Below are 57,671 nucleotides of genomic sequence, written 5' to 3'. Positions count from 1 at the left end.
CTCGTCGAGGCGCTCTCGGCGCCGGCAGGTCGGGCCATCAACGCCGCGCTCCCCGGGACGGACAGGTCGCTCTACGACGGCTTCGTCGAGTGCCTCTGACACCCGCCGCGCCGTGAGCAGAGCGCGCCGAGCGCCGAGAGGTGCTTCTGGTCAGCCAGCGGACGAAGCGCTCGACGCGCTCTTGCCGTAGTCCGGGAGGTCGATCTTGTCGGCGGGGGGCGACAGCAGCTTGCCGGCGATCCAGCTGAATGCGGGCCTTGTCGCCAGGCTCAGGGCGGCCTGCTGGAGGGCGATCCCGGCCCGGGTTTGCGGCTGCGCGATCCGCGGCCCCGCCTTTGGCATGTCCTGGGCCTGGTCGACATAAGGGCGCATGATGCGCTCGTAAGCGGCGAATGCCCTGGCGTGATCGTCGCTTCTCGCCAGCTCGCCGGCGAGCACATAGGCGCCGACGAGCGCGAGGCTCGTGCCCATGCCGCTGACCGGCGAGGCGCAGTAGGCGGCTCCCCGACCAGCACGACGCGGCCCTTGGACCAGCGAGGCATCTTCACCTGACCGATCGACTCGAAGTAGAAGTCCTTCGCCTCGTCGAGCGCGGCGAGCACGCGCGGCGTCTCCCAGCCGGCGTCCGCGAACCTCGCCTTCAAGAGCGCCTTCTGCTCGTCCTGCGACAGCTTCTCGTAACCTCGCGGCTTCTCCTGCAGCGACAGGGCGGCGCGCGTCGTGCCGAGGTTGTCCGGCCGCAGGAAGACGCTGCGGCCGCCCGGCGCGTTGAACCAGCGCGAGACGTTCCCGTCGTTCTCGCCGCGCGGCATGGCGAAGTAGGCGATGTACAGATCGAGCGGAACGCGCTTGACCTCATCCCCGAACTGCATTTCGCGCGTGGACGAGCCGATCCCTTCCGCGACGATGACCAGGTCGTACTCGCGCTCGTCGCCGCGCTCGAAGCGGACGTCGACCTTGTCGCCGCGGTCGCGGAGGGCGGCGATCCTGTCGCCTAAGATATAGTTTGCCGAACCGCGGCTATGATCGAGCAGCAGGCGCGCGAGCTCGCTGCGGAGGATCTCGAGCTCTGCGACAGGGCCGTTGCCTCTGAACTGCTCAGCGCCGATCCTGGCCCGCACGTTGTTCCGCTCGTCCACGAAGGCGATCGCCTCCTCGTGCGTCGTCCGCTGGCGGATCGCGTCCTCGAGCCCCATGCGCTGGACCACCTTCCGGCCGGCGCCGCGCACGTCGATGTTCTGCCCGCCGTCACGGAAGCTCGGGGCGCGCTCCACCACGGTCACCGCCATGCCATGGCGGTCCAGCCACCAGGCCAGGGCAGGACCCGCGATGCTCGCCCCGGTGATCAACACGTGTCGCTTCATCGGCTCTCCCTTGCCCTTCCGGGCGCTGACCTGGAATCCCTTGCCCTTCCGGGCGCTGACCTGGAATCCCTTGCCCTTCCGGGCGCTTACTTACCTTGAACCCGGGTGCCTTGCCTCGCTCGCGCCCACCTCGCTCACGAGCCGCGGAAGAGGCTGCTGACGGCCACGTCGAGCTGGCTCCGGACGATGCCGACCACGCTGTCGACCTCGGCCTTATCGATGCCGAGCCGCTGCCCGAGCAGCTCCTGCGTTCTCCTCAGCAGGGCCTCGCGGCCGCGCGTCACCCAGCGCGCGGCCGTGGCGCGGTGGATGCCGTAGACGGCGGCGATCCTGTCGATGCCGAGCCCGTCCACGAAGTGGAGCCGCAGCACGTTGCGCTCGTCGGCCGGCAAGCCGGCGAACGCGTCCTTGAGCGCCTGGGAGACCTCGGCCCGGTAATGTGCCTTGAGAAACGAGAGCTCGGGATCCGGCGTGGAGGGCTCCGCGGCCTCGTCGGGCTCCGCCCCGGCCGCCGCGCGGTCGTGCCCCGCCTTCTTGAGGAAGTTGAGCGCCGTCCGGATCGTGGCGACGCGCACCCAGCCGCCCAGCGGGCCGCGGCCCGCGTAGTCGCCGATCTTGGGAGGCGCGCCGGGCCGGCCCACGATGAGCTTCTCCAGCACCTCCTGGCGCAGCTCGTCGCGCTGGCCGGGCGGGATGTTCCGGCTGCGCAGCGCCCCCTCGAGGGCGGCCTCGTGGCGGGAAAGGAACGCCTCGACCGCGCCCGGCGCCCGCTCCGCGCAGGCGCAGGCGAGGTACAGGTCCGCGGCGTGGAGCGACGCGAGGTGCGCCGCTGGCCTGTCGCGCGCGTCGCGGTCCGGCAGGTGGCGCGCGACGTGTCGAACCCACGAGGACACGGCGAGCGGGAGCCCCGGCCACGCACGCCGGCCCTCCTCGAAGAGCCCGCCGAGGGCCGCGTCCACCTCGTCGCCCCCGCCCAGGCCGGCTTCTTCCCGGAGGGCGCGGATCGGAGACCGTGCGTCGCTCATGCGCCCTTTTCCCCTCTCATGGCGGGGAACGTGCATCAAGGCGGGAGTGGATGCGCCGACAGCCACGCTTCGAGCGCGGCGACGTCTCTTTCCATCTCGCTGCCGCCGCCGCGCGCCACGTCGAGCGCGCCGGTCACGAGCGCGCGCGCCCGCCCGCGATCGCGCCCGATCGCCCACAGCGTGTCGGCCATCTGCCCGCGGATGTTCACGCGAGCGCTCCGCCCGATCGCGTAGGAGTCGGTGAGCGGGCGCGCCTCCGTGATGGCGAGCGCCCGCTCCAGGAACGGCAGGCCCTCCTCCGGGTGCCCCAGCCTGTCGTGCGCCTGCCCGAGCACGACCAGCGTGTTGGCGAGGTCCGGGTGATCCGGGCCGAGCAGCTTCTCCTCGATGGTCAGCGCGCGCTCCGCGCACGCGAGCTGCTCGTCGGTCTCGCGGAGCAGGCCATGGCTGATGGCCATGTTCTTCAGGATATAAACCATGTCGGGGTGCTCCGCGCCCACCGAGCGCTCCTGGATGTCCCGCGCGCGCTGGAGCAGCGCGAGGGCGTCGCGCGGGCCGCTGTGCAGGTTCGATAGACCGATGATCGTCTTGACGAGCGCCGGGTGGCCCGGCCCGAAGGCGCGCTCCTGGACGGCGAGGGCGCGCGAGGCGAACGGGATCCCCTCGGCGCTCCGCTGGGACATGTACAGGATGAACGCGATCGCGTTGAGCGACGCCGCGAGATCCGGGTGGTCCGGGCCGAGGAGCCGCTCCTGGATGGCGAGCGACCGCTGCGCGAGCGCGAGCGCCTCCGGGTGCCGCTCGACGTTCGAGAGCGCCCTGGCGAGGCGGCCGAGGGTCGTCGCGACGGTGAGGTCGTCGGGGCCGAGGGCGCGCTCCTGGAGGGCGAGCGCCTGCTGCAGGTGCGGGAGGGCCTCGTTCGCGTGGCCCTCGTCGAGCAGGAGCTTGCCCAGCACCAGCAGCCGATCCGCCGAGACGAGCGGCGCGTCCCCGACGCGCTCCAGCGTCGCCGCGGCGAGGTCCGCCCAGACATGCCCCTGCGGGTGCCGGCGGAACATCACGCCATGGACGTGGGCCAGCGAGAGCTCTGCCCTCGCCGCGACGGTCAGGTGCCCGCTGGCCTGGGCCGCGGTCAGGGCGCGGTAGGTCGACGCTTCCGCCCGCGCCCCGTCGTCGAGCTGGATGTCGGCGAGCGCGACGGCCATCCACGCCTCGGCCTCGAGCGGCCTGTACGACAGCGGCGTCGCCTCGTCGGCGACCTTCTGGGCGAGCGCCCGGCTCTGCGCGTACCGGCCCGCGGCGCGCTGCGCGGCGGCCTCGGCGAGCTCCCCGCGGGCGGCCTCGATCCGCGCGCGGGCCGCCGGGTCCCGCGGCGGGCGCAGCGGCGCGGTGAGCGCCTCGATCGAGGCGCACTCCTCGAGCGGAGGGAGCTGATCCGCCGCCCGCGCGGCGCGCTCCACGACGTCCCTCTCCGCGCTGGCGAGCACGGCGGTGAGCGCGCGCAGCCCCTCGCGGCGCTGCGCGAGGCACGCCATGCGCAGGTCCAGCAGCTCGCCGGACTGCTCGCCCCGCACGTGGGTGGCCTCGCACGCGTCGGTGTGCATCTGGACCCAGCGCTTCGCGTAGCGGTCGACGAGCGCCTCGGTCCCGGACCAGGCCGCCTCGGCGAAGGGCGCTCCCGTGGCGAGGAACGCCGCGCGGAGCTTGCCCTTGAGCGCGTCGTCCCAGGCGCCGGCCAGCCGCTCCTCGGCGTGCCCGCACACGCCCGCGCCCCGGCCCTGCCACCACAGCGCGCCGGCGCCCGCCGCGAGGACCGCGGCCACGCCGAGGGCCCCGAGGGCGAGGCGGCGCCTCCGCGGCGACGTGCTCCGCCGCTCCAGGTCGGCGAGCAGGGCGGACATCGATGGATACCGGTGCTCTGGCGCGAGGGACAGGCCGCGGGCCAGCGGGCCCTGGAGGAACGAGGGGATGCTGTTGCCCCGCGGCGGCTCGCGGTCTTCTGGCGTGCGCGTGCCCTGCTGGCCGAAGCCGAGGTCGGTCGCCGTGAACGGCCGCTCGCCCTGGAGCGCCTCGTAGAGGGCGACGCAGTACGCGAACTGGTCGCTGCGCGCGTCGGCCGGCGCGCCGCGCAGGAGCTCCGGGGCCATGTACGCCGGCGTCCCGAGGAGCGCTCCCGCCTCGGTCTGCGTCCCCGCGCTGGCCGGCAGGGGCCGGCCCGGGCGCTCGGCGCCGTGCTCGGGGCGCGCGGGCGCCGCCGGCCCGGCCGGGGCGACGCGCACCAGGCCGAAGTCGGTCACCCGGACGCGCCCGTCCTTGCCGATGAGCACGTTGTCCGGCTTGAAGTCGCGGTGCACCAGCCCGGCGGCGTGCGCGGCGGCGAGCCCGCGCCCGGCCTGGAGGAACATCTCGAGCACGGCGCCGGGGGGCCGGCGCTCCGCGCGCGCCGCGCGCGCCCACTGCCGCAGCGTGCCCCCCTCGACGAACTCCATGGTGAGGAAGACCTGCCCGTCGAAGCGGCCCGCGTCGAAGACGGTGATCACGTGGGGGTGCGACAGTCGCGCCAGCGCCTGCGCTTCCCGCAGCAACCGTGACGCCGCCTCTTCCCGCGCCCGGTCCGCGAGGCGCTCGTGGTGGACGAGCTTCAGCGCGACGCGGCGGTCGAGCTCCGGGTCATACGCCGCGTAGACGACCCCCATGCCGCCGGCGCCGACCGTGTGGAGCACTGTATAACGCCCGATCCGGCTGCCTGGCGGCAGGCGCGGCGGCGCGACCTCCGGTCCGGCGGCCTCCGGGGGCGGCGGCGCTTCGTCCGTCGTGTCTGTCTGCGCCGCCGGCCAGCTCGCGGCGTGGCCCAGCGCGGCGACGAGGTGGCGGCAGTCTTCGCACGCGTCGAGGTGATGGACGGCGGCGTCGCGCTCTGCCGCGGAGAGCTGCCCTCGGCCCAGCGCATCGAGGGTATTTTCCTCGAGGCAGCGGGTCGGCTGCCCGTTCGCCGTGTCGCCCATCCAGACTCCTTCTGGAAGCGAAATGTAGGCGGACAACGACGAACTTGTAACAACAATGAGTTCACCGGGGGTGGCGCGGAGGTAGCGCGGGGGAGGGGGCCCGCGCGTTCTGGCGTGATGAAATGAGTCCAGTCGGGGTGGCGCGGGGGAGGGGGCCCGCGCGTTCTGGCGTGATGAAATGAGTCCAGTCGGGGTGGCGCGGGGGAGGGGGCCCGCGCGTTCTGGCGCTGTGCTCGCCCGGTGGGACGATTTCGGTGCGACATCCGGAGGCGGTCGCTGTCATCGGGGCAGGAGGCGACGCTCGACGCGCCGCCCTCGCCGCGCGCCCCGCCGGCGCTCGCCGGGGCAGGCCAGCCGAGCCGCGGCCTTGCTGCCAGAGACCCCGTTCAACCCTGAGGCATCATCATGCTATCTCGCTCCTTGTTCATCGTGCCTGTTGCGCTCCTGTCGGTGCTGTCCGCGTGTGGCGGAGAGGACGCGGAGTCCATCGCAATGTCGCAGGAGATGTTGACGACCCCGGTCACCGGCGCCGTGGACAAACCCGCGGGCCTCACGATCGTGCCCCCCTGGGGGACAGGCGTGCAGCACACGATCACGCGAGGATATGGTACCGAATATCACGACAACACGAACGACACGGGACATACGAACGATTACTACGCGCTCGATTTCGACCTGAGCTTGAACGAGAGCGTCTACCCCGTCGCCGACGGCCAGGTCGTGTTCGCGGGCAAGACGGAAGGCGGCTTCGACCCCTTCGGCAACATCGTCTTCATCCGGCACACGGTGGGGGGTGAGCAGCTTTACTCGCTGTATGCGCACCTCGCGAGCACCGCCGTCGCCACGGGCGCGACGGTCACGACGAGCACGCGCATCGGCGCGGCCGGAAACTCCGGGTCGCTGCCGATCAACGTGCACCTCCACTTCGCGCTCTCCAAGAACGCGCTCTTCAGGAACGTGCAGGGTTCGAAAGGGCCGTACGCCGGTCAGGCGGTCGTGCCGGAGGCGTTCGCGAGCTGCACGAAGAACGGCAGCGGCTCCTGCGAGAACCTCGTCGCGGGCGACCGGCTGACCCGTGGCGGTACGACGGGCACCGGCGGCACGACGGGCACCGGCGGAAGCGGCGGCAGCGGTGGAAGCGGCGGAAGCGGCGGCAGCGGCGGTAGCGGAGGCAGCGGGGGCGCCGGCGGTGGCGGCGGGGGCAGCTGCGGCTCCACCTGCACGCAGTGCGTGCTGACGCAGCGGACCGATATCCTGCCGTTCTACGCGTCGAGCGGTTGGGACACCACCACGTGCGGCAACCGCGACAGCATCGTCAGCAACTGGTGCGGCATCGATCCGGCCGGCTGCAACACCGTGCGTTCCGGCAGCTGCGCGGCCGCGTGCGGCACCTCGACGTGCGGCTCGCCCTGCACGCAGTGCGTGCTGGCGCAGCGGACCGATATCCTGCCGTTCTACGCGTCGAGCGGTTGGGACACCACCACGTGCGGCAACCGCGACAGCATCGTCAGCAACTGGTGCGGCATCGATCCGGCCGGCTGCAACACCGTGCGTTCCGGCAGCTGCTCCGCCACCTGCGGCACCCCGCCGCCCCCGCCGCCTCCGCTGACCATCGCGAACGCGCAGATCGAGGCGGTCACCACGCCGCAGTTCGGTCGCATCGACGGCTTCGGCCCGTATGGCGGCTGGGGGCTGCACGCTTCCTATCCGCGCAGCGGCAACTCCGGCCTGGGCCAGCGCTTCGGCTTCTACTCGGCCGGGGCCTCCGAGACCGTCGGGCAGGTGCTGAGCGCGCGCTTCGCCGCGAGCCGTGTCTACACGTTCCGGAGCTTCGCGCAGGGCGGCGGCGACAACACGGGCGCCGTCCCCTACGAGATCGGCTATGCGTCGACCGACGGCGTGCTCTCGTCGTTCCGGCTCCTGGCGCGCCAGGTCCACGCGACGGGCGCCGGGTGGGTCAAGACGAGCGGCGTGACGTACATCACCGGGAGCACCGGCGCGGAGCTCGGCAAGCAGATCATCGTGCGGTTCGGCGATCGCGCCGCCGGCGGCTCCAGCGACATCTGGTTCGACAACCTGGAGCTCGTCAACGCGGTGCCCTGACGCCGGCGAGCGCCGGAGCGAGGCGCCCTGCGGGGGCTGCTCGTCCCTGGCGCGTCGCGCGGCGAGTCGTCCGTCGGCGCCCTGACGCGGGCGAGGCGGACGACGGCGCGCGACCCGCCAGGGCGAGCAGGAGCCCTATCCTCGATGACGGGAGGCCTGCATCGCGACGGCAATGCCGTCCTGGAGCGTGGCCTTCGTGACGATGCCTTGCAGGGGCTCGTTGAGGTGCACGAGCGTCCGGGCCACCTCCGAGCCTATCCCGGTGATCACCGTGCGCGTCCCCAGGAGCCGCAGGCCTTTGGCGGCGACGAGGAGCATGGTGGCGACGCTCTCGTCCATACGCTTGAGGCCCGTGATATCGAGGATGACGAACTCGGCGGCCCGGCTGCTGGCGCCGTGGAGCATCGCATGGATGGCCTGCTGAGCCCGGTCGCTATCCATCGTACCGATGAGCGGCATGACCAGGATGCGATCCGTGATCGGGATGAGCGGCGTGGAGAGCTCGAGGAGCCGGCTGCGCTGGGCAGCGATGATCTGCTCGTGCAGCGCGGTCTTCTCCGCGTTCGCGAGCGCCTTCTCGGCGAGCTCGCGCTCGAGCCCCTCCTTGGCCTCGCGCAGCTCGTCGGTGCGGGCCATGAGCTCGAGGACGAGCGCCTCGCGCGCGGCCTCGACGGCGACGCGCTGTCGGACCTCCGACTCCAGGCTCGCGTTCTTTTCCTGCAGCGCTCGCGTCATGCGCCGCACGGCGATGTGCGGGCGTATCCGCGCAAGGAGCTCCTCGGTATCGAAGGGCTTGCTGATGTAATCCACCGCGCCCGCCTTCAACCCTTGCAGCCGGTGCTCCCGGTTGTTCAAGGCGGTCATGAAGACGACCTGCGTGTCGGTGGTCTGCGAGTTGGCCTTCAGGCGCCTGCACACCTCGAAACCATCGATATCTGGCAACATGACGTCGAGGAGGACGAGATCCGGCTGCTCACGCTCGATCAAGCTCATCGCCATGCTGCCATCGGTCGCGACGGCGAGGTCCAGCTGCTCGCCCGACAGTGCTTCCAGCAGCGTATCGAGGTTGACGGGGTTGTCGTCGACGGCGACGACGAGGCCGTTGAATTGCGTCAAATCATCCATCCAGTGCCTGAAAACGCAGCGCGGACCGATCAAGTAGCGCGACGACTGTAAAGGGTCAAGCATGCAGCGTCGCTCCAGGGAGCGAGTGCGGCTCCGGCGATACGATGTACCAGGGCCGACTGAACTATATGTGTGCGAACGTGTGCGGTCTTGCGTAACGCTGGTCAACATCTGAAAACATTGTATGCGGGTGTGCCCGCGCACCCCGCGCACCCCGCGTAATCTTCCCCCCCAGCGCACGTGCGCTGGGGGTGGGCAGATGTGGCCGTCGCGAAGCGTCGTTCACAATTGCATTGACTTGTGTTGCCCTGCCCAGGCTAGTTTAGCGCACGCTCGGCTATCGTACCTCGGTGCCGATGCACGAGAGGGGGCCGGGAATGGAACTGATGGGGTATGCGCTGGGGCACGTCGCTTACGAGGGAAGCGAGACGCGCGTTGTTCACGCGGTGCATCTCCCCTCGGGCGCGCAGGTGGCGGTCAAGGTCCCGCTCGCCGAGGTGCCGAACCCGCGCGTCATGGGGCGGCTGGTCCACGAGCATCAGGTGCTCCGGCAGCTCGCTGCTGTGTCCGGCGTCGCGCGCGTGCATGCGTTCGAGCAGCGGAACGGCACGGCGGCGCTGGTGCTCGACAACCCTGGAGGGAGCTCGCTCGATCAGGTGCTCGCCAGGCAGGGGCGCTTGCCGGTGGCGGCCGGGCTGCGGCTCGGGCGCCGCCTCGCCCGGGTGCTCGAGGGCGTGCATGCCGCCGGTGTGATGCACAAGGACATCAAGCCGCAGAACCTGCTCGTGGATGAGACGTACGAGCAGGTCACCCTGCTCGACTTCGGCATCGCCTCGCTGCTGTCCCAGGAAGCGACCGAGGCCAGCATTCCCGAAGCGCTGGAGGGGACCCTGGCGTATATCTCGCCAGAGCAGACGGGGCGCACGGCGCGCGCGCTCGATACGCGCACGGATCTCTACTCGCTGGGCGTGACGCTCTTCGAGGCGCTGTCGGGCCGGCGGCCCTTCACCGACCGCGATCCGCTCTCGCTGGTGCACGCGCACCTCGCCAAGAAGCCGCCTCCGCTCGATACGATCGCGCCGGAGGTGCCGGGCGCCGTGTCGGCGATCATCGCGAAGCTCCTGGCGAAGGATCCCGAGCGGCGATACCAGACGGCCAGAGGCGTGGCGGAGGACCTGGAGGAGGCGCTCCGCGCGCTCCAAGAGCGTGGGACGGTGGAGCCCTTCTCGCTTGGAAAGAAGGACTTCTCGCGGAAGCTGCGGTTGCCGCAGGTGCTCGTGGGGCGGGAGCAGGACGTCGAGCGGGTGGGCGAGTCGTTCGCCCGCGCCGAGCGGGGCGCGGTGGAGCTCTTGCTCGTCGGCGGACCGTCGGGCATCGGCAAGACGGCGCTGGTGCGCACGGTCTACCACGACATCGCGAAGGCGGGGCGCGGCCTCCTGGTTGCAGGCAAGCACGACCAGCTCGCGCGGTCGACGCCGTACGCCGCGATGGCGCAGGCGTTCGGGGGGCTGATGCGTCAATGGCTCTCGAGCCCGAAGACGGTCCTGGAGACCTGGCAGGACCGGATCCGCAACGAGGTCGGGGACAACGCGCGGCTGATCGCCGACGTGGTGCCGGAGCTCGACCTCGTCATGGGCAAGCTGCCGCCGGTGCCGCCGGTGGAGGGCGAGCAGGTGCTCAACCGGCAGAAGCTGACGTGGCTGAACTTCGTTCGCACCGTCACGGCGCCGAACCCGCCGCTCGTCATGTTCCTGGACGACATGCAGTGGGCCGACAGCGCCACGCTGATCATCCTGCAGACGCTGCTGACGGACGTGGAGCGAAGGTCGCTGCTGGTGATCGCGGCATACCGTGACAACGAGACGCCGCCCGAGCACCCGCTGTGGAAGCTCGTGGAGGCGGTGGAGGCGAGCGAGGCCAGGGTATCGAGGCTGACGGTGGGCCCCCTGTCGGAAGAGCAGGTGCAAAAGTGGGTGTCGCGCACGCTCGAGAGCGAGCCGCGGCGCGTGGAGCCGCTCGCGCGCGTGCAGTGGCAAAAGACGCGTGGAAACCCGTTCTTCCTGGAGCAACTGCTGCTCTCCCTGCACCGGCAGGAGCTGCTGGTGAGGGACGCCGGGAGCGGGGAGTGGCGCTGGAATCAGGCGGATCTGGAGCGAGCGCAGATCACCGACAACGTGGTGGCGCTGCTGACGGACAAAGTACGAGAGATGCCGGACGCGACGCAGCAGCTCATGGGGCTCGCGGCGTGCGCGGGTCACACGTTCCATCTCCACGATCTGGAGCGATTGAGCGGTTGGGCGTGCGCCCGGGTGACGGAGGCGTTGTGGCCGGCGCTGGAGGAGGAGCTGGTCGTGCCGGTCGACGGGGCTTATCGCCCCGCGCAGGCGCTCGGAGGGGTGGGCGACGGAGCGCTGGACGCGACGTACCGGTTCTTGCACGATCGCGTGCAGCAGGCGAGCTACGAGCGGATCTCGCCGGAGCAGCGCGTCCTCGCGCACCTCGAGATCGGCCGGCGGCTCTGGGCGCGGTATCGGGCAGAAGGGGGCACGGCGCAGCAGCTCCTCGAGCTCGCGCGGCACATGAACCAGGGCGCGGCGCGGCTCACGTCCGCGGAGGAGCTCAACGACGTCGCGCGGCTGAACCTGGAGGCCGCTCGCGTCGCGAAGGCCGCGAGCTCCCACCGCCTGATGGCCAGCCTGCTGGAGAACGCGCGGGCGCTCCTCGGCGAGCGAGCCGACAACGAGGAGCGAGCGCTGGCGGTGGAGATCGCGCTGGAGCACCTGGAGGCGGCGTATCTGCTGCGAGAGTTCGACGACGTCGAGGCGCGCGCGCTCGAGTTGCTCGCGAGGCCTCTCGGGGTGGTGCCCTGGCTGTCGGCGCAGGAGATCCGCGTCCGCTGCTGCCTGGCGGCGGGCCAGTATGCGCGGGGAATCGAGCTTGGCATCGCGGCGCTCGCGGAGCGGGGCTTCACCTTGCCCGACACGGACGAGGCGTGTCAGCCGGCGCTCGTCGAGGAGTCCGCCGCGCTGGATCGATGGCTGGAGCAGGACCTCGGCGCGTTCGATCGGATGCCGCCCGATCAGTCCCCGGAGCACCGGCTCATCGACGACCTGATGACGCGGACGCAGCTCTGCTCCATCTACGGCGGCCGGCCGATGCTTTACACGCTCATCATCGTCCGCATCGTCTCCGAGGCGGTGCGACGGGGGGCGCTCACGCCGGCTGCCGCCCTCATGATCAGCAGCTTCTGCAATGTGTGGTCGGTGGCCACGGGCATGTATCGCCGCGCCTTACGCTGGACCGAGCCCGGGGTGCGCGCTGCGGAGCGCGTGGGGTCCCCGATGCTCCCCGAGTGCCTGGTGCTCCATGGCATCTACCTGCTCTATTCCAGGCCCATCGACGAGACGGGCGCCTTCTATGAGCAGGCCATCGCGGCCGGCCTGAAGATCGGCTCGTTCACGGGCACGAGCTGGGGCCTCCTGTCCGATCTGTTCTATTACCGCGCCTGGCGCGGCATGCAGCTCGCCCAGCTCGACGCGCACATCAAGGCTCGCTGGGATCTCGTGCAGCGCGCGGGGGACGCCGTGGGGAGGCACCACTTCGAGGCGGTCGCGTCCTATTGTGACGTGCTGACGACCCCAGACGGCGCCGCGAAGCTCCTGAACGACGAGCCGCTGCCGCGAGGTTCGCGCTCCCTCCTAGCGGACGGGGACGGGTACACGGCAGGGCTCGCTCGGACCGTGGAAGTCTATCTGTTCTGTGTCACTGGCAGGTGGGAGCGAGCGCTGTCGCGGGCGCGGGAGGCAGACCAGTTTCGAGCGGACATCCTCGGCATGCCGCAGGCGGCGGACGTCGCGTTCTACCTCGCGCTTGCGGCGGCGAAGTGCTGGCATGACGCCGCCGGCGCCGAGGAGCAGGCGCGGCTGCGGGAGCACATCGAGCACGGCCTCGAGCGGATGCGCTACTTCGTGGAAGGTTGTGCGCCGAACTTCCTCCACAAGCTGCGCCTCGTCGAGGCCGAATACGCTCGCGTCCTCGGCAAGACCGAAGAGGCCATCGCCAGGTACGACGAGGCCATCGAGCACGCGCGCGATCAACGCTTCCTGCACATCGAGGCGCTCTCGATCCAGCTCGCCGCCGAGTTCCGGCTGCAAGCGGGCGCGAGCCACATCGGTGCCATGTACCTGCGCGAGGCTCGCGACGCGTATGCGCGCTGGGGCGCGGTCAACGTGGTCGCCCATCTGAACGCGAAGTACCCTGCCTTGCTCAGGGCGTCCATGCAGGGGGCGGCTGTCGAGCGCACGATGGCGGCGGCGGGGACCACGACGACCACGGGCGCCTCCGCGGGCGCGAGCCTCGACGTGAACACCGCGGTGCGCGCGGCGCAGGCGCTCTCGAGCGAGCTCGACCCGGAGCGCGTCGTGGGCCGGCTGATGGAGCTGCTCCTGGAGAACGCGGGGGCGCAGCGCGGCGCCCTCGTGCTCCGCGAAGGGGAAGCGCTCTCCGTCGTGGCGCGGCTGTCGGTGGAGGGGGCTCGCATCGAGACGGGGCTGTCGGAGCCGCTCGAGCAGAGCCACGACGTGCCGGTGACGATGGTGCAGTATGCGGCCCGCACGGGCGAGCCGGTGGTGACGGGCGATGCGACGAGCGAGGCGCGCTTCGCCGTCGACCCTTACCTCGCGTCTCGCGCGGTGCGCTCGCTGCTGGCCTTGCCCTTGACGCACAGGGGCCATCTCGTGGGCGTGCTGTACCTCGAGCACCGCGACGTGCCGTCGGCGTTCCCTCCTGCGCGCGTGGAGTTCCTGTCGGTGCTGGCCTCGCAGGCGGCCATCGCCGTCGAGAATGCCACGCTGTACCGGGACCTGGAGTCCAAGATCAAGGAGCGCACGGCCGAGCTCCGGATCGCCAAGGAGGCGGCCGATCGGGCGAACCGGGCGAAGAGCGATTTCCTCTCGAGCATGAGCCACGAGCTGCGCACGCCGCTCAACGGCATCCTCGGTTATGCCCAGGTCCTCTCTCGCGCGCCCGAGCTCTCCCCGAAGAGCCGTGATGGGGTGCAGGTCATCAAGCAATCGGGCGAGCATCTCCTTGCGTTGCTGGAAGACGTGCTGGACCTCGCGAAGATCGAGGCCGGCAAGATGGATGTCGCCTCGAAGCGGTTCGATTTCCAGGCCCTGGTGCGCACGGTGGTGGACCTGTGTCGCGTACGCGCGGACCAGAAGGGCATCGCCTTCACCCATGAGATACGCGGCGTGACCACGTCCACGTTCTACGGCGACGAGAAGCGCCTGACGCAGGTGCTGCTCAACGTCCTGAGCAACGCCATCAAGTTCACCGAGCGAGGACGCGTCGCGCTCGTCATCGACGAGCTGAAGCGCGACCCGGGTGAAGGGAGCACGTTGCGGTTCCGGGTCGAGGACACGGGCCCCGGGATTGCGTCGGAGCACGTCTCGCGCATCTTCGAGCCCTTCGAGCAGCTCGGAGATCACAAGGCGAAGAGCGCCGGCACAGGGCTCGGCCTCGCGATCACGAAGAAGATCGTCGACCAGATGGGCGGCACGATCGAGGTCGAGAGCGAGCTCGGCCGAGGCAGCGCCTTCACGGTGACGCTCGCGCTCGCGGAGGGGCCTGCTTCCGCGCACGCCGACAAGGCCCTCGGGTGGCATACCATCACCGGGTATCGTGGAGAGCGCCGCACGGTCCTCGTCGTGGATGACAACCCGCATAACCGTGCCCTGGTGAGCGATCTGCTGGTCCCGATCGGCTTCGAGGTCGTGGAGGCCGAGGACGGTGAGGGGGCGCTCCGGCTGGCCAGGGAGCGGAGGCCGGCGCTCGTCTTGATGGACCTGCTGATGCCGGGCATGGACGGTCATGAGGCCACGCGCCGCCTGCGGCAGATGCCCGAGCTCGGCGAGGTGGTCATCCTGATCTCGTCGGCGAACGTATCCATGGTCGAACGGCAGGAGGGCGTCCAGACCGGCTGGAACGACTCCTTGCACAAGCCCGTGCAAGCGGGCGCGCTCTTCGACAAGATCCAGCGCTTCCTCGGCGTGGAATGGATTCGGACCGAGGAGAAGGCCCCCGTCGTGGCGGCGCGGGAGAGCGGTCCGCTGGTGCCGCCTCCGGCCGAGGAGCTTGCCCTTCTATCGCGGCTGGTGGCGTCGGGGCGGGTCCGGAACGTGGTGGCGGAAGCGGCGCGGATGGAGGAGACCGACCCGCGACTCGGCCCGTGGCTCGAGCAGCTCCGGGGGCTCGTGCGGACGTACCAGCTGCGGAAGCTGCAAGAGTTCGTCGACGGGTACGCCGCGGGCACGGCCCTGCACGGCGAGAGCGCCTAGCCCTCCTTTCGCGAAGCCGACAGGGGTCGGCGGTGTAGCCGCGCGGCGCGCCCTGAAAGGCCCAGACACGGCAAGGATTGCCGTTGCGCCACACGCCCGCGCCCCGGACGCGCCAACGTCACCTGTTCAACGCTCCGACGGAACGCTCGCCTGCCTCGCCTCGGCCCTCGACCCCAGAGAGGACGTCGATCGAGCCGTCGCCCGGAGGCGCCTGCGCGGGCTCGGCGCGAGCTCCGTGTGCACGAAGCCGATCGCCTGCGTGCCCTCCCGCTCCGGCGCGGCGACGTGCGGCCGCAGCATCTCTTCCCGGCTCGCGCGCCCCAGGACGCCGCGCGGCTCCGCCAGCGCCATGATGGACAGCCTCAGCGCTGCAGGTGCTCGGGCGGGCTCGGCTCTCTGCGCTGCTTACGGGATCGGCTTGTTCCGGAGGGCTGCATTCTGCTTGTAGGCATCCTTGTAGGCGTCGTGACACGCTTTGCAGTCGGCCTTCACGTCGTCCGTCTTGTTGGCCCTGGCGTCGTCGCTCGTCTTCTTGGCAAGCTTGGCCCAGTCCTTCATATCAGGACCGCCGAAACTTCCTGCCTTCTCCATCGACTTCGCAATCGTGGCCAGTTCGCCGGATGCCATGGGCGTGCCCGCGTTGTCGCGCATCCATTTCTGGAGCGGACAGGGCTTCGACTTGCCATTGCACTGCCCCTCGGCGATCGCTGCGCTCGGGAGCGCTGCGGCACCAACGACCCCGCCCACGACCATCACCAGGACGACCGACCACGCTTTCTGCATCTTTGCCATGTAATGAATCCTCCAGATTGTATTCAAGCAGGTACCAGGATCATTTTTGATCGTCGCGCGCCGCGGCGGCGCCTTCGCAGGTAGGTAGCCGTTCACCGTCAAATACTTTCGGTCACCCCTTGGCCAGGGCGCCGTGTTCATCGGGGGGCGGCTCCGTCACGAGAAACCTGCTGCGCAAAGGCGTAGCAAGACACGCGCCATGCTCGTCGCGTCTGTTTGCTGCGGGAAACGTGGGTTGCGGGCGTGCCGACGGCCGAGGTGATGGTGCAGACCTGATGCCTGGAGTCATCACCGGATGCTTGGAATCCTCACCACCCTGGCGCCTTCCGATCGTCGGACCCCGCTGGCTGGGATCGACCTGCAGGTGCTCCGGTTTCTGGCGCCGTGCGTGGGCTTTGTCGTGTTGACTCGAGGGTGTCTGGAGGTGCCGACCTGTTGGTCATCTACGAAGCCTTGAAGGTTGCTCATGTACCACTCGTCGGGGAAGTGGGAGACGGTCGCGCAGGTGCTGACCACGCGCTTCGTCGCGAACCGGCTCTACACGTTCCGGAGCCATGCCACGGGCGGCACCGACAACAAGGGGAGCGTGCCCTACGAGATCGGGTATGCGGACAATCGATGGATTGCCAGCGTCGCTCCGGCTCCTGGCGCGCCAGATCCACGCGACGGGCTCCACGTGGGTCCGGACGGCCGGCGTGTCGTACCGCACCGGCAGCACCGGCGTGCCGATCGACAAGCAGATCGCCATCCGGTTCAGCGACACCGCCGTGGCCGTGCCCAGCGATATCTGGTTCGACAACGTGGAGGTCACGTCGGCGCCCTGACGCGGAGATAGGATGGTCCAGAGGCCGGCGAGGACGAGCCGCTTGCGGCCCGTCATCCCCGCGGCCTTGCCGACCTCGGGCGAGTCGACCGGCTACAGCCAGACGTCTGGCCACGGACAGCCAGACGTCTGGCCGCCGCTATCAGCGGCGGGACGACGGCAGGGGCCGCGACACGGTGCTGTTCTCCATTCTCGCCGAGGAGTGGCTGGCCGTTCGAGAGGGGATCCTCGAGCGAGCGAGGTGTGTGGACCCCGATCTTTGATGGGGCACCTGGCCCCTCCCCATCAAAGCAGGACAGCGGCGAGGCAGTGCGTGACCGCGCCGTGGAGCGCTTCGCCGCTCCCCGACGGCTGCACGTGCACCGGCCTCCGGTGCACGTGCCCGGTCCTCGGGATCAATCGATCGTCAGCGTCATGGTCTGACTGACGTGCGCTCCGTTCGACGCCGTCGCCTGATAGACGCCAGACGGATACGGCTCCTCGATCAGGATCCTGCGCTTGTTGAGCTTGCCTCGGCCAACCTGGTCGTGGAGCCGCGGTGGCGCCGCCTGAGCCGAAGGCAGCAGCGAGCCGGGTTGCGTCGAGGAGCGCGATCTGGGTGCGCTCGGCCAGCGCCGCCGGAGAGAGGCGACCGAGCGATGGGAGGGCGGCCGTGCCGAGGATGCGCGGCGCAACGCCGGGGATGCCGAGCACCATCTCGATGAGGGCGGCCTCGGTCGCGGTCGGGACCTCGGCCGCCGTCTCGGCGGGAGCGTCGACGGGGGCGCGGCTCATCGGGGCCACCTCCGCCAGCGGGTGAGGGAGCGGGCGAAGAGGCGGCGCGCGAGGCGGAGGCGGGTAGCGACCGTGGGGCGCGGGAGCGCGAGCGATTGGGCGATCTCGTTCATCGAGAGGCCGGTGGCGGCGAGCGCCAGGATCTCGCGAAGCGCAGGACGGAGACGGTGAAAGGCACGGAGAAGACCGCGCGCGACGAGGCGATCCTCTGGAGACGGCGCGGCGAGGCGCGCGAGGCGGTCAGGATCGAGCGCGGGCGCACTTGGCACGCCCGCGCAGGAACAGCACGGACGTAGTGTGTCCTGGATTACTGTTGACGGCGCCATCCGGTAGGAGAAGCATCGGGATTCGGGGAGAGGACATGAGGCACCGGCTGAAGGTGAAGGCGCGCGCGCTCATGCTGTGCGGCTGTGCCTGTGCGCTGGTCGTTGTTCCGGCGCAGCGGGACAGTGTTGAGGGAAAATGTGATGGATGTTGAGGAGTTGCTGGTTGACTTTTACAACGGGGCGCACACGCTCGATGTCGTTACCGCGTGGGCCTATGTGGTTGCAAACCGCCAGGCCGTCCTTGAGAGGCTCGCGTCGTTCCAAAGGGCGTACGAGCGGCTCATCGAACTGCACGCGGCGGGCAAGATCGGCGTCGGAACGGCCGACTTCTCGGCTGGCAATCTCGAGCTGGTCAAGCGGATCAATCGGCTGATTGGACCGGGCTTCGACAGCGACGAGGCGCGTCAAGCAGCTCAAGAGATCCATACTCTGGCGGAACGGTGCGTGCGGGCGTTGAAAGAAAGTGACACATCACCGGCCGGGCAGGGAGGTCAGTGACGTCGAGGCGGCGGGCATGGGGTATGCGCCAGGTGCGTGTGCTCTCGTCCATCGACACCTCCGGCGCGGGTTCCCATGCAGCCCAGAGGCTCAGAGAGAGCACGGAGATCACCGACTGCGGCAGACTCCATCACCACAGAAGCGCAGGTCCGAGCTCTCCCAGGCGGGCCCTCCTCGCCTCGTAGTCGGGCATCACCCTGCCGAGCGTTGCCCAGAACTCCCGCCCATGGTGGTCGTGGATCAGGTGCGCGAGCTCGTGGGCGAGCACGTAATCGACAAGGGTTCTCGGCGCCTGCACGATGCGCCAGTTGAGCCGGAGAACGCCGCGGGAGCAGCTGCCCCAGCGCTTCGCCTGGTCCGTCACGAGGATGAGCGGGCGCGCGCGTTTTCACTGCTCGTGCACGCTTACGATCAGACCCGCCGCGCCGTCAGCTATCTGCGCTGGAACGAGGGGGATGCCGAGACGATCGCGCCGTCGCTCTACAAGGGCCGAGGCGGCCGCGCGGCGTCGTCCAGCGACACCGCCGCCGAGCCGGAGGAGGCCGCGCCAGCTGCCGGCGCCACGCCTGCCGCCGCACCGCCTGGCGCGGGGCCGCAGGCGACGCCTGCTGCCGCGCTGCCCAGCGGTTAGCCCAGGCCGCACGAGGTGCGATGACACTTAGCCGAGATCGCGCGCCGCGCGCTGCTCGGTCGGCGCGCTTCTTGGCGTGCTTGGCGTGCTTGGCGTGCTTGGCGTGCTTGGCGTGCTTGGCGGTTCATTCCTCAGCGTATCAACGTGCTCGGTATTCTAGACCTGGCAGCAGAACGTCGATGGCGCCGCCGGCAGCAGCTCGCCGACCGGCTCTCCGCCGCTCGGCGCGCAGGCGCCGGGATCCACGGCGACGACCGCCGCCGACTTGCTGCCAAGGCCGACACCGGGCGGCGTGACCCCGCAGAACGGCGTTGTCGAGCTGACGACGGCTGAGACGAGCGTCTGCGCGCACGCCCCGTCGCTGTAGACCGAGGCCATGATGGTGCATGACGCGCCCTCGGGCTCCCCGCAGGCGCACTCGGAGCAGCTGCGCGTGTCGTCGGCGCGGCCGTAGAAGACGTGCCTGTCCAGGTAAGGGGCCGTGCAGGTCACGTCGCCCTCGTGGAAGATGCACGTCAGGAAGCCGCCGGGCGGCGTGACCCCGGGCTGCTCCGGCGACGGCATGCAGGTGCTCCTGTCGCCCGGGCACTCCGTGTAGGCGCCGGGCAGGCAGGCGCGCGCCCGGGTCTGCCAGGGATCGAGGCGAGCCGGCGGCGGCGGCTCGTCCACCCTGGGCGTGCAGGCGGCGGTCACCAGCACGGTGGGCGCGTCGATCGAGAGCGACTGCACGCAGGGCTGCCCGCCGCAGTCCTGGCCGGCGGGGATCGCGTTCGCGGGGGTGCAGGCGCCGTCCCAGGCCTCGGGCGCCGCGAAGGCGGTCTCGACGGTGTCGGGGCCAGTGGCGGCACACGTTGCCGCGTGCGCCGACCAGCCCGCCGGGAGCTGGCACGAGGCTGCAGCCGCGTCCGGCGGATCGCAAAGGCAGGCCGCGCAGGCGAACGGCGCCGGCGCCAGGTCGGCGAAGCCCTCGTAGCCGAGGTTCGGCGCGGCGGCGGGGCAGTCCGGTTCCTGGTCCGGCGGGCCGTACCAGAGCAGCGCCGGGCCGAACCATCCGAGCGGCGCCGGCGGGATGCAGTCGCCGGCGCAGGCGGTTTCATCGCCGCCGCTGCCGGCCCCCCCGGTGCCGCCCTCGCCGCCGCTGCCGCCATCACCGCCGGCCCCGCCGCCACCTTCCTCGGGCCACGGGCAGCCCGGGTGGCCGTATTCCTGAGGCTGACAAGGACCGTGGACGATCGCGTCGCCGGAGCAGCCCATCCACGAGAACATTCCCACGAACAACCAGGAGAAGACGCGCATGCCGGACAAGCTAACGGATGGTGCTTCATGCTGACAATGGAGATCCATGAGACAGGCGGCTGCATGTGTCATTGCGGATTCCTCCAGAGGATTGTCATGTTGAGTGATAAAACCTCCCATGGTCATTCGCGCTGGTTCAATACGTTGCCGTGACACCGAATCCGAGCGCGGCGCTGGCCGGGGGTGACGACCAGCTGAGGGCTGGAAGCGATTCGCTTCCATCTTTCTCGCGTCGAAGAACCGCATCCGCAACGATCCAGACGGCTTCCGCGTAAGCGTACGCGGACCACCTGTCCGAGAGGGGCCACGCGCTGCCGAGCCGTGGGCCGACGCCGACCATCGGCTGGCTGGGTGAGCTGATGGTCCACGGGTCCCGAGGGACGAACCGGACCACGCCGGCGGTGGCGACCCCGCAGCCGAACAGGTGCTGGCCGCGATGGCAGGCCACGGCAGCCGCCGTGAATGCCCTGATGCCGAAGGGCATCGCTTCGACTTCCTGCGCGAGCGCGGCGAGCCCGCGCCCCTCCACCGCGATCGACCAGTCAGACCGCCGAACGCCGAGGGACAGCGTCATCCCGGCCGCGGCGCCCGGGGTGATCCCCAGGCCAAGGATCGCCCCGAGCCCCGCTTCGAGCTGCAGCCGCTCCGCGGGTGCCGCCCGCGGCCGCGCGCTGTCGTGCGATCGCTCGACAGCGCGCGGTGGCTCCGGCGCGGGGCGCTGCGCCGGCGGGGGCGGCGGGGGCGCCTGCGGGGGCCTCGGCGAGGGCTCGTGCGCCCGTGGAGCCGGCTCCGGCACGTCCATGATCTGCACCGCGATCGCGAGGGCCACGCCGTAGAGCAGCTCCTCGCAGCCGATCCGGGTGCCGAATCCGTCGGCCCACCGGGTCTCGCCCTCGCGGTCGCGCAGCGACATCGAGGCCGTGAACTCCGGCCCCTCGCGCCACACCCTGACCTTGAGCACCTGCGGCGCGTCGTCCTGGAACGGGTCGGCGCCGAACCTGCGTGCGACCTCCGTGCGCAGGAACGTCTCGTCGGGGCAGGCTTCGGCGCCGGGGCCCCGGGTCATCTCGAGCCGCATCATGACCTCGGGCGGAGCCGGCGCGGCGTGCGCCTCGGCGATCCAGAGCAGGCCGAGGACCGCGGCGAAGGCGGCGCGCGCCAGGCCCGAGGCGCCCCGACGGCGCCCGACGATGCGGCGGGCCGGGTGCGCGCCGAGCCCGTGTCTGGCCCTGGCGCGGCTCATCGGGACGGCTCGCTCCCTGACGCGCTCTGCGCCGGCGGGGCGAGGCGCGCCCGCGGAGACGGCCTCACGCGGCGGCGGATGGCCGGCGGAGGCGGGGTAGGCGGGATCGAGCCGATCCAGCCTCTCGTACGCCGCGAGCAGGACGTCCTGGGACAGGTCGTCGATGTCGGGCCCGGCGACCCCGAGGCGCCGGAGCGCGCCGGGGAGAACTTCGAGTGCGGCAGCGTGAACGGAATTCCAGAGAGGAGCGCGGGAGCGGTCCCCGGGGGGATGAAAGCGTGTGCTCATATCTAGAATTACGGGGAGCGTTCCGGGTCCGTTTGTGAAACGCACCGCCAGGTGCGGGACGGCGAGGTTCCTGGCCCGCCGTGCGGGAGCGCCGGCGATCCGCTGAGCGATCCCCTGGTTTCCTGGCGCCCTTTACATCATGGCGGTTCGCTTCCCGGCTCACTGCCCGCAGCAGCGATATCACTGTTTCATTTCTCGAACGCCGCCGTTCCAGCCCGCTGTCTGGCGCCGCCCACCGTGTCGCCGCATACTCTGGACGTGATCCTCGCGCGGTCGCGGGGCGGGCCGGATGCGCCTGTCTCCGGACCTCGGGCTGCGGCGGGCCGCTCTTGTGGCCCGCCCGTGCAGAGGGCATCACGGCGGATGGAACCTGGCCTCGATGATCCGCCGGGTGACGCCAATGAACCCCTGCGCCCGGCCACGCGCCTGGTCTGGAACCATAACCTACCATAACGAAACAATGGCGAATAAATGAGACACATCTTTCACATGATGCCCATGCGCGCCCTGCTCTGCAGCCTCGTCGTCGGAGGCGTCTCGCTGGGCGCACCCGCTCAAGCTCAGGCGGTGGAGTACGGAGTATACGAAGGAGACGGTTGCCCCGCAGGGTACACTCCGTTGACCCCAGTCGACGCCTTCTGGACGTTTGCCGCCAGCTGCGATGAGCTCCCCTATTCAGGCGTCTTTCGTATCGCAGGCGGGTCTTCGATAGATGGCCCGTGGAACAGCTGCCAGCAGCACGCTGACGATACCCGCGAGCTGGAGTACACGCTCTGCAAGCCCAACTACGAGCTCTTTGACATCGGCGGGACCACCTTTGCGGTGGTGAGAGGCGGAGAGCAGTGTCTGGAAGGCTTCGAGCACGTGGATTTCGCCACCGCCTCCGCCTACTCGGATGAGATATGCTCTCACGTCGGGCTCTGGGGGATCGCGAGGATCGGTGGAGGCGGCTCCATTGACGGTGCAGGTTACGATTGCAACGTCCGCGCGACCGACCCTCGCCCGCTCGGCGATGCCATCTGCGTAGAGATCGAGTAAATATCCCGGACCAGAGGCAGCTCGCGCTGGCCGGATGAACCTTCCTCAAGGCGACCCGAGGGGCGAGGACCTGAAAGGCCAGCTCACTGCTTGCAGGTCGCGGCTCCGGTATAGTCGCCGATCGTCGTGGTCGTCGCGGGGTCGAACGCCGGTGACACCGGGTTCCCGAGCAACACGTCCCGCCCGATCTGTGAGCCGTACATGCACGCGGAATCGTGCCCGCAGCCGCTCTGGGCGCCGTCGACTATATAAAGCCGATGGCTGTCCATGGATTTGCCCCACTTCTGCGAGATGTATTTGAGGTAGTTGAAATAGACGAGCCCCCGCTGCATGCGGTAAGAGTTGTCGTGGGGGCCTTGCACGAGGTCACGGCACAGATCGGCAGGGCGGCTGATCTCCCCCATGCCGGTGCCGGTATAGGGTTTGGCGCAAGCGTCCCCCGTATTGACGAGATACGTGACATCGTTCTCGAGGTAGCGATATCCGCGCTTCGCCAGTCCATCGAGTCGAGTCTTGAGGTGGTCGGGGATGTACGTGAGGCCATGCTTGTACTCGTTGTACGTGCCATCGCAGAGCTCGTCGTCCGTGCTGAAATTGTCTCTCACGTCGCATCTGCCTTCCTCGTCGGGGCACATGTCGTCGTCGCGTTCGAGCCGCGCCGAGTCGAGGTAGACGTACGACGAGGGGCTCGCGACGACGAAGCGCACCTGTAGCCCGGCGTGGGTGGCCGCGCCGGGGAGCCCCTTGCTCATCGCCGCAAAGCGCTGAACGGCCTGGCCACCTTCGGAGAAGCCAGCGAACGTGATGGATTCGAGCGGGTACGTCGACCGCAATCTCTCCGCGAGCCACTCCAGCTGAGTGAAGGAGTCCGTGACGTCGCTCTCGTCCTGGCCGCCGCTCGCCCAGTCGTCGAAGCTCAGGCAGTCCGTGCAGCCCGTGGGCCATTGCGCCGAGGGGCTGGAGCTGCCTCCCAGGTACGGCGCGATCACGATCGTGTCCGTTCGCGGGCCGAGCGCCGCCTTGACTGCCCTGAAGGTGGCGTCCGCGTCGCCTCGGTGACCGTGAATCACGATGATCGCGTGCTTGAGATCGGGGTTCCATGACACGAGCGGCCGATCGCGGTAGAAGGCAAGACTGCTCCCCGGGTTGCTCGGGTCGAACGCCAGCGCTTCCAGGCAGTCGCTCGCCGATGCCCCCGCCTCGCAGAGCGGCGGGCTCGGAACGGTGCACCCCGACACGCAGGAATACCTGACGAACTTATCGCCCTGCACGTTGTTCAGGTTGAAGTTGTCCAGGGTGGTGAACGTCGCCCCGGGCATCGATACGCTGACTGAATTGGAGCTGCCCGCAGGCACCAGGAACTGGTAGTTGCCGTTCAGATCAGTGTACATCGATTCGTTCTGCGAGCCGGTGAGGGTGACCTTCACGTGAGGGAGCCCGGCGTCGCCTGGCGCTCCGGCGCTGCCGGCCCCCACGTAGCCGGCGAGCCGCACCAGCGTCGCGCTCGTGAGCGCAGCGCTGGACGCCCGATGAACGCCGTGCTCAGCGTCGACCTCCTCGTCCACGGGCTGTGCGCAACCCACCGAGATCGAGGCAAGAGCGCACGCCCCAGCCACGGAGTAAAATGACCGTCTTCGCTCTGATGTGAACATAGTAATATCCATTTGAACGCGCTGGCCTGAACCTCACGCTGCCTTTGACGTGGTGTCGCCCGGCCTGGAGGCGTCACATCGTCACCTCGCGCTCCCGGGCACCGCTTCGCCTGCCCAGGCGCCGGCCGTGGCAGTCCGGCTGGCAGGGCGCTATCGCAAGCGGCGTGCCGCCCCGGCGCGTGAGGGCCGCTCCGACGAAAGCGCGCGGCGCGACGAGCCGAGCGCGGCGCGCGAGCGGCTGCCGCGCACTCGAGCTCGCCCGCGGGGCCAGCAGGCGCATGGCAATCCTTGCCGTCCTGGTAACGATTGCCAGCCATGAACGTGGAGGCACGGCAAAGTTTGCCATCGCCCCACACGCCGTCGCCGCGGACACGCCAAGGTCACCTTTCCGACGCTCGCCCCTCCCGGCCGTCGTCCTGCATCCATCCCACCTCGTGCGCGACTTGCAGCACACCTGCCGTCTGCTCCGCCACCTTCGCCGCAGGGTGGCTGTCCGTCATTGACAGATCCGTCGATCTGCGATGTCGTCTCGCTTTCCGCCCGCGAAACGCCGGCGAATCCGCAGGCCTATCCCCCGTCATCCGATCTCGCCCGCCAGCGCCCCCGCGGGGCTCCGCTCCGGGCCCAAGGAAGGTACGAGCTCGATGCGCGCGATCACGGTGGAGCCCGGCAAACCGCGCTCCGGTCTCCTGGAGGACATCCCCGAGCCGCCGGTCGAGCACGGGCCGGTGCTGGTCGAGACGCTCGCCGTCGGGGTGTGCGGCACGGACCTCGAGATCCTGGAGGGCGCCTACGGCTTCGCGCCGCCGGGCAAGGCGCGGCTCGTGATCGGGCACGAGTCGCTCGGCGAGGTGCTCGAGGCGCCGGCCGGGTGCGGGCTGGAGAAGGGCGACTGGGTGGTGGGGGTCGTGCGCCACCCCGACCCGGTGCCGTGCGCGAGCTGCGCGGCGGGAGAGTGCGACATGTGCCGGAACGGCCAGTATTCCGAGCGCGGCATCAAGTCGGCGGACGGCTTCGCCTCGGAGCGCTACCGCACCCGGCCGGAGCACGCCGTCGCCGTCGACAGGAAGCTCGGCGAGCGCGGCGTCCTGCTCGAGCCCGCGAGCGTCGTGGCCAAGGCGTGGGAGCAGATCGAGCGCATCGGCGCGCGCACGAGCTGGACGCCGCAGCGCGTCCTCGTCACGGGGGCGGGCCCGATCGGGCTGCTCGCGGCCCTGCTCGGCGTGCAGCGGGGGCTCGAGGTGCGCGTCCTCGACCGCGTGACCGACGGGCCGAAGCCCGGGCTCGTCCGCGACCTCGGGGCGACCTACCACACAGGCAGCGTCCAGGAAGCCGGCGCCGGCGCGGACGTCGTGCTCGAGTGCACCGGCGACGACCGGCTCATCCACGGCGCCATGCAGATCGTGGCCCCAGCCGGCGTCGTCTGCCTGACAGGCATCTCGATGGGAGAGCGGATGATCTCGGTCGACATCCAGCGGCTCAACCGGAAGATGGTGCTCGAGAACAGCGTGGTGTTCGGCACCGTCACCGCCAACCGGAGGCACTTCCAGGCAGCGGCAGCGTCGCTCTCCAGGGCGGACCAAGCGTGGCTCGACCGCCTCATCTCGCGCCGCGTGCCGCTCCACCGCTGGACCGACGCGCTCGTGCGCCAGCCGGCGGACGTGAAGCCCGTCCTGACCTTCGTGTGAGCCCCGAGCATAGCTCGCCAGCGTGGACGTAGCTCGAGCGCGAACGCATCCCCGCCGCCGCCGCGACGGCGTTCGGTGCTAGATTCTCGGCATGGTTCTACCCGCCTCCGGGACGCCGGGGCCGCCCGCCCCCCCGCTGATCGCTCCGACAGAGGAAGAGTGGCGCGCGATGACCCCGGCGGAGCGCGAGCGCCTGCTGGTGAGGATCCTCGACGCGCTGTCGGACCCGCGGAGCGCCATGGCCGAGGGGCGACCTCACTATCAGGCCAGGCGGCGAGCGATCGACATGCTCAGCCTGCACTTCGGAGCCACAGGGCGCGTCATCTACCTGGCCGACAAGCTGGCTGTCGTCTACCCGGGTGAAGAGGCCTTCGTCCCGGATATCCTCGCTGTACCGGACGTGCCACAGCCCGAGGATGACCCGCCGATGGCGTGGGTGGTGGCCGACGAGGGCAGGGGGTTGAGCATGGTCCTCGAGGTGCTCCATCAGGGCAACCGGAACAAGGATCTCGTCGCCAACGTCGAGCGCTACGCGCGCCTGGGCATCCCCGAGTACTTCGTCTACGACCGGCTCCGGCAGCAGGTCCATGGCTACCGGCTGCCAGGGCCGGACGCCGCGCGCTACCAGCGCATCGTGCCGCAGATGGGGCGCCATACTTCGTCGGTGCTGGGTCTCGACCTGGCGGTCGTCGGCGACCGGCTCCAGTTCTTCCACGGCATGGCCGAGCTGTTCGGCTCCGCGGACCTGATCGGCCGGCTGAAAGGGATGATGGAGAGCCTCGAAGCAAGGGCCGAGCAGGCGCAGGCGCAGGCCGAGCAGGCGCAGGCGCAGGCCGAGCAGGCCATGGCGGGCCTGCGAGAGGCCATCCTGGCCGCGCTCTCCATGCGCCAGATCCCGTGCCTGGACGAAGCGCGCGCCCGCCTGCTGGCCTGTCAGGAGCCCGCGACGCTGCAGCGCTGGCTGCTGCGGGCGATGAGCGCCGGCTCTCTCGACGAGATCTTCGCCGAATAACGAAGCCGCCCGCCCCCGACCGTTGCTCTCCCGGTGGTCCACGCCGGAGCCGCAGCGGCGGTCCTCGTCCCCGCGCGCCTGCGGCCTCATACATGGCCCCGGACGTTGGGTCCAGGAGGAGGACGCCATGAAGCGACGATGGGAGAGAGCGGGTATCGAGACGAGCGCGCTGGGCCTGGGATGCTGGGCCATCGCGGGGAAGTGGAACGACCCGGCCGCGAGCTGGGAGTGGCACGGCACCGACGACGCGGAGTCGGTCCGGGCCATCCGCGCCGGCATCGACGCTGGCGTCACGCTGCTCGACACCGCCGACGTGTACGGGTCGGGGCACAGCGAGGTCCTGGTCGGGAAGGCCATCCGGGAGATTCGCGACAGCGTCACCCTGGCCACCAAATTCGGTCACCTCTTCGAGGAGAAGCACGCCAACCTGGGCAGGACCGACGCCAGCCCGGCATACATCCGGCGTGCCGTGGAGGGGAGCCTGCGGCGGCTGGGGACCGATCGAATCGACCTCTACCAGCTCCACATCTGGGAGTACCCGCCGGAGAAGGCCGGTGAGGTGGTGGAGGTGCTCGATCAGCTCGTGAAAGAGGGGAAGATCCGCACCTACGGCTGGAGCACCGACGTGAAGGCCTCGGTCGAGGTCTTCGCCCGCGGACCGCACTGCGGCGCGGCCCAGATCCTGCTCAACGTGTTCGAGGGGAACGATCGGCTGATCGCCTACGGCGAGGGCAAGGGGCTGGCGCTCCTGTGCCGGAGCCCGCTCGCCATGGGCATGCTCTCGGGCCGGTACACGAAGGGCGAGACCTTGCCCCGCGGCGACGTGCGCACCAGCAACTTCGAGTGGATCACCTGGTTCAAGGACGGCAAGGTGAACCCCAACTACGCCCGCCGCCTGGAGGCCGCCCGCGAGATCCTGACCAGCAACGGCCGGACCCTGGTTCAGGGCGCGCTGGCGTGGATCTGGGCCAAGAGCCCGAACACCATCCCCATCCCCGGCTTCAAGAACGCGGCCCAGGCCGTGGAGAACGCGCGGGCCATGGAGAAGGGGCCGCTCACCGCCGAGCAGGCGCGCCAGGTATCGGAGCTGGTGGCGTACGAGGACAGGAACCTGTAGGGCCGCCCTTCGACTCCGCCTGCGCTGAGCGCAGCGCCGAAGGCGGAGACGAAGGGCTCAGGGCGAACGGATCTCACGGTCCGCATTCCGCTCGACGAGGGCTCCAAGCAGCTCGAGGCCCTCGTCGAGCTTCTCGTCCTCCACGTTGCCATAGCCGAGCACCAGCGCGTCGCTCGCGCTCGATGGCTCGGCCCGGAACTCGTCCTCGGTCGAGATCCGCAGCCCCTCCGCGCTGCAGGTGTCGGTGAAGCTCGGGCCGAAGCGCCGCGCGCTGAAGCGCACGTGCAGGTGGAATCCGGTCTCGCCGCCGCCGGTGCGGACCTGATCTCCATACCGGGTCTCCAGGAAGGCGAGGATGGCCTCCAGCCGGGCGCGGTAGCGTCGCTTCATGGCGAAGATATGGCGCTCGAGATCGCCCTCCTCGATGAAGCGGGCCAGCGTCCGCTGGTGTGGGATGGAGCCCCGGAGGTTGGTGCGCCGCACCAGGTCGGCGATCGGGCCGACGAGGTGGGGCGGGGCGATGAGGTAGCCGACCCGCACGAAGGGCGCGAGGCACTTCGAGAAGGTCCCCAGATAGACGACGCGCTCGGCGTCGAGCGAGACGAGCGGTGGGACCGGGCTGCCGCGGAAGCGGAACTCCGAGTCGTAGTCGTCCTCGAGCACCAGCCCTTCCGCCGAGGTGGCCAGCTCCAGGAACTTCACCCGTCGCTTGAGCGGCAGGAGGGCGCCGATCGGGAACTGGTGGGAGGGAGTCAGGTAGAAGAGCGCGCCGCGGGGCACGTCGCCCAGGCCGGACGGGAGAGCGCCGGAGTCGTCGACGTGCACGGGGCGGCAGCGGAACCCGGCCGAGGCGAAGGCGTCGCGGGCGAAGGTGAGCCCGGGCTCCTCGCAGAAAAGGGTCGTGGCGGGGAGGAGCCGTGAGAGAAGCGACAGGGAATGCGAGGTGCCGGAGGTGATGCAGATCTGCTCCGGATCGGCGGCCAGCCCGCGGAACCGGTACAGGTAGTCGGAGATGGCTTGGCGCAGCCGGGCGTCGCCGAGCGGTGGGCCGTAGGAGAGATCGGCGGCGTGCGCCAGCGAGATCGCGTCGTCGGCGGCGCGGCGCCACGCTTGCCGCGGGAACCTGGCGAGATCGGGGATCCCGGGGGTGAAGTCGAAGCGGAGGGGGGGCCGGCGCCGCCGGAGGGCGGCCGCCGCCGAGACGCTGGTGTGCGGCGCCCGCACCGGCAGCGTGGCGGCGTAGGTCCCGTGGCCCGCGCGGGTCTCGAAATAGCCCTCGCCGGTGAGCTGCTCATAGGCGTCCGTCACCAGCCGCCGGGAGATACCCAGCTCCGCCGCGAGCTGGCGCGAGGGCGGAAGCCTGGCGCCGGGCGCGAGCTCTCCGGCGACGACCGCCCTGCGCAGCCCGTCCGCGAGCTGGAGCGCCAGCGAGCGCCGCGAGGCGCGATCGAGCACGATGCCGAACATGGAACCGATGTTAGTGCACGAGGCGCGCCCGCGCGGCGCGACCGGCACCGACCCCAGGAAAACGACACGGCCGGGCGCGATGACATGAAGGACGGGCGAGCCCGGCGCATTCATGAGCGGAGGCGAGCAGCCACCGCCACGCCTCCGTCGGTCGCCGGTGGTTCATCGATCGTCGGTCGTCCGGGGACATCGCGCCTGCGCGCCCCGGCGCGCTTCGGTTCGATTTCTCGAAAGGCTCGTCATGGCAAGCTCGCTCTCCACAGGCCGGCGCGTGAGCGCCCCGCGCCGGCACCTCACGGCCGGCGCCGCGCTCGGGCTCTCCCTGGCGCTCGGCGCCGCGGCCGCGTCGTGCGTCGCTCCAGAGGTCGTGTCGCCGGTCCCGGGCGCGGGCGGCAACGGCGGCACCGGCGGCGCCGCGGGAGCGGATGATCAGGGCGGCGGCGGCGGCGCCGCCGCGCCGGGCGGCGCGCGCGTCCTCACGTTCCACAACGACAACGCGCGCACCGGCGCGAACCTCGCCGAGACAACGCTCACCACCGAGAACGTGAACGCGAGCCAGTTCGGGCTCCTGTTCCGGCGCGCCGTCGACGACCAGATCTACGCGCAGCCGCTCTACGTGTCCGGCGTGACCATCCCCGGCCAGGGCGCGCGCGACGTCGTCTACGTCGCCACGATGAACAACTCGGTCTACGCGTTCGACGCCCGCGACCCGCAGGCCGGCGAGCCGCTCTGGCACGTCAACTTCAACGACCCGGCGAACGGCGTGACGCCCGTCGACCACCTCGACGTCGGCCAGGCGTGCGGCGTTTACCGGGACATCAGCGGCAACATCGGCATCCTCAGCACGCCCGTGATCGACGAAGCCACGGGCACCATCTACGTGGTCCCGAAGACCAAGGAGAACGGCGGCGAGCAGGTCTATCGGCTCCGCGCGCTCGACCTCGCCACCGGCGCGGAGCGGCCGAACAGCCCTGTCGTCCTCGAGGCCAGCGCGCCGGGCACCGGCGAGGGCAGCGCGGACGGCACGGTCGTCTTCGACGCGGCGATCGAGAACCAGCGGCCGGCGCTCGCGCTCGCGAACGGCATGGTCTACATCGCCTTCGCCGGCTACTGCGACACCGGTCCTTACCACGGCTGGGTCCTCGCCCACGACGCCGCGACGCTGAAGCAGCGCGCGGCCTGGAACGACACGCCCGGCGGCTGGGCGGGCGGCATCTGGATGGCAGGGCAGGGGGTGAGCGTCGACGCCGACGGCAGCGTCTACCTCCTGACCGGCAATGGCACCTTCGACGGCGCCGAGAACTTCGGCAGCAGCGTCGTCCGGCTGTCTCCCGAGCTCGAGGTGCTCGACCACTTCACGCCGTACAACGTCGACTACCTCAACGAGCTCGACCTCGATCTCGGCTCGTCCGGCGCGCTCCTCCTGCCGCGCTCGAACCTGCTCGTCGGCGCGGGCAAGGGCGGTTACGTGTACGTGCTCGATCGCGATGACCTGGGCGGGTTCCGCCCGGAGGGCGACACGCAGATACTCCAGTCGTTCCCGGTGACGCCGGACCACGTCCACGGCTCCCCCATCGCCTGGGATCTGCCGGACGGCCCGATGATCTACGTGTGGGGCGAGAACAACCACCTCCGCGGCTTCCGCTGGGACGGCGCGCAGTTCCAGCCGGCCGGCCAGAGCGAGCGGCCGGCGCCGCCGGGCATGCCGGGCGGGATCCTCTCGCTCTCCGCCAGCGGCAGCGCCCCCGGCACCGGCATCCTGTGGGCGACGCACCCGCTCCGCGGCGACGCGAACCAGGCCGTGCGCCCGGGGGTCCTGGAGGCGTTCGACGCGTCGGACCTCTCGCGCGTCCTCTGGACCTCGCAGCAGGTCGCCGCGCGCGACGACTGCGGCGATTTCGCCAAGTTCTCGCCGCCCACCATCGCCGACGGCAAGGTCTTCCTGCCGTCGTTCTCCAACCAGCTCTGCGTCTACGGGCTCGCCGACTTCGGCGACGACCCCTGCTTCAACGGCGCGGAGGACGAGGGCGAGGCCGGCGTCGACTGCGGCGGCGCCTGCGCCCCGTGCGGGCCCCGCGAGGTGCTCTGCCCCGGCGCGGGCGCCATCGCCGTGGGCGACGAATACCCGTGTGATCTCGGCGCCGAACGCGCGATCGCGAGCGTGGGTATCTCGGTCGGCTGCAACGACGGCGAGACCGCCGATTTCGTCGTGACCTTCGACGGGCCGACTCCCCTCGAGGTCACCGCCGCTTGCGACACGAGCTTCGCGGTGAGCGGCGTCGTGTCCAGCCAGGCCACGCTCCGCATGGTCGGCGGCGGCGGCGACGACGAGAACATCTCCTTCGAGTGCTGCGGCTCGAACGGCTGGTCGATCGCCTACGAATGACCGGCGCGCACGGCGCATCACCTCCAGGGCGACGCGCGCCGGGGCGCGGTCCGGGCGCCGCGCGGTGGGCCCGGGCACAGGAGGCATCGCGCGCGATGCATTGTAGTCTGGACGGGCGTATTGCCACCGGTTGTTGCCTTTGCGCGCTGTGCTCTGGAAGCAGCGCCGCGCCCGGGTCGAGCCGGCCGGGACGTCAGCCGCGGATCGGGCCGGACGGACGCCGCGTGTCAGGAATTAACGTTAGAATATAAACGCCACGCCTGAAGCGTGTTAAGGGGGCGCCGTGGCCGATCAGCTCAGCTCGGATCTCGCCTCGCTCCGGATCCAGCGGGACGTCGATCCCGACCGGCGGAGGCCGCTGCGCACCGCCGTCATGACCGCGCTCGCGCTCGCGGCGGTCGCGGGGGTGGCCGTGCTCGTCGCGCCCCGGGCGCAGAGCGCGATCTTCAAGACCGAGGTGGCCACCACGGAGGTGGCGCTCGTCTCGCCCGCGCAGGCGTCGATCTCGGTGACGTCGACGGGGTATGTGGTCCCGCAGGTCGTCTCCCGCGTCGGGGCGAAGATCCCCGGCCGCATCGCCCGGGTGTTCGTCAAGGAAGGCGACGTGGTGAAGCAGGGCGACCCGCTCCTGGAGCTCGACGACGCGGACCAGCGGAGCCTCGTCGCCGCGGCCCAGGCCAAGGTCGCCGCGGCGCGGGCGCGCGCCGCCGCCTCGCGGGCGAGCATCGTCGAGGTCGAGCAGCAGGTCGCGCGGGAGCGGGCGCTGGTCGAGCGGCAGGTGACCGGCCGCGCCTCCATGGAGGACCTGACCGCGCGCATGCGCTCGCTCGAGGAGTCGGCCCGGGCCGTGGACGCGGAGGTCAAGGCCGCGGCCGCCGACGTGGAGAGCCTGCGGGTCACGCTGGCCGACCGGAAGATCGTCGCGCCGATCAGCGGCACGATCATGACGAAGCCGCCGGAGGTGGGGGAGGTCGCCGGCCTGGAGCTGCCCCACCTGCTCGAGATCGCCGACTTCACGTCGCTCGTCGTCGAGACCGACGTGCCGGAGACGCGGCTCTACCTCATCGAGCCCGGCAAGCCGTGCGAGATCGTCCTCGACGCCTATCCGCAGAAGCGCCTGCGGTGCACGACGCTGGAGATCGGCAAGCGGGTGAACCGCGCCAAGGCGACCATCCCGGTGAAGGTGAAGTTCGTCGGGGAGGTGAAGGAGGCGCTGCCGGAGATGAGCGCGCGGGTGAGCTTCCTCGCCGAGGCGCTGTCCGAGGAGGCGATGAAGGAGCCGCCGAAGCGGGTCGTGCCGGAGGCCGCGATCGCCGAGCGGGCGGGCGCCAAGGTGGTGTTCGTGGTCAACGACGGCCAGGCGAAGATGGTGCCGATCAAGGTGGGCGGGCCGGCGCCGGGCGGGCTGGAGCTGCTCGACGGTCCGGCCCCCGGGGCGCGCCTCGTGGCGAGGCCGTCCCCCGAGCTCGCGGACGGCCAGAAGATCAAAGAGAAGGAAAAGGGGAGCGAATGAGCGAGGGGTATCGCGAGGGGAAGCCGAAGCCCATTGTCGAGCTGCAAGGGGTCGGCAAGACCTACTTCCGCGACAAGGAGCCGATCGTGGTGCTCGACGACATCACGCTCGACATCCCGGAAGGGTCGTACGAGGCGCTGATGGGGCCCTCGGGCTCGGGCAAATCGACGCTCCTCAACCTCATCGCCGGGCTCGATCGCCCGACGCGCGGCACGGCGCGCGTGGCGGGGCAGGAGCTCACGCGGATGGGCGACGGCGAGCTGGCGCGCTTCCGGTCGCGGACCATGGGCTTCATCTTCCAGGCGTACAACCTGATGCCGGTCCTCACCGCGGTTGAGAACGTCGAGCTGCCGCTCCTGCTCACGAGCCTGTCGGCGGCCGAGCGGCGCAAGCGCGCGCAGACGGCGCTGCGCGTGGTCGGGCTCGAGGAGCGGATGGGCCACTATCCCCGGCAGCTCTCGGGCGGTCAGGAGCAGCGGGTGGCGATCGCGCGGGCGATCGTGAACGACCCGACGATCATCGTGGCGGACGAGCCGACGGGCGACCTCGATCGCAAGAGCGCCGATGAGATCCTGACGCTCCTGGAGAAGCTCAACAAGGAGTTCAAGAAGACCATCCTGATGGTCACGCACGATCCGCAGGCGGCCGAGCGCGCGACGGTGACGCGCCGGCTCGACAAGGGGAACCTGTCATGAACCTCGTCTCCGTCGCCGCCAGGAACGTCCTCCGGAACAAGTTCAGGACGCTGCTGACCGTGATCGGCGCGGCGGTGGCGGTGCTCGCGTTCGTGCTCCTCCGGACGGTGCTGTCGGCGTGGAACGTCGCCGCCGACTACGCGGCGAAGGACCGGATCGCGACGCGGCACAAGATCTCGTTCATCCTGCCGTTGCCGAAGCGCTACATGGCCACGGTCCGCGAGGTCCCCGGCGTGACGGAGGGGACGTTCATGAACTGGTTCGGCGGCAAGGACCCGCGCGACGCCAACAACTTCTTCGGCTCGATGGCGGTCGACTCGGCGACCTTCTTCAAGGTCTATGACGAGATGGTCGTCGCCCCCGCGGACATGGAGCGGTGGATGGCCGACCGCAAGGGCGCCATCATCGGCGACGTCCTCGCGAGCAGGCTCGGCGAGAAGGGCGTGAAGGTGGGCGACACGGTGACGCTGGAGGGGTCGATCTACCCCGGTCCGTGGCAGTTCAACATCTCGGGGATCTACACGGCCACGCGCAAGTCCATGGACAGGTCCCAGTTCATCTTCCATTACGACTACCTGAACGAGTCGATCCCCGAGAAGCAGCGCGACCAGATCGGGTGGATGGCCGCGCGGATCGACGAGCCGTCGCGGAGCGCGGAGATCAGCGCGGCGATCGACAAGATCTTCGACGAGAAGGACGTGCAGACGGCGACGATGAGCGAGCGGGCGATGAACCTGTCGTTCATGGCGATGATGTCGGCGGTGCTGACGGCGCTGAACGTCGTGTCGATCATCATCCTCCTCATCATGATGATGATCCTGGGCAACACCATGGCCATGGGCGTCCGGGAGCGGACGCGGGAGTACGGCGTGCTGCGCGCGCTCGGGTTCGAGCCGAAGCACGTGAGGATCTTCATCGTCGGGGAGGCGGCGACGGTCGGGCTGCTCGCGGGGCTCGTGGGGCTCGCGATCTCCTATCCGATCGTCGAGCTCGGGATGGGCCGGTGGCTGGAGGAGAACATGGGCGGCATGTTCCCTTACTTCCGGATCGATCCGGCGACGATGGTGCTCGCGGTGCTGCTCTCGATGGGGCTGTCGCTGGCCGCATCGCTCATCCCGGCGCACCGCGCCTCGAAGCTGTCGGTCACGGACGCGCTGCGGCGCGTGGCGTGAGCGAGCCGCGTGGCAGCCTGTCCTCGACACCCTGAAAGCGGGAGAGAGCGCTCATGATCCCCGTCGCTTACAACGTGCGGAACCTGGTGGTGCGGAAGACGACGACCGTCGCGACGGCGGCCGGGCTCGGCCTCGTGGTGTTCGTCTTCGCCTCGGTGCTGATGCTGGCGAACAGCGTGGAGCGCACCCTGGGGCGCACCGCGCGGAGCGACGTCGTGGTGGTGATCCGGAAGGGCTCGGACGTCGAGATGGCGAGCAGCGTCGACGAGCAGCAGATCGGCGTGATCCTGGCGGGCCCCGAGGTGGCGCGGCGGCAGGACGGCAAGCCGGACGGGGTGGGGGAGGTGGTGGCGGTCATCCTCCTCGACAAGCTCGGCACGGACGGCGTCTCGAACGTCCAGGTGCGCGGCGTGCCCGACGACGTGCTCGCCTTCCGCCCGCAGGTGACGATCATCGAGGGCCGGCCGGCGCAGCCGGGCACGGACGAGGTGATCGTGGGGCAGGCGATCCACGGCCGCTTCAAGGGCCTGTCGATCGGCGAGTCGTTCGAGCTGCGCAAGAACCGGCCGGTGAAGGTGGTCGGGGTGTTCTCGGACGGCGGCTCGTCGTCGGAGTCCGAGGTCTGGGCGGATCTGCACACGACGCGCTCGGCGTTCGGCCGCGAGGGGAGCGTGTCGGCGGTGCGCGCGCGGCTCGCCTCGGCCAGCAAGTTCGACGCGTTCGAGGCCTCGATCGAGCAGAACCGGAACCTCGGCCTCGAGGTGATGCGCGAGAGCGACTATTACGAGAAGCAGTCCGAGGGGACGAGCATGTTCATCAAGGCGATGGGCGTGCTGATCGCGGTCTTCTTCTCGATCGGCGCGATGATCGGGGCGATGATCACGATGCACGCGTCGATCGCCAACCGGCAGCGCGAGATAGGCACGCTGAGGGCGCTCGGCTTCTCGCGGCTGAGCATCCTCACGTCGTTCCTGATCGAGTCGGTCCTGCTCGCGCTGGTCGGCGGGGCGCTCGGGGTGCTCGCCGCGCTCGGGATGCGGTTCGTGCGCTTCTCGACCATCAACTTCGCGAGCTTCTCGGAGATCGTGTTCACGTTCGAGCCCACGCCGGGGATCCTGATCGCGTCGGTGCTGGTCGCCGTGGCGATGGGCGTGCTCGGCGGCTTCTTCCCGGCGCTCCGCGCGGCGCGGATCAGCCCGATCCAGGCGATGCGCGGGTAGCCAGCAGGGCGGCGGGAGGGCTTCAGGGGGACGTCGGCCGGGGGCGCGCTCCCGGGGGACGCCCCTGGGGCCGGGCAGGCTGGCCTCCGGAGCGGCGCTTCGATCGAGGATGGGGGTGCTAGATCGAGGGCCAGGGGGAGGGGACTGGAGGCATGAGCCGCCCGGATATCCTGCTCATCGGGCATGTCACCTGCGATCTGCTGAGCGCCGAGCTGGAGGGCGAGCACCGGCTCGGGGGCACGGTGAGCTTCGCGGCCGTCACGGCGGTGCGGCTCGGCCGCGCGCCGACGGTCGTCACGCGGGCAGCGCCGTCGACGGACGTGTCCGGGCTGCCGGCGGCGGCGGAGGTGAGGGTGCTCCCGTCGCCGGCCACCACGACGTTCGCGAATGTCTACACCGAGCAGGGGCGGGTCCAGTACTGCCATGCGCGGGCGCTGCCGATCACGGCCGGCGACATCGACGAGCGGCTGCGCCGGCCGCGGGCGGTGCTGCTCGGGCCGCTCGTCGATGAGATCGGCGCTGACGTGGCGGGCCTGTTCGACGACGGCACGCTCGTCGTGGCCACGCCGCAGGGGTGGATGCGGCGGTGGGACGAGACAGGGCGCGTGTACGGCAAGCGGTGGGATGACGCGGAGGGGATCCTCCGGTGCCTGGACGTCCTCGTGCTGTCGCAGGAGGACATCGAGCACGACCTGAGCCGGCTGGAGCCGTTCTTCGAGCATGTGCCCCTGGTGGTGGTCACCGCGTCTTGCGATGGGAGCACGCTCTACAGGCGTGCTGCTCACGGGGGGAGCGGAGAGGTGGTGAAGACCAGGATCCCTCCTCGTCCAGCCAGGGAGGTCGACCCCACCGGGGCGGGCGACGTGTTTGCGGCGGCGTTCATGATCCGGCTGCAGGAGACCGGAGACCCTGTCGAGGCGGCGCGCTTCGCCAACGTCACGGCGTCGTTCGGCGTCGAGCACGCGGGGATGGGAGGGATTCCAGGCCGCGAGGCGGTCCTGGCGTACATGCAGGAGCACCCGTTCGTGGCGGCCGGAGAGCCGTGAGGCGCGGGCGTCGCGGTCGCACGCGGCGCGGCGAGGGAGAGAGGGAGAGAGGGAGAGGGAGAGAAGGCCGCAAGGGCGGTAGGCGTCGGCCAGGGATGGAGTGTGTTCCCGCGAGCGCGCGCCCGGGTGGCCGGCGACGTGCTCTGTCGTGGCGCGGGGGAACAGCATGCCCACGACCATCAAGGCGGTTTACGTGAACTTCACGGCGGCGAGGAGCGCGGAGCGGATGAAGCGGCTCTCGTCGCTGGTCCAGCGGACGGAGCTGAACTCTCTGGTCATCGACGTCCGATCGAACGGAGGGGCGCTCCTTCATGCGCGCGACGAGGAGACCAGGGACCAGCTGGAGGCGCTTCGCCAGGCGGGCATCTACGTCATCGCCCGCGTCGTCGCGTTCAAGGGCGGTCCGCGGGGCTGGTACGACCCGGGCTCGGAGGCGCGATGGCGGGAGCTCGCGGAGATCTCGCTCCGGGCGTTCGAGCTCGGGTTCGACGAGGTGAACTACGATTACGTGCGCTACGGCGCGGCGGGGGAGCCGCGGTCGCGGACGCCGGTGCGGGAGAGGGCGCCGACCGTCAGGGCGTTCTTCGAGTTCCTTCGCGCGGAGGTCGGCGACGCGGCGGGGCGGCCGATCTCGGCGGATCTGTTCGGGATCACGCTCCTCGGGCCGCAGGACGGGGTGGGCCAGCGGCTGGAGGACGCGGTGGAGCTGTTCGATTACGTGATGCCGATGCCATACCCGTCGCACTGGGGGCCGGGCAGCTTCGGGCTCGCCAACCCGGCGCACCACCCGTACGAGACGGTGCACGCGGCGCTCTCGGCCGGATGGAGCAGGGTGGCGGAGCTGCCGGGGCGGATCGCGCAGCTGCGCAGCTGGATCCAGGCGTTCAACCTGGACAGCTCGCATCCGATGCGGCGGTACAGGTACACGCCGTGGCATGTCCGGGAGCAGATCCGCGCGATCGAGGACGCCGGCTGCGCCGGCTATGCCGCGTGGAACCCCCGCAGCACGTACGAGGAGAGCGCGTTCGAGCCGGTTCCGCCGGGGACGGCTTGACGGGGGCGAGCTGACCCAGGTTGAGACCGGCGGGGGCGCGCTGACCCAGGTTGAGACCGGCGGGGGCGCGCTGACCCAGGTTGAGACCGGCGGCGGGGGCGCGCTGACCCAGGTTGAGACCGGCGGGGGCGCGCTGACCCAGGTTGAGACCGGCGGGGGCGAGCTGACCCAGGTTGAGACCGGCGGGGGCGAGCTGACCCAGGTTGAGACCGCGCAGGTTGAGACCGCGGCGGGCGCGGCCCGCAGGCGGAGCTGCCATGCGGTGGTGAGCGGCGATGTGGGTCCGGCCAGGGATCGGAGTTGACGATTCCCCGAAGGATAGCCGCCCGTGCCGGCATTCATGAGAGGGGGCCGGGCGCGCTCGCGACGAATTGCCCGCTGTGCAGCGTCCCTGTGCCTGAACGCGTGAACCACGGCCGGCCTGAGCGTGCGCTCGACCGAGTCGACTCGACGCTCGCCGGGCCCTGAGCCGCGGTCGGACGCCGCTCGTAAAAGCTGCAATGAAAACTTCCGCACGATGTCGCTGCGCGGATTCTTGCCCCATGGTCGACTGCGACCATGGCGGAAATCCGCGACACCGCTTCTTTCCAGGAACACGATAACATCCTTGCATGAGGAGGCGCTTCTGATGAAACCGCAATCGAGAACTCCGGGGAGCGACCAGCAGAAGAATCGACCCGGCGCGCGCGGGCGATCGGCGCCCCTCGGGACGACGGTCTGCCTCCCGCGGGCCGCCCGCGCCTGCCTCGCGTGGCTGAGCCTCCTCGTCGCGCTCTCCGTGGCGTGCCATCCGGGCGAGAGCTTCGCCGGCGCGGCCGACTTCACCGTTCAGTACGTCAACCACGACGCAGCCACCCCGAACGACACGATCATCGAGGCCGGCATCAGCGTGCGCAACAACACCGGCGCATCGATACCGCTGAGCAGCATCGTCGTGCGGTACTGGTTCACGAAGAACAGCGCCGCGACGGTGACCCCGGCGTGCTGGTGGTGGACCCCGTCGTGCAGCCACATCACGCTGGCGACCGGGACCGCCTCCGCTCCCGGCGCCGATCGCTACGTGGAGATCCGCTTCTCGAGCGCGGCCGGGAGCCTGGCCGCGGGCGCCGCGACCGCGTCGATCGACCTCGGGATCGTGTTCGACGTCAACGTCAACGAGGCCGACGACTACTCGTACAGGAACCAGACCGCCTCCGCCGACTGGAGCCACATCACCGTGCATGACGCTGGCTCCGCGCCCACGGCCGGCGTGCGCGGCGGGACGCCGCCGACCGGCGGCAGCAGCGTGTCGCCGCCCGCGGCGCCCACGTCGCTCGCCGCGACGGCGGCGAGCTCGAGCGCGATCTCCCTGAGCTGGTCGGCGAGCAGCGGGGCGACGAGCTACAACGTCTACCGGTCGACCACGCCGGGCTTCACGCCCGCTGCAGGCAACCGGATCGCCACCGGCGTGCCCTCGACCAGCTACAACAGCACCGGGCTCTCGGCGTCCACCACGTACCATTACCGGGTCACGGCATCGAGCGCCGGCGGCGAGTCGGCGGCGTCGACCCAGGCGAGCGCGACGACGCTCGCCGGGAGCGCGGCCACCGCCGAGTTCTTCGACGACTTCAGCTACACAGGCACCGGCGACAGCAGCTTCCTCTCCTGGTGGTCGCTGCGGACCTGGTCGGGCAAGCCCGGCGTGGACGGCGCGCAATGGCTGTCGTCCAACGTCTCGCTGATCACCGATCCCTCGAGCTCGGCGAACAAGCTGATGCGGCTCAAGGCGACGACGAACGGCGCCGGCGCGGGCAGCTCGCAGGCCGAGGTCATGTCCAGGTCCAATAAATTCCGCCTGGGCACCTACGCCGCCCGGGTGAAGTTCTACGACACGCCGCTGTCGGGCTCGCGCTTCTTCGCCGACAAGCCGATAGAGACCTTCTTCACGATCACCGACTACGTCACGGGAGACCCGAACTACTCGGAGCAAGACTTCGAGTACATGCCCAACGGCGGCTGGGGGCAGGGCGACAACAGCACGATGTGGCTGACCTCGTGGGAGACGACGGTGGACAGCACGTCGAGCCACGTCTCGGGGAGCCACGACGGGTGGCATACGCTCGTCATCCAGATCACCAGCTCGTCGATCGGCTACTACATCGACGGGGCGCTGAGGGCGACGCACGCGTCGAGGTTCGTGCCGGAAGCGGGCCAGTACCTGAGCTTCCAGGTCTGGTTCGACGAGCTCGACGGGAACCAGGGCAGCTCGCGCACGTACCATCAAGACGCCGACTGGGTCTACTTCGCCAAGGACGCGATCCTGTCGCCCGCCGAGGTCGACGCCAAGATCGCCGCCCTCCGCTCCTCGTCGGTCGCCCGCAGGAACACGGTGCCGTGACCCCGCAGGCTGCATGATGTGCGCGCCGCCGGCGGCGTGAGCGCCGCCGGCGGCGTGAGCGCCGCTGGCGGCGCGGGGGGGGGGGCGGCGGCCTCGCGCCTCGCGGGCAGGGAGGCGCCTCGCGGTGGGCGCTGCGCTGCATGGCGGGGCGCGCGCGGCCCGCCCTGGAGAGCCGGCCGGTGTACACTGTCCGCCATGAAGCGCTTCCTCATGATGAGCATGCTGGTTCTGGCCGCCGCGTGTAGCCCGGAGGAGCGGGATTTCACTCCCGGCAGCTCCGATTCCACGACCGCGGCGTCGTCTGGCGCGGTCGCCGTCGCTGGCGCTGGCGCTGGCGCCGGCGAGGGCGGCGGGCTGCCGGCCTGCGGCGACGGCCTGTCCTTCTGCTCCGGCGCCTGCGCGGACACGAGCTCCGATCCGGATCACTGCGGCGCTTGCGGCCATCATTGCCTGGGACAGCGGTGCGTGGAGTCGCGCTGCGAGCCCCTGGAGCTGGCGTCGGGCGGGTCCGAGCCGCTGGACATCGCGGTCGACGACACCACCGTCTACTGGGTCGATTCCGTCGCTCGAAAGATCATGACGGTGCCGATCGGCGGCGGCAATGCAGCTGTCTTCATCGAGGCAGAGCCCGACTTTTCCCCCCGGAGCCTCGCGGTCAGCTCCGACAGCCTCTACTACACGGACTCGGGCCTCGAGCTGGTCGTGAGGTCCTCGTTCGATGGCGAGATCTTCGAGATCCTCGGGGAGGGGCAGAAGTATCCCCTGGCCATCGCGATCGACGCCGCGAACGCCTACTGGACGAGCGCCGACCAGGACACGGTCATGAAGGCGCCGATCGACGGCGGCGGTGACGCCGTCGCGCTCGCGACGGACCAGGCCTCCCCGCTCGGCGTCGCGGTGGACGCGACCCACGTCTACTGGGTGAACGAAGGCGGCTCCGTGATGAAGGTGCCGATCGAGGGCGGCGACCTCATCGCTCTCGCGGAGGGCCAGGCGAAGCCGCAGGACGTCGCGGTGGACGCGACCCACGTCTACTGGACCAACGACGGAGGCACGGTGATGGCGGTGCCGATCGAGGGCGGCAGTCCGATCACGCTCGCGGAGGGGCAACGCAACCCGCGGAGGATCGCGATCGACGACGCCAGCGTCTACTGGACGAACGACGACGGCAGCGTGCGAAAGGTGCCGCTCGGCGGCGGCGACCCGATCACGCTCGCGGAAGGGCAAGATCATCCGCTGGGCATCGCGGTGGACGGGACCAGCGTCTACTGGACGAACAGCGCCGGCGGCACGGTGATGAAGCTCCCGAAGTAGGCCCGATCCCGCGTACGGCAGGAAGCGCAAGCCGATTCGAGCACGTCCAGGTCCGGACCGTCCCGAGGAGCTGAATCGGCGGTCCGTCACCGACGATCGCCTCTGTCCCGGAGCCTACCTCCCGATATGCCACATTTGCGTTGCAGCTCCATTTCTTCGCATCAGGATTCCCACTTATACAGCGGCGCGCGGCTGTCCATCGCGCGCCTCATGGGGGGATCTGATGACCTCGACGAAACATGGCCCGTTGCTCTATGTCCTCTTGTGCCTTGGGAGCGGCTGCGCAGGTGTGGACGGGACCGAGGATGTCCAGGAGGCGTCGTCCGAGTCGTACGCACCGGCGTCGGACGGCGCGCTTGGCCCGCTCATCCCGATGCACAAGGATGCTGTCCACGCCGGCTTCTTCTGGGATCCGCTCGGCTCTCCCAAGATCCTGTTCTGGATGCGTCCGTCCGAGTACAGGGGGACCGACCTGGCGGACCCGACCGTCGGGCCCGTCGGGACCCTCAGGGAGTCATTCCGGAGGGTCGTCTATGGCGGGTTCCGCTTCAGCGACACGCTCGAGCGCAGCATCCTGAGCCGCATCAAGGACGACATCGAGCGCGAGAACACCCTCGTCTTCGATATCTCGCACCCGGACGCGTTCGCGAACCGGGGCAAGTACGATGTCCGTGCGCTCGACGAGGAGGATTTCGCGATGAACGCCGCCGCGTTCTCCGATCGCGGATCTTCGGCGGGCCTCAACTACAACCTCTTTTGCGCGGGGAACACCACCTTGCCGGACGGCCGCTGGCTTGTCGTCGGAGGGCACGACAAGTCGGGCAACCAGGGGACCCGGAAGCTGAACATCTTCGACCCGCTCACGGCGACGTGGGTATTCAGGACGGTCCCGCCGGTGAAGGCGGCCTACGCCGTCGACCCGACCGACAGCTACTTGCCTCCCAACCCGGACCCGCTCGACGAGAGGAACACAGACCCGCCCGCGCCGTCGGACATGCGATACCAGCGCTGGTACCCGACCGCCGTGACGCTCCCGGACGGCAAGGTGCTCATCCTGTCCGGCTCCGACCAGGATAGCAGCGTCGGACCCGACGAGGCGCCCGCGACCAAGGTGCGGCAAGTCGTCCCGGAGATCTACGATCCCGCGACGGACGCCACGGTTCCGCTCGAGAACGCGAGGAAGCTTCTTCCGATGTACCCGCGGTCCTTCGTCGTGCAGACCGGCCGGGACAGGGACGACTGGAAGGTGGCCGTCGTCGCCGAGGTCGAGCCGCCGCTCCCGACGGGGGACGAGATCCGGGAGTACGATCCGTACCGGTACAACGGTAACACCTACCTCTTCGACGTGCGCGCGGCGCTCGCCGACGTGCACCGCGACGAGCGCGGCGAGCGGCACTGGCGGCGCGTCGACAGGGCCGACTTCGCCCACGAGAGCGGCGCCAGCGTGGCGATGTTCGACCTCGACGAGCAAGGACAGCCCCTCTCGCAGCGTATCGCGCTGTTCGGCGGCGACGCCGGGAATGGAGACGACATCGCCGCCGTGGAGATGATCGACTTCTCCGACCGGCGCCCCAGGTGGCGGCGGCAGGACGACCTGATCCGGCCGGCCACGCAGAACAACGCGGTCGCCCTGCCGAACGGCGAGGTGCTCATCGTCGGCGGCCGCGGCGGTTCCGAGGGCGAGGAGCGGATCAACACGCTGGAATACCAGCTCTTCGACCCGGACTCGGGAGACGTCAGGACGCTCATGAGCACCACCGTCCCCAGGCACGATCACTCGACCTTGCTCCTCGCGCCGGACGGCAGCGTCTACTCCATGGGCGGAAACCGGGTCGATCTGGCCCCGGAGGACGACACGCTCGGAGTCCCCGTCCTGCAGGTCTACAAGCCGGCGTACATGTTCATGGGATCGAGGCCGGTCATCGAGCGGGCCCCCGAGAAGATCACTCACCGGAGGAGCTTCCAGGTCACGCTCGAGTCGCCGTGCAGGAGCACGAGCTCGGTGGTGATCCTTCGCACGGATCCGGTGACGCACAACTGGTCGTGGGGCAACCGGTACGTGAGGCTGTCGTTCGACCGGATCGGCAGGTGCAAGCTCAAGGTTCATGCCCCGGCGACAGCCGCCCTGGCGCCGGGAGGCAACTACCTCCTGTTCGCGCTCGACGATCGCCGCGTGCCCAGCGAGGCGAAGCGCGTCCGCGTCGAGGAGTGAGCCTCACGGCAGCGACCTGGCCCAGGTTGGGGGCTTCTTGCAGCTCTTTCATCGCCTCGTCGCGCTCGACACGATCACGCCGCGGGGCGCGCCAGCAGCTGCGCGAGCGCCTCGGTCAGCGTGGCCTCCGCCGCGGCGCCGCGCGCTCTCCCTCGCCACGCCACGATGCCGTCCGGTCGCACCAGGACCGCGCCGCTCGCCTTGACCCCGAACGCCCCTGGCCAGCGGCGCCCGTCGTCCTCGAGATCGACGCCCATCCGGAGCGCGTCGACGCGAACGCCCAGCTGCCTCGCGGCGACCTGGGCGGCCTCGACCCACGCGGCGCCGTCCTCCCCGGCCAGGAGCACGCAGCTCCGGCCGAACAGGTCCAGCGTCGATATCCGCTCGCCGCCCCTTCGAATCCAGACGTGCGGCGCGCGCGTCCCCGGGCGGCCCCGCAGCTCGGTCGTGCCGGGGCCGGGCAGCGGCCCGCGCTCCAGGAGCACCGCGCGAGACGTGTAGCCGTAGCCCATCGTGAGGTACGGGAAGACCTTGCGCATCCCCCACAGCATGCCGAGCCCCGGCTTCACCGCGAACAGCCCCCGCTCGTCGTTCATGCTCCCGGCGATCTCCGCCACCGCGCGCCCCACGGGCCGCCGCTCGACATCGTAGGTCGCGAGGAGCTCCGGCCCCGCGTGGCCATGCAGCACCGCCGCGAGCTTCCACGCCAGGTTGTGCGCGTCCTGGATGCCCGTGTTGGCCCCGAACCCGCCCCAGGGCGGCATGACGTGCGCGGCGTCACCCGCGAGGAACACCCGCCCATGCTGGTAGCGCTCGGCCACCCGCACCGCGGATTGCCAGGGCAGCGCGCCCTTGAGCTCGACGGCCAGGTCCGGTATCCCGACCCCCTTGCGGATCAGCGCGACGCACCGCTCCGCCGGGAAATCCTCGGGCCGCTCTCCTCGATCGGGGTGGTAGGAGACGTGAAACACCCAGAGATCGGTGTTGTTGATCGAGGCGAAGAGCCCGCGGACATCGGGGTTGTCCACCAGGCACATGCTGAACTCTCGCCCCTTCACGAGCGCGGTGAGGTCGGCCCGGAAGTAGAGGTTGAGCTGGTGCGTGAGCACGCCTGGCCCGGTCTGGTGGACGCCGAGCTGCCCGCGGATCGGGCTGCGCGCGCCGTCGGCGGCGATCAGGTAGTCCGCGCGGACCGCTTGCCGCGCTCCGGTCTCCCGGTCGACGATCGCGGCGGTGACCCCGTCCGCGTCCTGCTCGAAGCCGACCAGCTCCGTGAAGAACCGCGCGTCGACGCCGCGCTCGCGCGCCGCGCCGAGCAGCACCGGCTCGAGCTCGTCCTGCGTGCAGCGGCAAGGGCCGGTCGGGCTCTTCCTCGACCCTTGCCCGCTGATCCCCTTGCGCCGGAGCCTCCGGAGCAGCCAGCCGCCCTCGCCGCGCGACTCGAGCACCTGCACCAGCGTGGCGCCGGCGTGGATGCCCACGGCCGGGGCGAGCTTCGCGCCCACGCGGCGGACGGCGTCCTCCAGCCCGAGCTCGCGCATGAGCTCCATCGTGCGGCCGTTCACCCCGCGAGCCCGGGGGTGGATGCTGGTGCCCGGGTGGCGCTCGACCAGGAGCGCGCGCACGCCCTGCTGCGCCAGGAACAGGGAGGCCGTCAGGCCGACGACGCCGCCACCGACGATCACCACGGGAAACCGGCCATCCGCCATGGGGGAGCCTCCTCGAGCGCCGGAAGGGCGCGCCTCGCCCCCGAGCGGATGAAAATGTAGTGACTACAAACTTGGTGTCAATGCAAAATCAGGGTGGCCGCTCGTGGAGCGTCCGAGGTTCGAGCGGAGCGAGAGGGGCATGAGCGAGCGACCGGGGTTGCGGGAGCGGAAGAAGCAGCAGACGCGCCTGGCGATCTCGCAGGTGGCGACGCGGCTGTTCATCGAGCGGGGGTTCGATCAGGTCACCGTCGCCGAGGTGGCGGAGGCGGCGCAGGTGTCGGTGAACACGGTCTTCAACTACTTCGTGACGAAGGAGGAGCTGTTCTTCGATCGGGCGGAGGAGGTGGAGGAGGCGCCGAGCCGGATCGTGCGGGAGCGGCGGGCAGGGGAGTCGGCCATCGACGCGCTTCATCGAGGCTTCCTCGATGTGGTGAAGGGCAAGAAGGAGCCGTTGCGGGCGGAGCGGCTGCGGCCGTTCATGGCGACGGTCGAGGCGAGCCCGGCGCTCAGGGCCCGGGGGCGGCTGATGCTCGTGCGGAGCGAGGCGCGGCTCGCGCAGACGTTGATCGAGCAGACCGGCGCGCCGGCCGACGACCCCACCGCGCCCGTGGTCGCGGCGATGGTGATCGGGCTGGAGCGGGTGCTCGTCGAGGAGCTGGTGGCGCGGGTGCTCCGCGGCGACTCCGACGCGGAGATCAGCGCCGCGCTGTCGCGGCTCGGCGAGCGCGGGTTCGAGCTGCTGAGGTCGGGCGTCGGGGACTACTGCACCTGAGAGGCCGGGCGCTCCCGTGGGGAGCGACCTAGCGACGCCGCCGCTGCCCTGCGACGGGGCGCCACCCTGCTCGTACGAACCGGGTCGCTACAACGTGGGCGGTCGCCTCAACCTGGGTCGGTCCTCAACCTGGGTCGGGTCGCCTCAACCTGGGTCGGGTCGCCTCAACCTGGGTCGGGTCGCCCAACCTGGGTCGGGTCGCCTTGGGTCGGGTCGCCCCACCTGGGTCGGGTCGCCTCAACCTGGGTCGGGTCGCCTCAACCTGGGTCGGGTCGCCCCACCTGGGTCGGGTCGCCCCACCTGGGTCGGGTCGCCCAACCTGGGTCGGGTCGCCCAACCTGCGTCGGGTCGCCCCCCCAACCTGGGTCGAGTCGCCTCAACCTGGTCGGGTCGTCGGGTCGGGTCGTCGCTCAACCTGGGTCGGGTCGCCGGGGCTTCAGATACCCCTCGGCCGGGTCGCGCAGCGCGCCGCAGATCCCTACGACCGCCTCGCCGACCCTCGGCGACCAGCCCAGGCCGCGCAGCCGGGTCGCGTCGAGGGCGGCGTCCATGGCCAGGAAGCCGGCCATGACCCCGTGGGCGGCCCTGGCTTCCGCGAGGCTCCACGAACGCACCGGCACCCCGGCGGCATCGCCGATCGCCGCAAACAGGGCCCCCATCGGCTCGGGCGACGCCTCGGCGGCATGGAATACCCCCGTCGCGTCCGACTCCAGCAGCGTCGCGTACGCCACCGCCAGATCCCGCACGTGGACGGTGGACCAGCGGTTTGCGCCATCGTCGATGTAGCGCGCCACCCCCGCCGCGCGCGCTCCCTCCACCAGGCGCGCCACCGGACCTGCGCCGTCGCCGTAGACCATGGGCGGCCGCACGACGAGGCCGCGGACGCCCCTCGCACCGAGCACGCGCGACTCGGCCGCCACCAGCCACTCGAGCGGTCCGCCGGGGTTCACCGCGTCATCCTCCGGCACCGGCACCCGCGAGGACCGCGCTCGCGGCGCCCCGGTGGTCGTCACGAAGACTCCGCCGCTCATGGCCGAGAGCATCGCCGTCACCGCCGCAGCGTCCGTGGCCGCGCGGTCCTCTCCCATCGTGGCCGCGGTGTGCACCACGCCGTCGCCGGCCCCCGCCTCGCGCGCAAGCACGTCCACCTGGTAGAGATCGCCCCGGACCGGCTCCGCTCCGCAGGCTCGCACCCTCGCTTCCGCCGCCTCGCTGCGCGCGAGCCCGCGCACCCGGTGCCCGCGAGCGACGAGCGCGCGGGCGACCGCCGAGCCGATATAGCCGCTCGCGCCGGTGATGAAGATGTCCATGTCTGCCTCCTTGTGAGTTGATGGTCGATACCTAGCGGACGCCCGGCAGAGTCCCCATGTGATAGAGTCCATCTCCCTTTTGCGATCGTCCAATGCCCGATGTCCTCACCGCGCTGCTTCGCCACGTGCGCATCGAGACCAGCCTCTTCGGCCGCATCGAGCTCGGCGCCCCGTGGGGGGCCCGCGTCGGACGACGAGAGCTCGTCTCGCTCCACCACGTCCTCGAAGGCGAGATGTGGCTCGAGCTGGACGGCCGAGAGCTCCATGTAGATCAGGGAGACCTGCTGCTGCTGCCGCACGGCGCTCCCCACTGTCTCCGGCACCGGCCCGGGGCTCCGGTCGACGACGAGGATCGCTGGTCTTCGCCCCCCGCGCCAGGGACGCAGGCGGTGCGGCGCCGGCTGGGCGGCAGCGGCGAAAGGACGGTGGTGCTCTGCGCCTCCATGAGCCTCGTCGGCGCCGGGCGGTCGCTGCTCCTGCGCGCGCTGCCCCCGGCGGTGCTCATCGACGGCGGCGCCGGTGAGCCGGTGCCCGGCCTCGGCCGGCTCCTGGATGGCATTCGCGACGAGGTGCGCGGCCGGCGGCCGGGCGCGCCGATCATGGTCGCTCGCTTCGCGGAGCTGCTCCTCCTGCAGGTCATTCGCGCGGAGCTCGAGCGCCCCGCGCCTCCGGGCTCCTGGCGCGCCGCCCTCGCGGATGAGCGCGTCGCTCGCGCCCTGGACGCGCTCTATCGAGCCCCGGAGCGCGCGTGGACCGTTGCCTCTCTCGCGCGGAGCGCAGGCATGAGCCGCTCGGGCTTCGCTCAGGCCTTTCGCGGGCAGGTGGGAGAGAGCCCTCTCCGGCACCTGATGCGCTGGCGCATGGAGCTCGCAAAAGAGAAGCTGCGAGACCGCCCCGAGCTCGCCCTCGCCGACGTGGCGTCGTCCGTGGGCTACCGGGACGAGGCCGCCTTCAGCGTCGCGTTTCGCCGGGAGGTCGGGGTCCCCCCGGGCGCCTACCGATCCGGAGGCCACGCGTCGCGACCGGCGCCGGCCGCGTCCTCGTGAGCGCCGCGCGCGGCGGAGCTCATGGCGGGATTGTTTTGCATTCCCATCCAATAGCGTGCGGAAAATGCAGATTCTCTCCACTCCTCCGCGCGCGTACTCTGGTCCACAAAAGGGCGCGCGAGCGGTCCGCACAGGCAGCGGATGCGCTCCGCAGGCGCGGCCCTTCGACTGGAGGCGACGTGTATGCGTGAGGAGACGAGACGGGCAGCATTGCGGGCAGCAGCAAGGGTCGCGCTGGGAGCGCTGGCCTGTGGCGTTTCGGTCGGCTGCGGCGGAGTCCACATCTCCGACGAGCAGGCGCCGGCCCCGGATCCCGGCGAGCAGGTCGTCCCGGAGGCGCCGGATGGCCCGGACCCCGCCGGCACTGGCGCGGCGGCAGGCGGCGCGGGGGCGGCCGGCGGCGGAGGGGCAGCTCCGGGAACGGGCGGCGACGTGTCCGCGTCGAGCGCCGCAGGAGGCGGCACGGACGGCGCCGGGGGCTCTCCGTCGCAGCCATCCGAGCTCGCGTGCGCCGAGCAGGCCGGGCTCGACGACGCGGAGGCCCGCCCCCGCGCGGAGCTCGAGTGCTGCCTCGACTACACGGCGCAGCGCCTGCCCGACGGCGCGGTGCGGCCCTCCGAGCAGCAGCTCGCGGCCCTGGCCGAGGACGCCTCCTTCGTGAACTGCTGCACGGCGCTGATCGTGGGCGTGGGCGCCAATGCCATCTCGTACGGCGAGGCAGAGCCCATCCGGCACGTGTGCTGTTTCGGCGACCTCGTCGCGCCCGAGGAGGAGCTCTACGCGTACACCTTCTGCACGCCCTGGGGCCCCCCGGTCCCGCCGGCGCTCGACGCCGACGCCGCGTCGGAGGTCGCATGAACGCCTCGCAGCTCGATCTCCGCGCCGAGGCGCGCGCGCACGCCCTCGACGTGAGCGGGTATCCGGCGGAGCTGTTCCCCTCCGCGATCGGCACCTGGCGCGCGCGCATGGTGAACGAGCACGCGTCGTCGGCCGTCTTCGAGGCGCTCGCGCGCCAGCTCACCGACGCGGGCTTCCCGCCGGAGCTCGCCGACGCGTGCCGGGGCTTCGCCGCCGAGGAGCGCCGGCACGGGGTGCTCTGCGGCGCCGTCGTGGAGTCCCTCGGCGGGGCGGCGACCGCGAGCGTCCCGGAGCGCCCGGAGTTCCCCCAGCACCGCGACGCGCCGCCGCGCGCCGCCGTCCTCCGTAACGTGATCCACATCTGCTGCATGAGCGAGACCGTGGCCGTGTCCCTCATCGGCGCCGAGCGGCTGGAGATGCCGCCGGGGCCGCTGCTCGATCTGCTGACGCGCATCTACGCCGACGAGGTCGGGCACGCCCGCTTCGGCTGGCGCCTGCTCGAGCAGGTCGCGCCCGAGCTCTCCGCCGCAGAGCGGGGAGCGGTCGAGCGCTACTTCCCTGTCGCGTTCCGTCACCTCGTGCAGCATGAGCACGCACACCTGCCGTCGCGCGGCGCGCCAGAGCGCGGGGAGCAGCTCGGGCTGTGCAGCGGCCTGGAAGCCCGGGTGTTGCTCGATGAGACCATCGAGGAGGTCATCCGCCCCGGGCTCCGCCGCTTCTTCGATTGCTGACACCTCAGCGCGGGCGCCCCCGCCGACGACCCGTTGAAGACGGCTCGACGCCGGTGCATTCTCCGCCCCATGCGCCCGGGTGAGGTCATCGACCGCCGCTTTGAGATCGAGCGCGTCGCGGCCTCCGGTGGGATGGGGACGGTCTACCGCGCCCTCGACCGGGTCACCGGGACGCCCGTCGCGCTGAAGCTGCTCGGCCAGCCCGACCGGAGCGCCGTCCACCGCTTCGAGCACGAGGCTCGGATCCTCGCCGAGCTCGATCACCCGCGCATCGTCCGGCACGTGGCCCACGGCGTCACCCCCGACGGGGTGCCCTACCTCGCCATGGAGTGGCTGGACGGGGAGAGCCTCGCGCAGCGCCTCACCCGGCAGCGGCTCGACCTCGAGGAGAGCCTCGCCCTGCTCCGCGCCACCGCCGAGGCGCTCGGGGCGGCGCACGCGCGCGGCATCGTCCACCGCGACGTCAAGCCGGGCAACCTGCTGCTCGTGGGCGGCGAGGTCGCCGGCCTCAAGGTGCTCGACTTCGGCATCGCCCGGATGAAGCGCACCATCGGCGCGCTGACGCGGACCGGCTCGGTGATGGGCACCCCGGGGTACATGGCGCCGGAGCAGGCCACCGGCGACCGGGACCGCCTCGACGCGCGGGCCGACATCTTCTCGCTCGGCGCGGTGCTCTTCGAGTGCCTCACGGGCAGGCCGGCGTTCCAGGGCCAGCACGTGATGGCCCTGCTCGCGAAGCTGCTCATGGAGGACCCGCCGCGCGTCCGGCACCTCCGGCCCGACCTGCCGCAGGAGCTCGACGACTTCGTCGCGCGCATGCTCGCGAAGGACCCGGAGAAGCGGCCGCGCGACGGCGCGGCCGTGGTCGAGGCGCTCGACGCCCTCGAGCGCGATCCGAGCAGCGGCCTGGCCGTCACGCCCGTCCTCTACGAGGCGATCACCACCGGCGAGCTCCGGCTGCTCTCGATGGTGGCCGCGCGCGAGCCGCGGCAGACCTCCGGCGGGGGCGCGACGAGCACCCTCGTCTCCGCGCTGCCCCGCGAGCTCACGACGAAGCTCCACACGAGGACGCAGCCGTTCGGGGCGCGGGTCGACACGCTCGCCGACGGCACCGTCCTGCTCTCGATCGCGGGCGTCGGCGACGCGATCGAGCAGGCCGCGCGCGCGGCGCGCTGCGCCCTGGAGCTCGGCGAGCTCCTGCCGGAGGCCTCCGTGGTGCTCGCGACCGGCCGCGCCGAGCAGACAGGCAGCCTCCCGGTCGGGCCCGTCATGGACCGCGCGGCCGCGCTCCTCTCGCTCGCCGAGCGCGAGGCGCGCCCGGACCGGAAGCCGGCGCCCGTGTGGATCGACGACGTGACCCGCGCGCTGCTCGACGCGCGGTTCGAGATCGAGGCCGGGCGGTCGGGCACCTTCCTCCTGCTCCAGGAGCGCGAGGTCGGCCGGACGGCGCGGACGCTGCTCGGCAAGCCGAGCCCCTACGTCGGCCGCGACAGGGAGCTCCGGAACCTGCGCGAGCTCCTCGAGGACAGCTTCGGCGGGCCCGAGCCCCGGGCCATCCTGATCACCGGGCCGCCCGGGATCGGCAAGTCCCGCCTGCGCTACGAGCTCATCGAGGTCCTGCGGGAGCGGCACCCCGAGCTCACCATCGCGGTCGGACGCGGCGACTCGCTGAGCGCGGGCTCGCCGTTCTCGCTCCTCGGCTCCGCGCTCCGGGGCGCCGCCGGCATCACCGGCGGCGAGCCCGCCGCCGCGCAGCGCGAGCGGCTGCTCTCGCTGGTCGCGCGCGCCCCGGCGCTGGAGCCGGGCGACAGGACGCGGATCGCCGCCTTCCTCGGCGAGATCGTCGGCACGCCCTTCCCGAGCGAGGCCGAGCCGAGGTTCCAGGAGGCGCGGCAGAGCCCTCCGCTCATGGCCGACCAGATCCCGCTCGCCTACCTCGACTTCATGGAGGCGGCGTGCGCGGCGGGGCCGTACCTGCTCGTGCTCGAGGACATCCAGTGGGGCGACGCCGCGTCGCTGAAGCTCATCGCGCGCGTCCTCCGGGAGCTGCGCGACCGGCCGTTCGCGGTGCTCTACCTGGCGCGCGTGGAGGTGCGGAAGGCCTTCCCGGTGCTCTGGGAGGGCAGCGAGGTCCACGAGATGACGCTGGGCGCGCTGCCGCGCCGCGCCGCCGAGGAGCTCGTGCGACAGATGCTCGGCGACGGGCTCCCGCCCGCGGAGGTGGCCCGCCTGGTCGAGCGCGCGAGCGGCAACGCCTTCTATCTGGAGGAGCTCATCCGGGCGGTCGCGGAGGGGCGCGCGGACCGGCTGCCGGAGACGATCCTGGGCATGGTCGAGGCGCGGCTCGAGGCGATCCCCGCCGAGGCGCGGCGGCTGCTCCGCGCGGCGAGCGTCTTCGGCGAGGCGTTCTGGAAGAAGGGGGCGCTCGCCCTGCTCGGGGACGCGGAGGGCTCGACCCTCGCGGTCGACTGGCTGCCCTGGATGCTCCAGCGCGAGCTCCTCGAGCGGCGCGAGCAGAGCCGCTTCTCGGACCAGGAGGAGTACGCGTTCCGGCACGCGCTCATCCGCGACGGCTCCTACGCGATGCTCACGGACCACGACCGCGCGCTCGGCCACCGGCTCGCCGCCGAGTGGCTCCTCCAGGCGGGGGAGCACGACGCCAAGGTGCTCGCCGAGCACTTCGAGCGCGGGGGCGAGCCGCAGCTCGCCGTGGAGTTCTACCTGCGCGCGGCCGAGCAGGCGCTCGCCGGGAGCGACGCGTCCGCCGCGGTCGTGCTCGCGGAGCGGGGGCTCGCGCTCGGCGCGGGGCGGGACGTCGAGGCGGCGCTCCACGGGATCCTGGAGGGGGTCTCCGACACGCTGCGCGCGGGCGGCGCCGCGCTCTCGCCCGGCTCGTGAGCGGTCACGGGGTCCGCTTCCGCGGCCGCGGGATGCCGTACTCGTCGATGCGGTTGATCAGCGTGCGGAGCGAGATGCCGAGGAGCTTCGCGGCGCGCGTCTGGTTGCCCGCGGACTGCTCGAGGGCCTCGATGACGCGCTGCCGCTCGAGGACCTTCATCTCGAGCCGGAGCTTCGCCATGGCCTCGGCGCGCGGCGTCGGCGTGGGGGGCTCCGCGGCGGCCGCGGGGGTCTCGGCGCCGTCGCCGCCGGGGCCTCCCCGCGTGCGGGCGCCGTCGCTGGCCGGCGGCGGCACGGAGCCGCCCCGCGGCGGCGCGGCGCTGCTCGGCGGCGGCACGGAGCCGCCCCGCGACGGCGCGGCGCTGCTCGGCGGCGGCGCGGAGCCGCCCCGCGGCGGCGCGGCGCCGCACACGAGGTGCGGCGGGAAATCGCCGGGCAGGACCGACTCCCCCGCGCACAGGACCGCGGCGCGCTCGATCACGTTGCGCAGCTCGCGCACGTTCCCCGGCCAGGAGTACGCCTCGAGCACGCCGAGCGCCTCGGGGGAGATGCGGGGCGCGCTGCGCTGGTCGAGGTGCCGGCACGCCTCCTCGAGGAACTTCCTGGCGAGCGGGGCGATCTCGTCGCGCCGCTCGCGGAGCGGCGGGACCACGAGCGAGATGCCGTTCAGGCGGAAGTAGAGGTCCTGGCGGAAGGCGCCGCGCGCGATCTCGGCCTCGAGGTCGCGGTTGGTGGCCGCAACGAAGCGGAGATCGACGCGGCGGGGCGTGCGGCCGCCGAGGCGCAGCACCTTCCGGTCCTCGAGCACGCGGAGCAGCTTCACCTGGAAGGCGAGCGGCAGCTCGCCGATCTCGTCGAGGAAGAGCGTGCCGCCGTCGGCCGACTCGATGAGGCCCGGGCGCGCCTGGCTCGCGCCGGTGAAGGCGCTCTTCTCGTGGCCGAAGAGCTCGCCCTCGAGGAGCGACGGCGGCAGCGCGGCGCAGTGCAGCTCGACGTAGGGACCGCTGGCCCGCGGCGAGCGGGCGTGGAGGGTCCGGGCGAGCACCTCCTTGCCGACCCCCGTCTCGCCGAGGATGAGCACGCTGATGGGGCTCCGCGCGGCGCGGGCGGCCTGCTCGTAGAGCGCGACCATCGCCGGGGCCCGCACCACGACGTCCTCGGGCGCGTGCCCGCGGTCGGGCTCCACCGCCGGCCCCACGGGCGCGCGGCCGACGACGACGGTCGTCGCACCCAGGTTGAAGCGCTCGCCGACGACGATCTCGGCGCTCTCGCGCGACAGGCGCCGCAGGCGGTGGGTCCGCGCCGTCAGGGCGGGGAGCTGCTGCTCGCCGACGAACGTGCCGTTGGCGCTCCCGAGGTCCTCGACCCGGAGCGAGGGGCCGACGTGGAGGGCGGCGTGCCGGCGCGAGACCGAGCGATCGTCGATGCGCACGTCGCACCCGTCCTCCCGGCCGAGGACGACCGAGCCGCGGGGCGGCAGGGGCGCGAAGGCGATGGTGCTACCCGCCACGATCGCGAGCCGGAGCGGCGCGCAGGATTCACGCCCATCGCCCCCCGGAGAGCCTTCGTCCACGCGACCATGATACGCGGCGCCGCGCCCTGTCCTGCACGAATCATGCAGAATCATGCAGATCGTGCAAACGCTTGCGCGATCCGCGCCTCGGCCGCCGAGCGGTCGGACGCCGGCGCCGCGAAATGCTGGGTTCGCTGCGCGGCACGCGTCCTGCTCTTCCAGCGTTCGAGCGTCTGAACGTCGACGACGAACCTGTCGACGACCGGGACGACGCCGACCGGTGACCGCTGATCGACGCTGCTCGACGCTGCTCGACAGCCGAGCGCGGACGAGCAGCGCGGCCGGTCCTGAACGACAGCGTGCGTGGTGCTCCAGAGCGGCCTGGCGGGCTCAACCCGCCCCCTTACCCCCACTTACGCATCAGGAGTGGTCATGTGCACTGAGCATGGATCTTTCAACCGCAGGCGTCTTCTCCAGGGGCTAGGCCGCGCGGCGGCGGTGGCTGCGTTCACGCCGGCGGCGGTCCTCTCGACCCGGGTCGCCGAGGCGCAGGTGCTGGCGCCGCAGGTGCTGGCGCCGCAGGAGCTCGCCCCCGGGAGGCCCGAGAGCGTCGGCCTGTGCTCGGATCGCATCGAGGACGTCTTCGCGCGCGTCTCGCGCCGCGTGAACGACGGCCTCTTCCCGGGCGCAGTCGCGCTGATCGCGCGGCGGGGCCGGATCGTCGGGCACCGGGCGTTCGGCACGCGGGTTCGTGGCCAGGAAGAGCCGGTCACGCTCGACACGGTGTTCGACCTGCTCTCGATGACGAAGGTCCTCGCGACCGCGACGTCGGCGCTGATCCTGGTGCAGGACGGCGTCCTGCGGCTGAACGACAGGGTCGCCGACTTCGTGCCGGGGTTCGCGGCCCACGGCAAGGCGGCGATCACGGTGCGCGACATGCTCCGGTACACGGCCGGCCTGCCGGTCGACAGCCAGTTCCTGGACGAGCCGGACGGCGATCGCGTCTGGCAGCGGATGGCCGAGGCGCCGCTCGAGTACACGCCGGGGACGCAGGTGCTCTACAGCGATCTCACCTACCGCCTGCTCGGGCGGGTGATCGAGGCGGCGTCGGGCATGGACCTCAACGAGTTCGCGAAGGCGCGCATCTGGGGCCCGCTCGGCATGCGCGACACGACCTTCAACCCGTCGGCCGCGCTGATCTCGCGGACCGCGGCGACGGGCTTCTCCGAGCTCCGGGGCCGGGTGGTCCGCGGCGAGGTGCAGGACGACCAGGACTTCGCCCTCGGCGGGATCGCCGGCTGCGACGGCGCCTTCTCGACCGCGAGGGACATCGCTGTCTTCTGTCAGATGATCCTGAACGGCGGAAAGTACGGCGGCGTCCGGGTCCTGAGCCGCCAGGCCGCCGCCGCGATGGTGAGCAACCAGACGCCCGAGGTCAGGGCGGCGGACACCGACCAGTCCCCGCTCTCGAACCTCCTGTCGACGCCCAAGGGCTATGGCTGGGAGCTCGCGACACGCCGCTTCTCCAACGGCGGGACGCGCCTCTGCAGGGGCGCTTACGGCAAGTCCGGCGGTGCGGGGACGTTCATGTGGATCGACTGCCGCCGCGAGCTGTTCGGGGTGCTGTTGACCAACCACGGGCTGCCGACACCGTTCGACGAGATCGGCTGGAACCGGATGCTCGACTCGGTGGGAAGCGCGGAGTTCTTCGACGGGATCGTCAACGCCGTCATGGACGAGTGACCGGCGCGGACTGGCCCGCCGAGCGCTTCACCCCTCGCGCCCGATCCGCTCATCGCAGGTAGAGGTCGTGGCTCTGCGCGAGACTTCGGCTAGGCTTCCGCCTTGGTCATGAACGCGCCGACGCCCCGCGACGGGTTCGAGCGCCGAGCGCTGTGCGCCACGTGCCGCACGCTGCTCGCGGCGGGGGAGCCCTGCGACGCAGGCAGCGACCACGAGGTCCTCGCGCTCGGGACGCCCGAGGACCGCGCCTGCGTGCGGCGCGTCGTGTGGGACGAGGCGCCGCGGTACGAGATACGGCGCTCGGATGGCTGGGGCGGCGTGCTCGTCGGAGGCGTGCTCGGCTTGATCGGCATCTGGGCGCTCCATTCCTTGCTCTATGACCGCCGGCCGCCTGTCCTTGCATTGAAGTGCGCGACGTTCCTCTCCGCGATGGTGGGGTACTGTGTCGCTGTGTTTCGCGCGCGGCGCGTGATCGGCACGGTGCGCCGCCCGCGCCG

The 57,671-nt window shown here is 71.1% G+C and carries 43 protein-coding genes (2 of these 43 running past the window's edge); 27 read left to right on the top strand and 16 right to left on the bottom strand.

What is annotated here, in order from left to right:
* A protein-coding gene (locus WME89_RS40710) for a hypothetical protein (RefSeq protein WP_438004968.1) crosses the window boundary here: on the top strand, window positions 1-99 show its 3' portion. The gene continues 456 nt to the left of window position 1, outside the view; only the last 99 of its 555 coding nucleotides appear in the window; its start codon lies beyond the left edge, outside the window; the stop codon is at window positions 97-99.
* A 170-nt stretch (window positions 100-269) separates the two neighbouring features.
* Here the strand turns inward: WME89_RS40710 and WME89_RS40705 are convergent, their stop codons facing one another.
* The 3 genes from WME89_RS40705 to WME89_RS40695 form a co-directional block, all read right to left on the bottom strand.
* Window positions 270-1,364 carry an FAD-dependent monooxygenase gene (locus tag WME89_RS40705; RefSeq protein WP_438004967.1) on the bottom strand — a complete coding sequence of 365 codons (1,095 nt, stop codon included), beginning with the start codon at window positions 1,362-1,364 and terminating at the stop codon, window positions 270-272.
* A gap of 134 nt (window positions 1,365-1,498) precedes the next feature.
* On the bottom strand, window positions 1,499-2,389 hold the full coding sequence (locus WME89_RS40700; RefSeq protein WP_438004966.1) for a sigma-70 family RNA polymerase sigma factor: 891 nt from the start codon (window positions 2,387-2,389) through the stop codon (window positions 1,499-1,501).
* Between the two features lie 35 nt (window positions 2,390-2,424).
* Entirely contained in the window at window positions 2,425-5,394 is a 2,970-nt protein-coding gene (locus WME89_RS40695; protein WP_438004965.1) for a tetratricopeptide repeat protein, read from the bottom strand.
* Between the two features lie 405 nt (window positions 5,395-5,799).
* On the opposite strand from WME89_RS40695, the gene WME89_RS40690 reads away from it, so the two are divergent.
* On the top strand, window positions 5,800-7,497 hold the full coding sequence (locus WME89_RS40690) for a M23 family metallopeptidase (RefSeq protein WP_438004964.1): 1,698 nt from the start codon (window positions 5,800-5,802) through the stop codon (window positions 7,495-7,497).
* 135 nt (window positions 7,498-7,632) lie between these two features.
* Here WME89_RS40690 and WME89_RS40685 read toward each other — a convergent pair whose 3' ends face one another.
* Window positions 7,633-8,835: a response regulator gene (locus tag WME89_RS40685; RefSeq protein ID WP_438004963.1), complete on the bottom strand. Its 1,203-nt coding sequence runs from the start codon at window positions 8,833-8,835 to the stop codon at window positions 7,633-7,635.
* A gap of 164 nt (window positions 8,836-8,999) precedes the next feature.
* On the opposite strand from WME89_RS40685, the gene WME89_RS40680 reads away from it, so the two are divergent.
* Entirely contained in the window at window positions 9,000-14,960 is a 5,961-nt protein-coding gene (locus WME89_RS40680; protein WP_438004962.1) for an AAA family ATPase, read from the top strand.
* Window positions 14,961-15,086: 126 nt separating this feature from the next.
* Here WME89_RS40680 and WME89_RS40675 read toward each other — a convergent pair whose 3' ends face one another.
* Together WME89_RS40675 and WME89_RS40670 are read right to left on the bottom strand one after the other, a co-directional pair.
* Window positions 15,087-15,311, bottom strand: a complete 225-nt coding sequence (locus tag WME89_RS40675) for a hypothetical protein (RefSeq protein WP_438004961.1) — start codon at window positions 15,309-15,311, stop codon at window positions 15,087-15,089.
* A gap of 54 nt (window positions 15,312-15,365) precedes the next feature.
* Entirely contained in the window at window positions 15,366-15,752 is a 387-nt protein-coding gene (locus WME89_RS40670) for a hypothetical protein (RefSeq protein WP_438004960.1), read from the bottom strand.
* Window positions 15,753-16,357: 605 nt separating this feature from the next.
* Here WME89_RS40670 and WME89_RS40665 point away from each other — a divergent pair.
* Window positions 16,358-16,576 carry a hypothetical protein gene (locus WME89_RS40665; protein ID WP_438004959.1) on the top strand — a complete coding sequence of 73 codons (219 nt, stop codon included), beginning with the start codon at window positions 16,358-16,360 and terminating at the stop codon, window positions 16,574-16,576.
* 284 nt (window positions 16,577-16,860) lie between these two features.
* Here the strand turns inward: WME89_RS40665 and WME89_RS40660 are convergent, their stop codons facing one another.
* Both WME89_RS40660 and WME89_RS40655 read right to left on the bottom strand, forming a co-directional pair.
* Entirely contained in the window at window positions 16,861-17,349 is a 489-nt protein-coding gene (locus WME89_RS40660; RefSeq protein ID WP_438004958.1) for a hypothetical protein, read from the bottom strand.
* On the bottom strand, window positions 17,346-17,675 hold the full coding sequence (locus WME89_RS40655) for an RNA polymerase sigma factor (protein ID WP_438004957.1): 330 nt from the start codon (window positions 17,673-17,675) through the stop codon (window positions 17,346-17,348). Before WME89_RS40655 ends, WME89_RS40660 begins: the two co-directional genes overlap by 4 nt.
* Before the next feature lie 141 nt (window positions 17,676-17,816).
* Here WME89_RS40655 and WME89_RS40650 point away from each other — a divergent pair, with 141 nt between their 5' ends.
* On the top strand, window positions 17,817-18,173 hold the full coding sequence (locus WME89_RS40650; protein WP_438004956.1) for a hypothetical protein: 357 nt from the start codon (window positions 17,817-17,819) through the stop codon (window positions 18,171-18,173).
* Between the two features lie 130 nt (window positions 18,174-18,303).
* Here WME89_RS40650 and WME89_RS40645 read toward each other — a convergent pair whose 3' ends face one another.
* On the bottom strand, window positions 18,304-18,537 hold the full coding sequence (locus tag WME89_RS40645) for a M48 metallopeptidase family protein (protein ID WP_438004955.1): 234 nt from the start codon (window positions 18,535-18,537) through the stop codon (window positions 18,304-18,306).
* Window positions 18,538-18,570: 33 nt separating this feature from the next.
* Between WME89_RS40645 and WME89_RS40640 the strand changes: the two genes are divergently transcribed.
* Window positions 18,571-18,804, top strand: a complete 234-nt coding sequence (locus WME89_RS40640; protein ID WP_438004954.1) for a hypothetical protein — start codon at window positions 18,571-18,573, stop codon at window positions 18,802-18,804.
* 156 nt (window positions 18,805-18,960) lie between these two features.
* Here WME89_RS40640 and WME89_RS40635 read toward each other — a convergent pair whose 3' ends face one another.
* Both WME89_RS40635 and WME89_RS40630 read right to left on the bottom strand, forming a co-directional pair.
* Window positions 18,961-20,100: a hypothetical protein gene (locus WME89_RS40635; protein ID WP_438004953.1), complete on the bottom strand. Its 1,140-nt coding sequence runs from the start codon at window positions 20,098-20,100 to the stop codon at window positions 18,961-18,963.
* 136 nt (window positions 20,101-20,236) lie between these two features.
* On the bottom strand, window positions 20,237-21,343 hold the full coding sequence (locus tag WME89_RS40630) for a hypothetical protein (protein WP_438004952.1): 1,107 nt from the start codon (window positions 21,341-21,343) through the stop codon (window positions 20,237-20,239).
* Between the two features lie 759 nt (window positions 21,344-22,102).
* On the opposite strand from WME89_RS40630, the gene WME89_RS40625 reads away from it, so the two are divergent.
* The gene (locus WME89_RS40625; RefSeq protein ID WP_438004951.1) at window positions 22,103-22,669 is read left to right on the top strand and encodes a hypothetical protein; all 567 of its coding nucleotides are present in this window, start codon (window positions 22,103-22,105) and stop codon (window positions 22,667-22,669) included.
* An 83-nt stretch (window positions 22,670-22,752) separates the two neighbouring features.
* On the opposite strand, the gene WME89_RS40620 is transcribed toward WME89_RS40625, so the two are convergent.
* The gene (locus WME89_RS40620) at window positions 22,753-24,234 is read right to left on the bottom strand and encodes a hypothetical protein (protein ID WP_438004950.1); all 1,482 of its coding nucleotides are present in this window, start codon (window positions 24,232-24,234) and stop codon (window positions 22,753-22,755) included.
* A 731-nt stretch (window positions 24,235-24,965) separates the two neighbouring features.
* Between WME89_RS40620 and WME89_RS40615 the strand changes: the two genes are divergently transcribed.
* The 3 genes from WME89_RS40615 to WME89_RS40605 all read left to right on the top strand — a co-directional run bounded on the left by WME89_RS40615 (window position 24,966) and on the right by WME89_RS40605 (window position 28,138).
* On the top strand, window positions 24,966-26,009 hold the full coding sequence (locus tag WME89_RS40615; protein ID WP_438004949.1) for a glucose 1-dehydrogenase: 1,044 nt from the start codon (window positions 24,966-24,968) through the stop codon (window positions 26,007-26,009).
* Window positions 26,010-26,100: 91 nt separating this feature from the next.
* Window positions 26,101-27,021: a Uma2 family endonuclease gene (locus WME89_RS40610; RefSeq protein ID WP_438004948.1), complete on the top strand. Its 921-nt coding sequence runs from the start codon at window positions 26,101-26,103 to the stop codon at window positions 27,019-27,021.
* Between the two features lie 127 nt (window positions 27,022-27,148).
* Complete coding sequence (locus tag WME89_RS40605; protein WP_438004947.1) at window positions 27,149-28,138, top strand: aldo/keto reductase; 990 nt, start codon at window positions 27,149-27,151, stop codon at window positions 28,136-28,138.
* A gap of 57 nt (window positions 28,139-28,195) precedes the next feature.
* Here WME89_RS40605 and WME89_RS40600 read toward each other — a convergent pair whose 3' ends face one another.
* Entirely contained in the window at window positions 28,196-29,605 is a 1,410-nt protein-coding gene (locus tag WME89_RS40600) for a PLP-dependent aminotransferase family protein (RefSeq protein ID WP_438004946.1), read from the bottom strand.
* 241 nt (window positions 29,606-29,846) lie between these two features.
* Between WME89_RS40600 and WME89_RS40595 the strand changes: the two genes are divergently transcribed.
* The 10 genes from WME89_RS40595 to WME89_RS40550 all read left to right on the top strand — a co-directional run bounded on the left by WME89_RS40595 (window position 29,847) and on the right by WME89_RS40550 (window position 44,594).
* Window positions 29,847-31,991, top strand: coding sequence for a hypothetical protein (locus WME89_RS40595; protein WP_438004945.1), 2,145 nt, complete (start codon window positions 29,847-29,849; stop codon window positions 31,989-31,991).
* A gap of 283 nt (window positions 31,992-32,274) precedes the next feature.
* Entirely contained in the window at window positions 32,275-33,504 is a 1,230-nt protein-coding gene (locus WME89_RS40590) for an efflux RND transporter periplasmic adaptor subunit (RefSeq protein WP_438004944.1), read from the top strand.
* The gene (locus tag WME89_RS40585; RefSeq protein ID WP_438004943.1) at window positions 33,501-34,199 is read left to right on the top strand and encodes an ABC transporter ATP-binding protein; all 699 of its coding nucleotides are present in this window, start codon (window positions 33,501-33,503) and stop codon (window positions 34,197-34,199) included. The genes WME89_RS40590 and WME89_RS40585 overlap by 4 nt, the downstream gene beginning before the upstream one ends.
* Window positions 34,196-35,371, top strand: coding sequence for an ABC transporter permease (locus WME89_RS40580; RefSeq protein ID WP_438004942.1), 1,176 nt, complete (start codon window positions 34,196-34,198; stop codon window positions 35,369-35,371). Before WME89_RS40585 ends, WME89_RS40580 begins: the two co-directional genes overlap by 4 nt.
* A 53-nt stretch (window positions 35,372-35,424) precedes the next feature.
* Window positions 35,425-36,591: an ABC transporter permease gene (locus WME89_RS40575; protein ID WP_438004941.1), complete on the top strand. Its 1,167-nt coding sequence runs from the start codon at window positions 35,425-35,427 to the stop codon at window positions 36,589-36,591.
* A gap of 152 nt (window positions 36,592-36,743) precedes the next feature.
* On the top strand, window positions 36,744-37,637 hold the full coding sequence (locus tag WME89_RS40570; protein ID WP_438004940.1) for a PfkB family carbohydrate kinase: 894 nt from the start codon (window positions 36,744-36,746) through the stop codon (window positions 37,635-37,637).
* A 166-nt stretch (window positions 37,638-37,803) separates the two neighbouring features.
* Window positions 37,804-38,691: a putative glycoside hydrolase gene (locus WME89_RS40565; protein WP_438004939.1), complete on the top strand. Its 888-nt coding sequence runs from the start codon at window positions 37,804-37,806 to the stop codon at window positions 38,689-38,691.
* Between the two features lie 628 nt (window positions 38,692-39,319).
* The gene (locus WME89_RS40560) at window positions 39,320-41,068 is read left to right on the top strand and encodes a cellulose binding domain-containing protein (RefSeq protein WP_438004938.1); all 1,749 of its coding nucleotides are present in this window, start codon (window positions 39,320-39,322) and stop codon (window positions 41,066-41,068) included.
* A 195-nt stretch (window positions 41,069-41,263) separates the two neighbouring features.
* Complete coding sequence (locus WME89_RS40555; RefSeq protein ID WP_438004937.1) at window positions 41,264-42,382, top strand: hypothetical protein; 1,119 nt, start codon at window positions 41,264-41,266, stop codon at window positions 42,380-42,382.
* Between the two features lie 223 nt (window positions 42,383-42,605).
* Window positions 42,606-44,594, top strand: coding sequence for a galactose oxidase-like domain-containing protein (locus WME89_RS40550; RefSeq protein ID WP_438004936.1), 1,989 nt, complete (start codon window positions 42,606-42,608; stop codon window positions 44,592-44,594).
* A 74-nt stretch (window positions 44,595-44,668) separates the two neighbouring features.
* Here the strand turns inward: WME89_RS40550 and WME89_RS40545 are convergent, their stop codons facing one another.
* Window positions 44,669-46,303: an FAD-dependent monooxygenase gene (locus WME89_RS40545; RefSeq protein ID WP_438004935.1), complete on the bottom strand. Its 1,635-nt coding sequence runs from the start codon at window positions 46,301-46,303 to the stop codon at window positions 44,669-44,671.
* 139 nt (window positions 46,304-46,442) lie between these two features.
* On the opposite strand from WME89_RS40545, the gene WME89_RS40540 reads away from it, so the two are divergent.
* The gene (locus tag WME89_RS40540; protein ID WP_438004934.1) at window positions 46,443-47,075 is read left to right on the top strand and encodes a TetR/AcrR family transcriptional regulator; all 633 of its coding nucleotides are present in this window, start codon (window positions 46,443-46,445) and stop codon (window positions 47,073-47,075) included.
* 410 nt (window positions 47,076-47,485) lie between these two features.
* Here the strand turns inward: WME89_RS40540 and WME89_RS40535 are convergent, their stop codons facing one another.
* Window positions 47,486-48,385 carry an NAD-dependent epimerase/dehydratase family protein gene (locus tag WME89_RS40535; protein ID WP_438004933.1) on the bottom strand — a complete coding sequence of 300 codons (900 nt, stop codon included), beginning with the start codon at window positions 48,383-48,385 and terminating at the stop codon, window positions 47,486-47,488.
* A 92-nt stretch (window positions 48,386-48,477) separates the two neighbouring features.
* Between WME89_RS40535 and WME89_RS40530 the strand changes: the two genes are divergently transcribed.
* From WME89_RS40530 to WME89_RS40515, 4 genes are all read left to right on the top strand, one after another.
* Window positions 48,478-49,431 carry an AraC family transcriptional regulator gene (locus tag WME89_RS40530; RefSeq protein ID WP_438004932.1) on the top strand — a complete coding sequence of 318 codons (954 nt, stop codon included), beginning with the start codon at window positions 48,478-48,480 and terminating at the stop codon, window positions 49,429-49,431.
* 183 nt (window positions 49,432-49,614) lie between these two features.
* Entirely contained in the window at window positions 49,615-50,289 is a 675-nt protein-coding gene (locus tag WME89_RS40525; RefSeq protein WP_438004931.1) for a hypothetical protein, read from the top strand.
* Window positions 50,286-51,020, top strand: coding sequence for a ferritin-like domain-containing protein (locus tag WME89_RS40520; RefSeq protein ID WP_437620152.1), 735 nt, complete (start codon window positions 50,286-50,288; stop codon window positions 51,018-51,020). Before WME89_RS40525 ends, WME89_RS40520 begins: the two co-directional genes overlap by 4 nt.
* Window positions 51,021-51,089: 69 nt before the next feature.
* Entirely contained in the window at window positions 51,090-53,918 is a 2,829-nt protein-coding gene (locus WME89_RS40515) for a serine/threonine-protein kinase (protein WP_438004930.1), read from the top strand.
* A gap of 4 nt (window positions 53,919-53,922) precedes the next feature.
* Here WME89_RS40515 and WME89_RS40510 read toward each other — a convergent pair whose 3' ends face one another.
* Entirely contained in the window at window positions 53,923-55,491 is a 1,569-nt protein-coding gene (locus tag WME89_RS40510) for a sigma 54-interacting transcriptional regulator (RefSeq protein ID WP_438004929.1), read from the bottom strand.
* 372 nt (window positions 55,492-55,863) lie between these two features.
* On the opposite strand from WME89_RS40510, the gene WME89_RS40505 reads away from it, so the two are divergent.
* Complete coding sequence (locus WME89_RS40505; protein ID WP_438004928.1) at window positions 55,864-57,174, top strand: serine hydrolase domain-containing protein; 1,311 nt, start codon at window positions 55,864-55,866, stop codon at window positions 57,172-57,174.
* 108 nt (window positions 57,175-57,282) lie between these two features.
* A protein-coding gene (locus WME89_RS40500; protein WP_438004927.1) for a hypothetical protein crosses the window boundary here: on the top strand, window positions 57,283-57,671 show its 5' end (the start). Its footprint extends 529 nt past the window's final position; 389 of the gene's 918 nt are visible here — the first part of the coding sequence; it begins with the start codon at window positions 57,283-57,285; the stop codon falls past the right edge of the window.

The sequence above is a fragment of the Sorangium sp. So ce321 genome, assembly GCF_051530195.1.
Taxonomy (GTDB): Bacteria; Myxococcota_A; Polyangia; order Polyangiales; family Polyangiaceae; genus Sorangium.
The sequence above is the reverse complement of the archived record's forward strand: the minus strand, read 5'-3'. Positions and strand labels throughout refer to the sequence as shown.

Excerpts from the sequence above, each read along its gene's own strand:
- WME89_RS40705 (WP_438004967.1), bottom strand. The coding sequence starts at position 1,364 with ATGAAGCGACACGTGTTGATCACCGGGGCGAGCATCGCGGGTCCTGCC.
- WME89_RS40700 (WP_438004966.1), bottom strand. The coding sequence starts at position 2,389 with ATGAGCGACGCACGGTCTCCGATCCGCGCCCTCCGGGAAGAAGCCGGC.
- WME89_RS40695 (WP_438004965.1), bottom strand. The coding sequence starts at position 5,394 with ATGGGCGACACGGCGAACGGGCAGCCGACCCGCTGCCTCGAGGAAAAT.
- WME89_RS40690 (WP_438004964.1), top strand. The coding sequence starts at position 5,800 with ATGCTATCTCGCTCCTTGTTCATCGTGCCTGTTGCGCTCCTGTCGGTG.
- WME89_RS40680 (WP_438004962.1), top strand. The coding sequence starts at position 9,000 with ATGGAACTGATGGGGTATGCGCTGGGGCACGTCGCTTACGAGGGAAGC.
- WME89_RS40675 (WP_438004961.1), bottom strand. The coding sequence starts at position 15,311 with ATGGCGCTGGCGGAGCCGCGCGGCGTCCTGGGGCGCGCGAGCCGGGAA.
- WME89_RS40670 (WP_438004960.1), bottom strand. The coding sequence starts at position 15,752 with ATGGCAAAGATGCAGAAAGCGTGGTCGGTCGTCCTGGTGATGGTCGTG.
- WME89_RS40665 (WP_438004959.1), top strand. The coding sequence starts at position 16,358 with ATGCGGACAATCGATGGATTGCCAGCGTCGCTCCGGCTCCTGGCGCGC.
- WME89_RS40660 (WP_438004958.1), bottom strand. The coding sequence starts at position 17,349 with ATGAGCCGCGCCCCCGTCGACGCTCCCGCCGAGACGGCGGCCGAGGTC.
- WME89_RS40655 (WP_438004957.1), bottom strand. The coding sequence starts at position 17,675 with ATGGCGCCGTCAACAGTAATCCAGGACACACTACGTCCGTGCTGTTCC.
- WME89_RS40650 (WP_438004956.1), top strand. The coding sequence starts at position 17,817 with ATGGATGTTGAGGAGTTGCTGGTTGACTTTTACAACGGGGCGCACACG.
- WME89_RS40635 (WP_438004953.1), bottom strand. The coding sequence starts at position 20,100 with ATGCGCGTCTTCTCCTGGTTGTTCGTGGGAATGTTCTCGTGGATGGGC.
- WME89_RS40630 (WP_438004952.1), bottom strand. The coding sequence starts at position 21,343 with ATGAGCCGCGCCAGGGCCAGACACGGGCTCGGCGCGCACCCGGCCCGC.
- WME89_RS40625 (WP_438004951.1), top strand. The coding sequence starts at position 22,103 with ATGAGACACATCTTTCACATGATGCCCATGCGCGCCCTGCTCTGCAGC.
- WME89_RS40615 (WP_438004949.1), top strand. The coding sequence starts at position 24,966 with ATGCGCGCGATCACGGTGGAGCCCGGCAAACCGCGCTCCGGTCTCCTG.
- WME89_RS40610 (WP_438004948.1), top strand. The coding sequence starts at position 26,101 with ATGGTTCTACCCGCCTCCGGGACGCCGGGGCCGCCCGCCCCCCCGCTG.
- WME89_RS40605 (WP_438004947.1), top strand. The coding sequence starts at position 27,149 with ATGAAGCGACGATGGGAGAGAGCGGGTATCGAGACGAGCGCGCTGGGC.
- WME89_RS40600 (WP_438004946.1), bottom strand. The coding sequence starts at position 29,605 with ATGTTCGGCATCGTGCTCGATCGCGCCTCGCGGCGCTCGCTGGCGCTC.
- WME89_RS40595 (WP_438004945.1), top strand. The coding sequence starts at position 29,847 with ATGGCAAGCTCGCTCTCCACAGGCCGGCGCGTGAGCGCCCCGCGCCGG.
- WME89_RS40585 (WP_438004943.1), top strand. The coding sequence starts at position 33,501 with ATGAGCGAGGGGTATCGCGAGGGGAAGCCGAAGCCCATTGTCGAGCTG.
- WME89_RS40580 (WP_438004942.1), top strand. The coding sequence starts at position 34,196 with ATGAACCTCGTCTCCGTCGCCGCCAGGAACGTCCTCCGGAACAAGTTC.
- WME89_RS40575 (WP_438004941.1), top strand. The coding sequence starts at position 35,425 with ATGATCCCCGTCGCTTACAACGTGCGGAACCTGGTGGTGCGGAAGACG.
- WME89_RS40570 (WP_438004940.1), top strand. The coding sequence starts at position 36,744 with ATGAGCCGCCCGGATATCCTGCTCATCGGGCATGTCACCTGCGATCTG.
- WME89_RS40565 (WP_438004939.1), top strand. The coding sequence starts at position 37,804 with ATGCCCACGACCATCAAGGCGGTTTACGTGAACTTCACGGCGGCGAGG.
- WME89_RS40560 (WP_438004938.1), top strand. The coding sequence starts at position 39,320 with ATGAAACCGCAATCGAGAACTCCGGGGAGCGACCAGCAGAAGAATCGA.
- WME89_RS40555 (WP_438004937.1), top strand. The coding sequence starts at position 41,264 with ATGAAGCGCTTCCTCATGATGAGCATGCTGGTTCTGGCCGCCGCGTGT.
- WME89_RS40550 (WP_438004936.1), top strand. The coding sequence starts at position 42,606 with ATGACCTCGACGAAACATGGCCCGTTGCTCTATGTCCTCTTGTGCCTT.
- WME89_RS40545 (WP_438004935.1), bottom strand. The coding sequence starts at position 46,303 with ATGGCGGATGGCCGGTTTCCCGTGGTGATCGTCGGTGGCGGCGTCGTC.
- WME89_RS40540 (WP_438004934.1), top strand. The coding sequence starts at position 46,443 with ATGAGCGAGCGACCGGGGTTGCGGGAGCGGAAGAAGCAGCAGACGCGC.
- WME89_RS40535 (WP_438004933.1), bottom strand. The coding sequence starts at position 48,385 with ATGGACATCTTCATCACCGGCGCGAGCGGCTATATCGGCTCGGCGGTC.
- WME89_RS40530 (WP_438004932.1), top strand. The coding sequence starts at position 48,478 with ATGCCCGATGTCCTCACCGCGCTGCTTCGCCACGTGCGCATCGAGACC.
- WME89_RS40525 (WP_438004931.1), top strand. The coding sequence starts at position 49,615 with ATGCGTGAGGAGACGAGACGGGCAGCATTGCGGGCAGCAGCAAGGGTC.
- WME89_RS40520 (WP_437620152.1), top strand. The coding sequence starts at position 50,286 with ATGAACGCCTCGCAGCTCGATCTCCGCGCCGAGGCGCGCGCGCACGCC.
- WME89_RS40515 (WP_438004930.1), top strand. The coding sequence starts at position 51,090 with ATGCGCCCGGGTGAGGTCATCGACCGCCGCTTTGAGATCGAGCGCGTC.
- WME89_RS40505 (WP_438004928.1), top strand. The coding sequence starts at position 55,864 with ATGTGCACTGAGCATGGATCTTTCAACCGCAGGCGTCTTCTCCAGGGG.